This is a genomic window from Bacillus sp. LR_5, assembly GCF_042709275.1.
This window is the reverse complement of the sequence record NZ_JAVAXX010000018.1, coordinates 1-54,718: the sequence shown is the minus strand read 5'-3', so window position 1 is coordinate 54,718 and position 54,718 is coordinate 1. Positions and strand designations below refer to the sequence as shown.

Below are 54,718 nucleotides of genomic sequence, written 5' to 3'. Positions count from 1 at the left end.
AGCTGGGATCGGTGCCGGCGTTTTTTACTTTTTTACCCACATGAACCAAATTGCCGTATCATCGGAGCCCTATGCTGAATCGGTAGCGGTATACATGGGAGGAGAATCAGAATCAGGCCAAACGTTTTCTGGAAAGGTTGAACCTGAGAAACAGCAGAAAGTATACATAGATTCAGAAAAAGGCAACATTAAAAAAACATACGTCAAAGAAGGCGATCAGGTCAAAAAGGGCGATAAACTTTTTGAGTATGAGGGTGAGGATCATTCTGACGAAGTTGAGCAAGCCAATTTGCAAATTGAAATGACCAACCTGCAAATCGGCCGTTTACAAAAAACAATAACGGAAACGGAAAAGCAGCTGAAATCGGCCGGAAAGGAAGAGAAATCCCAGCTTCAAGATGAGCTTGATCAGGCCAATTTCGAATTAAAAACAAGCCAGCTTGAGCTGAAGCAGCATCAAAAAGAGCTGGCTGCCCTGACGAAAAACAAAGGTTCCAATGTCATTACAAGCAAGCATGATGGGATCGTTCAAAGCGTCAATCAGGATATCGCTGACGGAGCAACAGGTGACCAGGCAGCAGGTCCGTATATCCAGATTGTTTCGACGGGCAAATATCTAGTCAAAAGCCAAATCAATGAGCTGTTAATGGACACAATCAAAAAAGGCAGCAAAGTCAGAGTCACACTGAAAACAGGCGGTGAAGGTGAGTGGAAAGGAAAGGTCACCTCGATCGGCAAGCTTCCAGCAGGAGCAGGCGAGGGTGAGGAATCAGAAAGTTTTGCTGAAGAAGAAATGAATCCTCAATCCTCTAACTATCCTTTCACAATTTTATTAGATAGCCATAAAGGTCTCGAAGTCGGCTATCATGTCAACATCGAAGTGATGAGTGATGAGGCTGATGCGGATAAGATCAAGCTGCCGTCTGACATGGTCATTCAGGATGACGGCGAACCGTACGTGTGGAAAGCTGATGAGAAGCAGAAAGCGGTCAAACAGCCTGTTGAAATCGGGGAAACTGATGAAAATGATATGGTGGAAATCAAGAGCGGCCTGACGCCGGAAGATTATGTAATCTATCCTGACCCCGCAGTCAAGGAAGGAAAGCAGGTTACAGTCAATGCTGACACTGAATAATATTTCGAAATCGTACAAGCTGGGAAAAGAAGAAGTTCCAATCTTGAAACATATCAATCTGACTGTCCAAGCTGGTGAGTTTCTGGCGATTATGGGGCCTTCCGGTTCTGGAAAGTCGACGTTAATGAATATCATAGGCTGTTTGGACAGGCCAACCTCCGGAACCTATACGCTTGACCAGATAGATATATTGAAAGGGAAAGACGGTGCCTTAGCCGAAATCCGCAACGAATCAATCGGGTTTGTGTTTCAAACCTTTCATCTGCTGCCGCGTCTCACCGCGTTGCAAAATGTAGAACTGCCCATGATCTATAATAAAGTGAAGAAAAAAGAAAGAAGGCAAAGAGCCTATGAAGCGCTGGAAAAGGTCGGTTTAAAAGACAGAGTCGCCTACAAGCCTCCGAAGCTGTCCGGCGGGCAAAAGCAGCGGGTGGCGATAGCGAGGGCCCTTGTCAATCAGCCGAGGTTTATTTTAGCTGATGAACCGACCGGGGCGCTTGATACCAAATCAAGCGAACAAATTTTGTCGCTGTTTTCTGAATTGCATCAGGAAGGCAAGACAATTATTATGATTACCCATGACCCGGACGTCGCCAGAAAAGCTGACAGAACGGTTTTTATCAGGGATGGAGAATTGGTATTAGATGAGAGAGGGGATATCAGCCATGCTTGAACATATTCGAATCTCCTTTCAATCCATTTTCTCTCATAAATTAAGATCCATACTGACAATGCTTGGGGTCATTATCGGCATAGCGGCAATCATTGCAATTGTTTCGATGCTAAAAGGCCAAAGCGAACAATTAAAGCAGAGCATGATCGGCATGGGAAATAACGCGATCAATGTTGTCTACCAGCCGTCGGGCGGAGAAGAGGAGGGCGGAGGCTACCAAGTTTCCTATACGTCCGCGCCGCCTGTAGCAGAGGAAACAGTAAAGGCGATCAAATCTGATCCTATGGTCAAAGGATTATCCTTATATTACTTGTCTGAAGGCGCGAGTGTTTTTCATTTAACAAACGTTTCGTACCCCCAAGTGTACGGAGTTGACGGTGATTACTTTGATATGTTCCCAATCCGTATAACCGAAGGGAGAAAGCTGACGGAAAACGAACTAAACAGCACACACCAAGTGGTGATGATCAATGAAGCTGCCAGAGATGAACTGTTTCCAGACGGAGACGCTCTGCATCAAAACATTGAGATGAATGGTGTGCCGTTTAGGGTTGCTGGTGTTTTTAAAGAAAAAGATCAGCAGGAAAGCATGTTTGAAGGCGACTACGCGAACCCGGTTTTGTACGTGCCGAAAAAAGTGTGGCCGCTCATTGAAGGCTTTGATGCGCCAACGCAGATTGCCGTGCAGGCTGATTCTTCTGAGCATATTCAAGAAGCCGGTGTAATGGCTGCGGATCTTTTAAATCAGGGACTGTCTGAAGCTGAGTTGGAAAAAGCAGAGTACAGTGTGATGGATCTTCAGGAGATCGCGCAGGAAGTGGAGTCCTTTAATCAGTCATTTGCATTGCTGCTTGGCGGAATCGCCAGTATTTCACTTTTGGTAGGCGGTATTGGCGTCATGAACATTATGCTCGTTTCCGTCACGGAGCGCACGAGGGAAATCGGGATTAAGAAAGCGCTCGGGGCTAAGCGGCGTGTGATTTTATTTCAGTTTTTAACTGAGGCTGTCGTGCTGACAAGCATTGGCGGAATACTCGGTGTGCTAGCGGGCTTCGGCATCGCTAAGCTGCTGACGGTCGTTTTTCCGATGCCTTTTATCGTCTCCGTTCCGGCTGTTGTCGGAGCACTCATCTTTTCAATGGCAGTCGGCATTATTTTCGGCTTGCTTCCGTCCATCAAGGCATCTAAGCTTCAGCCTGTAGACGCGCTTCGCTATGAATAAAAAGAACGCATCCATTTGGAATGCGTTCTTTTTTTAGCTGGGAATGGCCGAATTGCATTTATCTAAAATAAGAAAAACGGCTGCGACGATCATTTCTTCTGTGGTGGACAGCCAGATGTCGCTGATCATTTCGTCTGTTGTATGAGCAGTCATCCACAAAAACAGCAGCTGTACGATGCCAGCAAGGAGAATGAATAAGCGTTTGTCTGTCTTGAAAAAAGTAAAACTATGTACCATCAGGCGTTCAAATGGTTCTAAGAATAGTCCAAGGACAAGAAATAACACGGCAAAAAGCAGGACATGAGCTACTGAACGGTAGCTCGTTCCTGCTAAAGAAAACAATATAAACATGACGGCAAAATAGGTGAACACTACTGCTGTCGCGGCCAGCAAGTACTTTATAAAGAGCCGCAATAATCGTTTGGAAGAAATTTGATATTTCACTGGTACATCTCCTTATAAAGGCTTGCAGAGAACGATTGCTCTCTGCAAGCTGGTCGTTTTTTATTTACTGCTTTTCTTTTTCACAACCGGATGCTTTTCTTTTGAAAGAATATCAGTAAAGTCTTTTCCTAAATCAAGATGCTGTTGAACTAATGTTTCAGGAAGCATTGCAAGCCATTGGTTTAAAGATACATCGGCATAATGATCGTCTTTAAAGATTTCTAAAAAGACAAGCGGTTCGTCCCCGATGTTTTCAACGTAATGACCCATTGCAAATGGAACATAACCGACATCACCGGCTTGGTAGTTAAATGTTCTGGCATGGCCGTCAGAAGCAAAAACGGTCATTCTTGCTTTGCCGGAGATGTAGTATTGCCATTCGTGAGTATTCGGATGCCAATGCAGCTCTCTCATGGCGCCGGGTTCCACTGTTACGAGCGCAGATGCAATCGTTTTAGACACTTTGAAGTTTGTTGAATCTGCAATGTATACTTTTCCTCCCTCTGATTCAATTGGCTTCTGTTCAAGAAGGCGGTAAGTAAACGGATAAGGCGCTTCGCCGTTCGGTCCTTCTACAATGTCATCTTTCAAACATCCTGGGACTGGTTCTTCAAAAATATATTTCTCTTCCCCTGGCAAATTAGCAATATCTTCTTGTGTTACGCCAAAGTTCGCAGCAATGACTTCTTTAGGCGTGTGGGCAAGCCAGTCTGTCAGCTGGAACGTGCTGTTTTCAGAGAATGAGCCATCGTCAAACACGAGCAGGAACTCGGCTCCTTCATCCAGCGCTTGAATGGAGTGCGGCAGGCCTGACGGGAAGTACCAAAGGTCTCCTTCGCCTACATCATCAATAAAGCTGCGCCCTTTTTCATCCACAATTGTGACTCTTGCACTTCCGTAAATCATATAAGCCCACTCTGCTTCTTTATGCCAATGCAGCTCGCGAATGGCACCTGGCTTCAGCCGCATATTTACAGATGCAAGGTTTTCTGAAATTGGCAGCTCCCGTACTGTCACTTCACGGGCATATCCGCCTTTTTCTAAGCGGTTATGAGTATCAGAGAACGAAAACTTCATATTGCTTACGGTACCATTATCAGTCTCCGGCGGAACAAGCATGTCCGGATTTTGGCGGTCTCTTTCAATATTGCGCGGGATTTTTACTGTTGCTCCTTCGTCTCCTCTAATTGGCTGTGGAATGTCATTTTGTTTTTTCATGAAATGTTTCCTCCTTAGAATTTAAATGTGATAGCAGAAAGAGAAGGTGAAAGGCCTTTCGTTTTCCCTTCTGCCTTGTTAAGTGAAAAAAAACAGTGAAAAGTCAACTTCGATTGAAAATTAATTTTTTGCTTTTTGATCTTTCAACTCTGTCATCAGTTCGATAAGCTGATCAAACTTTTTTTCAAATCGGGTCAGCAGGTACATTGCAATTAACGCAGGAAACCCCAGATTGCCGATCTGTTTCACGACTTCCTCTATAAAAACCTGATCCATAGGAAAATACCTCCCTTCTTTTTTTGCAGTCATGTATGTAAGTGAAGGAAATCCAAGAAAACGTAAACTGCGGCTGGAGTATTTAAGACAAGCGCTAGTCAGAAAGTAGTAGTTTACTTTTTTTTGCTTTCCTTCATTTAATTTAGTAGGGAGGCGGTTTGATGGACTATCAAGGTCTTTTACGGTCAAAATGTAAGGAGATAATGAAGCATCCCATCGTGAAGCATTTTTTGAGCAATCCTCAGCATTACCGTTTGTTCAAAAACGTAATGGAAAGCCCGAACGAAAAAGATGCAAAATCATTGGACGAGCAATTTAAGCAATTTTATAAGGAAATCCGCATCGTCAAGTATATGAATTCAATGATTCGGATCTTTTCTATTGATTTTGATAAGCGGGTTCGCAAAAACCAAAAACGGTATCCGCTGACGGTCGATCATCCGGAAGCAGGAGAACGACTTCCTTCCGAAACTGGAAGCGATGCGTTTGAAGCATTTTTAGATATGCAGGATGATTTGAGCCAGCATGTTCAGGATTATCAGCTCTACCAAGCGATCCAGAAGCTGACTGACAAACAAAAAAGCGTGCTGACGAAAGTCTATCTTCATGGTGCCACGATGCAAGAGATTGCCGATTCTCTAGGAGAGTCCCGGCAAAACATCTCCAACATTCATAAAAAAGGGCTTGAGAATATCAGAAAACAGCTAGCGGCGCAAAAAAAGGGGGAAAGTAAGCTGTGAACGGCCAGTTTGAATCAAAGAACCAAAAAGACGATAAATTTGACATAGAACATCTGATTGAATGCTTTTCACCGATGATCAGAAAAAAACTCTGCAATACATCCTATCAAGAAAGAGAAGATTTAGAGCAAGAGCTGAAGATCAAAATGTTTGAAAAGGCAGATATGCTTTTGTGCCAGGACGTTCCGGGGTTTTGGGAGTTTATTTTGTATATGGTAGACGAGGACTCATAACCATTTATCATCTGAAAATACGAAAAACGGGAACTGCCACGTTCCCGTTTTCTATTTGTTCTGTCCGGTAAGACTCTTCCTATTCAAAAATGTACCAAAAATAAACGATATAATGATAAGATGAAAAAAACAGTGACAGAAAGGAACATAAAAGTGGAAAATGCGTCAATTTTAATCGTAGACGATGAGAAAGCGATTGTAGACATGATCAAACGCGTTCTCGAAAAAGAAGGTTATCGAAATTTACTGGATGCGGCAAGCGCAGAAGAAGCGATTCCAGTTGTGAAGGCCAATAAGGTTGATTTGATCGTGCTCGATGTCATGATGGGCGGAATGTCCGGTTTTGAAGCCTGCACGCTGATCAGAGAGTATTCAGACGCTCCGATTTTTTTCCTGACGGCAAGATCATCCGACGCGGATAAATTGTCCGGCTTTGCGGTTGGGGCTGATGACTATATCACAAAACCATTTAATCCACTGGAATTAGCGGCGCGGATCAGGGCGCACCTCAAGCGGACATATCAATCGAAAGAAACGAATTCAAATCAAACCTATACATATGATTATTTTACATTTTCTCCGCAAAATGCCGAGCTGATTGTAGGCGGAGAAGCCGTCGCTTGTTCAGCCCAGCTTTTGCAGCTTTTGCAGTATTTTTGTGAACACCCCAATGTGGTGCTTTCCAAAGATCAAATTTATGAAAAAGTTTGGGGCTATCCTTCTTACGGCGACAACAACACCGTTATGGTTCATATTCGCAAGCTTCGGGAAAAAATTGAGCGTGATCCGAGCAATCCGGAGTATATCGTAACCGTTCGCGGTCTCGGCTACCGTTTTATCCCGAATCCTGAAGGCAAGCGGTCATGAGATTAAGATGGAAGTTTTTGTTTCACTTTTTTGGGCAGATGCTGATTGTGATCCTGCTGCTTACGGTTATGCTTGTCGCTTCATTTTTCTATTTAGACGCTCGATTTAGCGATGCGGAATCGAATTCTGGGCTGACAAAGGCAACCACCGACACACTTGAGGCATATCTCGATGTAAACGAAAACGGGACATGGGAAGTCGATAATTTTCTGAAGAAATCTGTCGATAAACAGCATGGCTGGATGCAAATCATTGATTCCGATGGGAAAACCGATTATTCCTACAGCGTGCCGAAAGACGTGCCCGGCACCTATACCAAGAAAGAGCTCTTGTCTATTTATAAAACCAAAAAGCTTAATAACTATAAGCTGAATTATTGGGCCATCAATATTGAAGATAAGTCGTATCTTCTATTGTCCGGCTGGAAATCAAAGAGCGAACAGCTGTTGACTTCCGTTGAAAAGCGCGAACAAAAGATAGATTCTCTAGCACATTATCAGTCCAGTACCATCGACTATATTAAGCGGGAAAAAGGCGCCATTTACCTATTAGACAGCAATGGAAACATTCTCGACAGCATTAACAGCACAAAAAGTGAAAGAAAAACGATGAACCAGCTGGAGCTGCTTAAATACAGCTCTAAACCTTGGAACTATAAACGGGAAATTTCCGTTAAGATCCTCAATAAAGACAGATGGATGGTCGCTACCGTGCCGAACCCTGTCTATGTAACCGATCAGGAGTTTAACAAATCGTTTCTGAAGGTTGTGCTAAAGGCGATGTTCCTGATTATGGGTGTTCTGTTCCTGTATATCATTTGGATGACCGTTTGGTATATGTTCCGATTCGGGCTGCCGATTTTTCACACGATTAAATGGCTGGTCAATCTATCAAAAGGGAAGCTTGAGGAACCGAAAAACCGGAAAGGCCTTCCTGTCAGCAAAAACAAAAAGGGCAAAATCAAACAGCCGTACCGCTTCTTCGGTGAGATATTTGAATCAATGGATCAGCTGACTGAAACGCTGAGACGGGATAAAAGAAACAGAGAAAAAATCCAGGCGACAAGAGAAGAATGGATTGCCGGTTTGTCGCATGACTTAAAAACACCGCTCAGCAGTATTTACGGTTACAGCATGATGCTTGAGTCGAAGCAGTATGATTGGTCGCCGGAAGAAGTGAAAGAAATGGGACAGGTTGTCAGAGAAAAATCCGAATACATGTCCAAGCTGATTGAAGACTTAAATTTAACGTATCGGCTGAAAAATGATGCTCTTCCAATTGAGAGAAAGCTCACAAACCTGATCCCGTTTTTTAAAAATGTCATTGAGGATTTCAAGAAAAACCCGTTTTCTGAAGGGTATGATATCTCCTTTGTATCCAAAGAAGAGCATATTGAATTTGCGCTTGATGAAGCATGGTTCAGGCGCATATTAGAAAATCTGCTTGGGAATGCCGTAAAGCACAACGACAAAGGAACAGAAATTCAGGTCATTCTGGAACAAACAAAAAATCATATTTCGTTGAAGGTTAAGGACAATGGGAAAGGAATGGATGAAGAAACGATTACCCATTTATTTAACCGTTACTACAGAGGGACGAACACAAAAGATCCATCTGCCGGAACGGGCCTCGGGCTCGCCATTGCCAAGGAGCTTGTCCATCTGCATAACGGGACGATTCATGTAAACAGCAGAATGAACATTGGAACGGTCATTACCATCCTTTTCAAAAAACAATAAACATGTGGTTTGGACACCTTTTTGCCGGGAATAACAATATATAGACTGAAGCTAAAGAGGTGTAACACATGGACGCAGTATTGGAAGCAGACACTCGGGCAGTGATTGGTGAAGGCCCGTTATGGGATGAAGAAAACGGCCGCTTATATTGGGTCGATATCTTAGGGAGCGAGCTCCACATCTTCGATCCTGAAGAAAAAATCAACCGGTCGATCAAATTCAAGTCCTTTGTGACCGCGCTTGCGAAATATACAAAGGATGAGCTGATTATGACGATGAAGGACGGGTTCTACCTGTATCATGTTCAGGATGACAGCTTGGAAAAGATCAAACAGCCGAAGGATATGGATGAGAGCCTGCGTTTTAATGACGCGAAATGTGACCCGTATGGAAGACTTTGGGCGGGGACGACGAGCATGGAAGGCGAACAAAAACAGGCTTCGTTATACCGTTTGGATCCAGACGGCAGACTTATCAAAATGAAAGATCAAGTCTCCACCTCGAACGGTTTGGATTGGGATCGCGAGCGGAATTTGATGTATTACATCGACACGCCGACACAGGAAATTGTGCGCTACAGGTATGATCCTGAAAGCGGAGATGTCTCAAATCCAGAACCCGTCTATCGTTTTGATCAATCAGAAGGATTGCCGGACGGCATGACAATCGACCAAAATGGCATGCTGTGGGTGGCGCTGTTTGGCGGCAGCCGCGTGGTACACATTGACCCGTTTCAGAAAAAAGAAATCGATTCAATCAGCGTGCCGGCTAAATATGTCACGTGCTGCGCGTTCGGAGGCAGAGACTTAAAAACCCTCTACATCACAACGGCAACGGAACAAATGACAGAAACAGAAAGATACGAGCAGCCTCACGCGGGAGGATTGTTTTCAGCAAAATTGGAAACAGGCGGCTATCAGCCGGTTCCATTCGCTGGAGATGTATAAAAAAACGCATCCGAAACACGGATGCGTTTTTTGTATATTACAGAGAACGGATAATGCCGCCTTCCACACGCTGTGCCGTGCCGTTGATGGCGGATGCGGCGTCAGATGCGAGGAATACGATCGTGTTGGCGACTTCTTCTGCTGTCGCGTATCGCTGAATAAGAGAAGTCGGCTCATTAACTTTAAAATAGTCTTTGATGAATGTATCTGTATCCTGGCCGGCTGCTTTTGCGGCACCTTCCATATAGGATGCCACGCCCTCTGTCCAAGTAGGTCCCGGAAGCACTGAGTTGACTGTCACATTCGTGCCTTTCGTCATTTCAGCCATCCCTCTTGAAAGGCTGATCAGCGCCGTTTTTGTCATGGAGTATGGAATCATTGTTGGAAGCGGTTTGATGCCTGCTTCACTTGCGATATTTAAAATGCGGCCGCTGTTTTTGGCAAGCATTTTTGGAAGGAAGTGACGGCTTGTCCGAACCGCGCTCATCACGTTCACTTCAAAATATTGAGTCCACTCCTCATCTGTCACATCGGCAAAGTCTTTTACCTCGAAGAAGCCAAGGTTGTTGACAAGGATATCGATATCACCGATTTCATTTACTTTTTCAATAAAAGCCGCTGCTTCATCTATTTTTGACAAATCGGCTGCCACGCCGTGCACCGTTCCGTATCCAGAAAGCTCTTCAATCGTGCGATCGACAGTCTCCTGTTTGCGCCCGTTGACAATCACTGCCGCTCCCTCTTGCAGAAAGCTTTTTGCTGCGGCTTTCCCGATGCCGGAAGTCGAGCCGGTGATTAAGACGAGTTTGTCTTTTAGCTTTAAATCCATAAGAATCATTCCTTTTTATAGATGATGGTATTAAGTATACAAGAACAAAATTAGTGTTTACGAGGATTTTGCTTCCATACATATACCGGGGGAAAAGTCATTCAGGGCGCATATACAAGCCTGTCAGTCATATAGTATAATTACTCCGAAAAAAGGATACGAATGTCAAATAGGTGCCGGTCCGTGAACAACAGCCGGCTTAATAGGGAAACCGGTAAAAGCCGGTGCGGTCCCGCCACTGTAATTGGCCATAGCGTCAAAAGCCAGGATACCTGCCTATTTGATCAGCACGAAGTCTGCGAGGACAGATGATGTGTAAACAATAGGCTTTTTTGTGTTGTTTACAGCATCTTTACCATCGTAGAGATGCTTTTTTTAGTTCACTTAGGAGGAAAGGTTATGAAAAAACTAGCCGGAATATGGACTGCACTTCTGCTGGCTGCCGTTATGATGGCAGGCTGCGGCAATACTGCGGATCAGAAGGATTCCAAGGCAAAACAAAAGACAGAAGTGTTCCCTGTCACCATTGATGATGCGTCAAATCAAGATGTGACCATCAAAAAGGAGCCGAAAAAGATTGTTTCATTAATGCCGAGCAACACAGAAATCACATACGCTCTCGGACTCGGTGACAAAGTGGTCGGTGTCACCACGAACGATACATATCCAAAGGAAGTCAAAAAGGTTGAGAAGGTCGGAGACATGAATGTAAACGTTGAGAAAGTCATTTCTCTAAAGCCGGATCTCGTTCTTGCCCATGAGTCTTCCATGTCAGCGTCAGCGGATGCCATCAAACAGCTGAAGGACGCGGGCATTACTGTACTGACTGTCAATGATGCACAATCATTTTCCGAGGTGTACAAATCAATCGAAATGATCGGAGAAGCTGCCGGGGTAGAGAAAAAAGCCGATCAGCTCGTAAAACGCATGAAATCAGATTTGCAGGATATTAAAGAAAAAGCAAAAAACATTTCAAAAAAAGAGGAGAAAAGCGTATTTATCGAGGTTTCTCCTGATCCTGACATTTACACAACCGGAAAAGACACGTTTATGAATGAAATGCTGAATGTCATCCATGCTAAAAACGCAGCAGCGGCCCAAACAGGCTGGGTGCAAATGACAGACGAGGCGATCGTAAAACTCAATCCTGATGCTATCATTACAACAGACGGAGTAAAAGCGAAAGCAGTGGAAAAACGCGATGGCTGGAGCGAAATCAATGCTGTGAAACATCATCGTGTGTATGATGTAAATCCTGATCTCGTGACACGTTCCGGCCCCCGTCTGATCGAAGGGGTCGAAGAACTTGCGGAAAGCATCTACCCGGATACGTTTAAGGAATAATCGTTATGCCGCATATATCATCGGTTTCTCATTTTTAGTTGCGAGCATCATCTTAGGAATATCTTGCGGCAGCCTGCAAATTCCTATCCCCGCTATCTTTCGTGTCTTTTGGCATGAAGGCTTCGGTGGCTCTATCGGCTCTGATGACCCGATGTACACAAATATTATGATGAATATTAGACTGCCGAGAGTTGTGCTGGCCGCCCTTGTGGGGGCGGCTCTTTCTATCGCAGGGGCCGCTTTTCAAGGACTGTTGAAAAATCCTCTTGCTGATCCCTACACACTCGGCGTTTCATCCGGTGCTTCAGTTGGAGCGGTGTTGACCTTGTTTTTTGGCTTGCAGCTTCCTGTCGTCGGAGGGTTTACACTCCCGGTTGTGAGTGTAGCCGCGGCACTTGTCACGATTGCGGCGGTCCTTTCCTTCAGCCGCCTCGTTCATGCTTCAATGTCTGTCTCCACCCTCATTTTGACCGGTGTCATCATCAACTCATTTTTGGGCGCATTTATTTCTCTTATCATTGCCCTGACAGGCGACAACCTGTTGCCAATTGTGCACTGGCTGCTTGGCAGCGTCTCAATGAGGGGATGGAGCTATGTTATTCTGTTTCTGCCGTTTTTTCTTTTAGGAACGATTTTACTGATCATAAACGGAAGAGAGCTGAACGTGATGACCTATGGAGAAGACAAAGCAAAGCTTCTCGGAGTCAGTGTCCAGCAGAGAAAAATGCTGATTTTGATCGCCGGCTCTCTTTTGACGGGAAGCGCTGTGGCTGTATCCGGCACGATCGGCTTTGTCGGCCTTGTGATTCCGCATATCACAAGGCTTTTGTGGGGAACTGACCATCGGCATTTACTGCCGCTGTCCGCCTTGCTCGGAGCAGGTTTTCTCGTTTTAGCCGATCTGCTTTCCAGAACGATCATTGAGCCGATTGAACTGCCGATTGGGATCATTACGTCCTTGGCGGGGGCGCCTGTTTTCGCTCTTATTTTAATTCGGCAGCACCGCGGGGGGAGAAGCTTATGATAAAGGCAGAAGGGCTGTCGGGAGGATACGGGGATAGCAGGCTGATCAACAATGTCAGCTTAACAGTGGAGAAGGGTGAATTTCTCGGCATTCTCGGCCCTAATGGGAGCGGAAAAACCACGCTTTTGCACTTGCTGACAGGTACGCTGCCGGCCAAGGAAGGCAGCGTTGATCTGGCTGGCAAACCGCTGGCTGACTATAAACCGAAGGAACTGGCGCAAATTATGGCCGTCCTGCCGCAAAAAACGGATCAAGCCTTTACCTTTACCGTCAAAGAAACGGTAGCCTTCGGCAGATATCCATTCCAAACAGGGCTATTCAGGCAGCATACTGAAAAGGATGAAGCCATTGTACAGGAAGCAATGAAGCAAACTGGAGTGGCCGCTTTTGCGGAAAAATCGATCCGCGATCTAAGCGGAGGAGAACAGCAGCGGGTATATTTGGCCCAAGCTTTGGCGCAGCAGCCGCGTATTTTATTTCTGGACGAGCCGACAAATTTTCTCGATTTGGCTTATCAAAAAGAACTGCTTGATCTCATCAAACGCCTGACAAGAGATAGCGGATTGGCAGCTGTCAGCGTTTTTCATGATATGAACACCGCGAGCCTGTACTGTGATGAGCTCTTGTTTATGAAAAACGGTACAGCCGGGCCTAAGCAAAAACCGGAATATGCTGTCTCAGAACATCACATAAAGGCGGTGTACGATACAGATGTCACCGCTTTGGTTCATCACAGCTCACCTAAACCGATGGTTGTGATTCAGCCTGAAAAAGACAGCGTAAAGCAGCGGCCTATCCCATTTGAAACATTGCTCCAGGCGGGGAGCGATGACATTCTACTGCAAACGGAAATCCCGCTTCGTACATTGTCCTCAGCGCCTATCGGTGCAGGGTTCTCATGGAGCAGGACGCTGATCCATAAACGGCTGCCAGTTCAGGCAGATCCTGTAGAGGGGCTTACGGCCTGCCTATTAGAAAACGGTTTTCATCTGCCCGAAACTTGTGCGATGGCTTCTCCGGGAAGGCTTGACCGTTTTGTGAATCGAACGTATAAAGATGGAGAGTTATCCGTTTTCATATGCGTCATGACCGGCTTTTCGATCTGGATTTTGATCAACGGCTATGCGGCGGATCAATTCTTCGTCAAAGCCCTAATGACCGCCGAAGCCGAACGGGTGAAAGTGCTCGGAGACGGACTGACAGAGGGGGATATTCTCATCGCCGCGACACAAACTCAGCAATCTCAAAACACAGAACAGCGGCTGAATCAATTAATACAGAAAGGGACAGCTGAATGTGTAAAAGAGGCGGCAGAGCTGTTTGAATAAGTCTGTAAAGGAGACTCATGTATGAAACTATATACCAAAACAGGCGATAAGGGACAAACGGGCTTAGTCGGAGGCAGAACGGACAAGGACAGCCTCCGCGTTGAAAGTTACGGCACGATTGACGAGCTGAATAGCTTTGTCGGGCTAGCTTTGGCAGAGCTTTCCGGGCAGCCCGGCTTTGAAGATTTGACAGCCGAGCTGCTGATCATCCAGCATGAGCTGTTTGACTGCGGAGGCGATCTGGCAATCGTCACAGAAAGAAAAGACTATAAACTAACGGAAGAATCCGTTTCCTTTTTAGAAACGCGCATTGATGCCTATACATCAGAAGCGCCGGAACTAAAGAAATTTATTCTTCCAGGTGGCTCGAAGGGTGCTTCGCTTCTCCATGCGGCGCGTACCATAACAAGGCGGGCGGAACGCCGAGTGGTGGCACTGATGAAATCGGAGGAGATTCATGAAACAGTGCTGCGTTATCTCAATCGTCTTTCCGATTATTTCTTTGCTGCCGCACGGGTTGTGAATGTGAGAAGCGGCATTGACGACGTGGAATATGAAAGAAGTGCTATTGTGTTTCGGGACTAAAACAGCAGCGAATCATAAAAAAAGAAAATGAAAGCCGGCGTGTTCTCTACATGCCGGCTTTTTTGTTTTTCATTCTGTCAATCTCCCATTTTACGACAAAAAATGAACCTTATGAATTATTGACTGAAAAGTGGGAAAATGAGATATTGTAACAAATAGATGTAAAAAATAGGCAGTGGGGGGCTCTGATAGATGGTGAATTTAATTGAAAGTGATAGCATCTGGAAGAGAAATTTCAATTATCTTTTTTTCTCAAGAATAGTCAAGATATCCGGCGATATGTTCGCATTTAATTCGATATTATGGTTTTTAATTTATGACGGCAAAGGTGCGATCGGCACTGCTTTATTGATTGCTGTTACTTTTTTGCCGGAAGCTGTGCTGGCGCCTGTGACGGGTCCTTTCATGAAACAAAATACGCTGAAATTTTGGATGTACTTTTCAGATCTGACAAGGGCTGCGATTGTCTTGATTATTCCTCTTTGTCATTTTGCGGGCTTCTCTCCGCTGTGGTTTGTCATGACACTTATGATTGTCCATTCTGCTACAGGGGCTGCCTACAATCCCGCCTCCATAGCTTTAATTCCCCAAATCGTAAATGAACAGGGCATTCAAAAAGCAAACGCCGTGCTGCAATCCTCCGCTCAAATTGTCCGGCTCGGAGCTGTCACGTTATGCGGCGCTTTTCTTACATTTATCAGCCCTTCTTATACAATGCTTATCGCACTTGTTCTCTATTTGGTTTCTGGTTTTCTCGTCCTTTTTATTAAGTACACTGCGGTTGAATCCCAATCAGAGTCTGCTGTTGTTACGCAGAGAGGCACATATATCGGCAGACTGAAACGCGGTTTTACGCTCGTGAGAAGACATCAAATTTTATATCCACTCGCCATTTATTGTATCTTTATGAATTTCGCGGCAGCCCCTTGGGAAGCGCTCTCAGCAGTTTACGTTGCGGAGGATTTAAACGGCCAGCCGATCGTTTACTCGCTTTTAAAGGCCACCACCGCCGCAGGCGCATTTTTATTGGGATTTGTGCTGGCGAAAGTCAAAGTAAACAGATACGGCCTGTTATTCGTAACTGCCGGCATTATTGAAGGATTCGCTTTCTTTATTACCGGTATGAATACCTTTTTGCCGCTCGTCTTTCTCGCTGCGTTTACCTTTGGCGCCGCAGTCAGTGCTGTTAATGTTCCAGAGTACACGATTATCCAGACCTCTGTGGATAGTGAGGATCAGCCGCAGGTCTATGCCGTTATACATATGATCTCTAATATTTCCATACCTGCCGGAGCTGTCATTTGCGGGTATGCTGCAAACGCTTTTGGCTCAGGAACTGTGATCGCTGTCGGAGGGGTTGTCGAAATTATTGCGGGTATTGGCATTTTGCTGTTCACAAAGCTGGCTAAAGCAGAACGATCCGACCTGATCAAAGAAAGGGAAGCAAGTGTTCATCTGTAAAGGGTTTTGAAACGCCATGCCTCGTGCATGGTGTTTCAGCGTGTAGACAAACCCTCGCATTCATTGTCAAGCCTGCGCTTCGGTGCTCACGAATTCCAACATTCGCTGTGCTCCGATGCTCGCCTTTCCTAAACTTTAAGGGTTTTCAATCACGCTGAAAGGATGACAAAATCCTAAAACTATAAACCGTTTTAGAATTTTGTCAACAATCTTAAACGCCATGCCTCGTGCATGGTGTTTTTTGTGTCCATAGGTCCGGCACAAGATACGACTCCGGTCTTATATAAAAATCAATCTCTGATTCGTTTTGCGCAAATGCCAATTTGTTTAAGATGAAGACAAGGAAAACGAAAGGAGGATCTGCATGAAGATAAACAAGAAAACAATAGGCGGATTCTTATTAATTGTATTTGGGATCTCCGTCTTTTTTGGAGGAGGAAGCTTCGGCTTTATCATCCCGCTCGCCATAGGGAGCTTGATGACATACGCAGGAATGAAAAGATTTGCCGCAGGAAAAACGATCACAGGAATCATCTTGGGCGGTATCGGAGCGATCATGCTCATCTGTTCACTTCCGTTTGTCGTCGGAATTGCGCTGGCGGCCGCTATGGTGTATTACGGCTGGAAGCTCATGAAAAACGGATCAGCTGATAACGGTGTGTCATCTTTTGATCCTGAACCGGCTTCGGCTGCCTACCAATCTCACTTTGATGACGAATGGGAAGAATTTTTGAAGAAAAAATAATATCAGCATATTAGGAGGAATCAGGTATGGTATTAAAAAGAATGAGAGACATGTTTGTTGCGTCAGTTCATGAAGGTCTTGATAAAATGGAGAACCCAAAGGTAATGCTGAATCAATATGTCCGTGATATGGAAAGCGACATTGCAAAAGCAAAACAAACAATTGTGAAACAGCACACGATTGCCTATCAATTTAAGAAAAAATATGAAGAAGCAGCTGAAATGGCTGGAAAACGCCAAAATCAGGCACAGCTCGCATTTGACGCAGGCGAAGAAGAGCTGGCGAAAAAGGCGCTGACTGAAATGAAGTATTTAGAAGGGAAGGCAGCTGAACATAAAGCGTCCTATGAACAAGCGAACAGTCAGCTGGCTGATCTGAAAGAACAGCTGGCTGCACTTGAAACAAAGCTACAGGACGTAAAGGATAAAAAGCAGGCGCTGATTGCCCGGGCAAATGCCGCGAAAGCAAAAGAGCATATGAATACGACATTTGACAAAATTGACAGCGAAAGCGCGTATCGTGAATTTTTGCGTATTGAAAACCGTATTGAAGAAATGGAAATCCGCGCGAATTATTCAAAGTCAGCGGAAGCCGGCACAGAACTCACGCGCAAAGAATTTGCAGACGATGTGGAAGCGGAGATTGAAAAAATGCGGGCGCTCTCACTGCAAAAAACAGATCAGACATCACATGCAGCAAATGAATAAGCGGAACGGGGAAGGATTTGCGGTCAAGTCCTTCCCTTCCGCACGTATCAATTCACAGGCTTTTCCTTTATAATAGAATGAATGAGAAGGATGAAATCGAATGAAAAAAATGCTGGGCAAACTGTTGATCACTGCCGGTATTCTTATATTTTTCGCCGTCGTCGTAAAAGACGTGTTTGCTGCAGGCTTGGGTTTCGTAAACGGCACAGAAGCCGATTCAGCCAGCGCATCGCCGCGAGACATCGACAGCGTAGTCATTGAGTCAGATAACAAGGATGTCCAGATCATAGCAGAAGAGCGAAATGACATATCGGCAGGCATTTCAGGAGACTCAGGAAAGTTATTTGTTACTGAAAACAGAAGAAAACTGGAGCTGACCACAAAGGAAAAAGAATTTCAATTTTTGAATGGGTTTAATCGCTCTTCCCTTATTGTCCGGATTCCATATGAGTATAAAGGGCATCTGACGGTGCGAACCTCAAGTGGTGACGTGTCAGTGGACGGGAATCATCATCTTGTGCTTTCCGGGCTGAACGCAGTATCTGCGAGCGGAAATATGAGAGTGACGGACGTCCGCCTTAAAGATCTGAAAGTAAAGGGGTCATCCGGAGATGTTACCATTTCAAACACCATCTCCAAAACAACCGGCATTGACTTAGCTTCAGGAGACGCAAATCTGGCTGATGTATCAGGCTCTCTTGATGTAAGGATGACTTCAGGAAACCTAGATGCTGCATCGAAAAAGGTAACGGGTCCTTTATCTGTCACACTGACAAGCGGTGATGCGGATTTGAGCCTTCCCCAAAATGGCAGCTTTACAGTCAACGCAAAATCAACGAGCGGAGAGGTTAGTTCGCCGTATTCATTTGCTGATACAGCACATAAAGAACATCATCAAATCACAGGCTTGCAAGGAAACGGCCAGTATCAAATCGATATCAAAACGGACAGCGGGGATCTAACGATACGGTAGCACCAGGCAGAAGAAAGGAGGCGGACACCAGGAATGACAAAAAAACAGCTTCTCGGATTTATCATTGCTTTATTCGGCATCAGCATGTTTTTGCAAATTATCGGAATAGGCGATCTGCTGTTTTGGCCGCTCTTTTTTCTGATTGCCGGCTATTTCTTGAAAAGATATTCCCGTGATTGGCTCGGTTCCGTCATGTACATCTTTGCCGCATTTCTATTCTTGAAAAACCTCTTCAGCATCACCTTTAATTTATTCGGCTATGCGTTTGCCGCATTTCTGATTTACGCCGGCTACAGGCTTGTCAAAGGAAAGCCAATATTTGAATCGAATGAAAAACGGATCGATCTCACTAAAAAAGAACGGCATGAGCCGCCAAAAGATGAGAAACATCCTGACATGCGCAGCTTTTTTATCGGAGAGCTGCAAATGATGAAGCAGCCGTTTGACCTGAATGATTTAAATGTCTCTGGTTTTATCGGTGATATCAAAATCGACTTGTCTAAAGCGATGATTCCCGAGGGAGAAAGTACAATCGTCATTAGCGGAGTCATTGGAAACGTTGATATTTATGTGCCATCAGACCTTGAAGTGGCTGTCAGCTCGGCTGTTTTTATCGGAGATATCAATCTGATTGGCTCGAAGAAAAGCGGATTAAGCACGAAGGTATATGCCGCGTCCTCCGATTTCAGCGAGTCAAAGCGCCGTGTCAAAGTGTCCGTTTCCTTATTTATCGGTGATGTGGATGTGAAGTACGTATGAGAAAAAAACTGCTTGCCAGCCTTCAGTGGCGCGCCATCCGCATGACAACGGGAATCAGCCTGCTCCTTTTTGCCTGTTTGATTTCCTTTATGATGTTTTATTATCGGCTCGATCCGCTTGTTTTGCTGTCATCAAGCTGGTTCGGAATTCCGTTTATCCTGATATTGCTTCTGATCAGTGTGACGGTTGGTTTTGCCTCAGGGTATATGTACGGCAACCGGCTGAAGACAAGGGTTGATACATTAGTCGAATCGATTTTAATCTTTGAAAACGGTAATTTCGCTTATCGAATACCCCCGCTTGGAGATGATGAAATCGGCCTGGCCGCCGATCAGCTGAATGAAATGGCGAAGCGCGTGGAGCTTCAAGTCGCTTCCTTGCAAAAACTTTCAAATGAACGTGCGGAATGGCAGGCGCAAATGAAGAAGTCAGTCATCTCAGAAGAACGCCAGCGATTGGCAAGAGATCTTCATGATGCAGTCAGCCAACAGCTCTTTGCAATATCAATGATGACATCAGCTGTGTTGGAACATGTCAAGGATGCTGATGATAAAACGGTCAAGCGGATCCAGCTGGTCGAGCATATGGCAGGTGAAGCCCAAAATGAAATGAGGGCGCTGCTGCTCCATTTAAGGCCTGTTACCCTTGAAGGAAAAGGACTGAAAGAGGGGCTTACGGAGCTTTTGGACGAGTTCCGGAAGAAACAGCCGCTTGATATTGAGTGGGATATTCAGGACACGCCGATATCTAAGGGGATGGAAGATCATTTGTTCAGAATCGTTCAGGAGGCCCTTTCGAATGTATTTAGACATTCAAAAGCCTCAAAAGTATCCGTGATTCTGGGCGTAAAGAACAATCAGCTCCGGCTAAAGGTGATTGATAATGGAAAAGGCTTTAAAAATGATCAGGTGAAAGCATCCTCATACGGCTTGAACTCTATGAAAGAACGTGCAAGCGAAATCGGCGGGGTCGCCGAAGTGATTTCAGTAGAAGGAAAAGGCACACAGATCGAAGTGAAGGTTCCGATTTTCCCGGAAGAAAAAGGAGAGAACGAACGTGATTCGAGTATTATTGATTGATGATCATGAAATGGTCAGAATGGGGCTCGCGGCTTTTTTGGAGGCACAGCCCGATATTGAAGTCATCGGCGAAGCGTCTGACGGCAGCGAAGGCGTGCGGCTTGCTGTGGAACTGTCGCCAGATGTCATTTTAATGGATCTTGTCATGGAGGGCATGGATGGCATTGAAGCCACAAAGCAAATTTGCCGGGAGCTTCCAGATCCGAAAATTATAGTGCTCACAAGCTTCATTGATGATGACAAAGTGTATCCGGTCATTGAAGCTGGTGCGCTCAGCTATCTATTGAAAACCTCAAAAGCTGCGGAAATCGCCGATGCCATCCGCGCCGCAAGCAAGGGAGAGCCAAAGCTCGAATCAAAAGTGGCGGGAAAAGTATTATCCCGGCTGCGCCACACAGGTGAAAACGCGCTCCCGCATGAATCACTTACGAAACGGGAGCTCGAAATTCTCTGCCTGATCGCAGAAGGAAAAACAAACAAAGAAATAGGCGAGGAACTGTTTATCACCATTAAAACAGTCAAAACCCATATCACCAATATTTTATCAAAACTGGATGTCAGTGACCGGACGCAGGCGGCGGTGTACGCACACCGAAATCACCTCGTAAAATAGGCGTCTGCTATTTGTTTGCGCCTTTCGTCCCGAAGTCTCTGACAACCACATTGACCCGGTAGTCTATTTCCGCATTGCTGAAATAATCATCATCCCATTTTCTTGCAATCTTTTTCCACTTTTGAGGATAATGAATTCTGACCTCGTTTCCCAGCCCGGTGACATCTGCTTTGATATCTTTCTGCAGTTTGCCTGTAATAAATGCTGTTACTGTTTTGTGTAATCGTTTTTCGACTGTCTTTTCAATATCTTTGATATATGAATCCTTAAATGAATCTTCACTCGGATTCCAGTCCTCTGATAAACGGCCTTCAATATTGCGTGTGACGGTGAATTTGAACGTTCCGTCCTTGTAGTCTGTCTTGATCTTGCGATTGCTGGAGTACACTTCATAAGAAAAAAGATTGCCATTATGCCTCATATCAATGACCCCTCCCTCGACAGTGCCTGTAAATAAGTTGATATTTTGAACCTCAACCGGTGTTAAATTCCGGTTCCATAATTTATTTTTGATGATAGCAGCACCGTTTATTGCGAGTTTGCCGTTTTCCTTACCGACATGAGGGATGAGGAACGAATCGTCAGAGGTCAAGTGTTCTGAGATCTCCCCCAATGTAACAGGTTCCATCATTCTGATCGTTACCGCATTATTCTCTGTCAGATCATAAATTACATTGGATGCGGGCTCGCCTTGATCATTCATTTTAAATATATCCTTAGTTCTGCCATCGGTGACAAAGACGTACGAACTCCTCCTTGTTCCGTTGTCTCTGACAAACTGGTTAATGATCGCGTCCATTCCAATATGATCCGCAATCACGCTCTTGGAAAGCAGAATGAGACGCAAATGCTGTGAAAACGTAGGGTTATGCTTTAATGCAGATGTTCTCATCATTTGATGGACAGTTTCCCCCTTTGTGATAGCAAGCTGTGTCGGGTCAGATGAAGAGCCTTCCTTGGAGCTGATTTTTTTCGGGACGAGAATCTGCTGTGTCAGTTCTAAATTTTTATCATCAGGCTTGTCTAGACCTACTCCGATCACCAAGCTTAATTCCTCAATATTCCGGCTGTCCCAGCATCCGGCCAGTAATAGGGTGCATATGAACATACATAAAATCCGGATTTTCATTTTGCTGTAATCCTCCTTTTGAGAGCTACAATGAAAAAGAGAATGAAGGGAAGCAGAAACAGGCAGACGAAAATGTATCCGAGATAATCGCTGTACATCATGACCTGATTAGAGTCGTCCGGCCATAAAGAAAAATAATAGACAGCCGCACCGATGATCACCATGCTTTTTTTAGTCGATAATCCAAACGTCTTCTTCAGCCCGTTAGCGGCAAAATACCCGTAAATGACAAAAGTTGTAAAAAATTGAATGATCCAGACGACCAGTAAAAACGATTCAAACCTTTCAATGAATATTCCTTTGAGCTCAAAGGACTGAAAGAGAGAAATCGTCGGCCAGATCAGCGTTTTTACCTCAGGAGCGGTCAAAGCCCCAACAACGATGATATACGTCAGGATATATAAAATAATCGGGATCGAAAAGCCGACAGCCGCGTATCTGAATGTGTATTTCTTTTTCTTCATATGTTCAGGAAGAAACAGCATCACTTCCATTCCTAAAAAAGAGATGGAAACGACAGTAAGGGAGTTTGCAACGGGTCCAAGGCCCTCACCTAAAACAGGGCGCAAATTATTGATGTCAAAAATTTTAAAACTGATCCCAAATACAACAAGCAAAATAATAATCGTTATCATTAAATAAAAGGGAAACAGCCGCGATACATCACTTAACCCCCCAACAATTAAATAGATGCCACAGCATATAAACGTTAAAATAATGATCTGAATCGGCGTCCTCTCCAGCAGGAAAAACTTTACCATTTCAGCCATTGCCCTGGTTTCAAAGCTGGCCACTCCGATAAAATAGCAGCTGACCAAAAGGCCGAGAATGCTACCGATCCATTTACCAAGCCCTTCCTGCAAATACTCAAACAGAGAGGGGTATTGATGTTTCTTCTGAATGAGCGTGTTTAAATAAATAAAAAAGATAAAAATGATACCTTCTAATATCAGCACGATCCAGCCGTCAGGAGTATTAGCCTTACTGGTCAGCGCTCGCGGCAATGTTAAAAGACCGGCCCCAAGCATCGTATTTGCAACAATAGATATACCTTGAAAGGTATTAAGTTTTAGTGGAGTCTGTTTTTGGCTCATTTGGATTATTCGCCTCTTTTGGTTTGTTTTTAATTGGGAGACGGATAATGGAATCCTCCTTGTTTTTCAGGCTGAAGAATCCATTTGGCGAAAAATAAGGAGATCCAAAGCTCGTTTGTCTCGTTAAGTGCGTATAAATGACAAGCATAAACAAAATAATCCCGTACAGCCCAAGAATAGCAGCGGAAAACATCGAAATAAAACGCAGGACCCGAAAAGACAGACCCATTCCGTATTGAGGAACGGTAAAGGATGCAAGGGCAATGACGCTGACAACGATGACCATAATCGAACTGACGAGATTCGCCTCTACAGCCGCCTGTCCGATGACAACGCCACCAACGAGCCCGATTGTCTGGCCGAGCGGGTTTGGAAGACGCAGCCCGGCTTCTCTGAGCAGCTCGATGGTTACTTCCATCAGCAGGGCTTCAAATATCGGCGGAAACGGCACGTTTTCCCTGTTTGCCGAAATCGTGACGGCGAGCGCGGTCGGCAGCAGCCCCTGATGGAAGGAAACGAGTGCAATATAAATCGATGACAAAAACAAGGTAATGAAGATAGAAGCAAACCGCAGCGACCGGATAAGAGATGCTGAAATCCAGCGTTCATAGTAGTCATCCGGGGACTGCATCAGGACACCGAGAGAAACCGGCACCAGCAGCACAAATGGTGAACTGTCGACCAAAATCGCCACACGGCCGTTAAACAGGGCCGACGATACCTTATCGGGTCTTTCCGTATTTTGAATCTGCGGAAACGGCGAATATTTATTATCTTCAATGAGCTCCTCAAGCGTTCCGCTGTCCTGGATATCCTCGAGTTGAACATTTTTAAGCCGCGCTTTTACTTCTTTTATGACGGACTTTTTTGCTTTGCCCTCAATGTACATAATGGCCGCCGACTTCAGCTTGTTTTTGCCGATCATGATTTTTTTTGTAATGAGTTTTGGATGGGGGGTCCGTTGTCTAATCAGAGCCATATTTGTATCGATATCCTCTACAAACGCAACTTTTGGTCCGCGAACCACTTTTTCTGTTGTCGGCTCTGCCAGGCTTCTTGTTTTTTTCTTTTCTGTGGACAGGATGTAGGCTTTGTCCAAACCGTTGACAAATACAGCACAATTTCCGCTGAGAATCTCCTCGACCGTTTTTTCTGCTGTTTCAACGGGTCTTGCGTCAAGCTGGTCAAGGCGTTTTTTGACTTGGTCAAGCGTGAGGCTCTCTTCATCTTTGATTAAGGTTTTAATCGATTCTGCAACCTTCTTCTGATCATTCAGTTCACTAAAATAGAGATAGTAAAAAACAAGACCGTTGGAGAGCATTTTTTTATTTTTCACCAGATCATCGTTTTCTTTTAATTTTGGAAGCACCAATGCTAAATTATCGTGTATATATTCCTTAAACTCTGTTTGTTCCAACAAGGTCACCTCTTATCCAAAACCTTAGTAGAGGTTATCTTTTCCTGTTAAAAAAATGATATACTGTGTTAGAGTATTTTATGGTGTAAGTTTTTTATGAAAGCGGAGGATACAAAGTGGCACAGGTAAGGCTTGCTGGAAAACAAGAAGAAATAGAACAGCTCATCAAATCATTTGAAAAGCATTATGACGTCTCTTATACATCAAAGGAGTACGGCAGGACGAATCCGAAGTACAAATATTCAAAGGATTCCCGCGTATATCTTGAATTAAAATTAAAATCTGCCAAGATCGAAAAATAAAAAGGATTTTTTGTACCACTGGCGAATTATGATCTATTGAAGCAACCGTTATGGAGGGATACATAAATGGAATACAGAATTGAACGAGACACCATGGGAGAAGTAAAAGTTCCTGCTGATAAATTTTGGGGCGCCCAAACACAGCGAAGCAAGGAGAACTTTAAGATCGGTTCTGAAAAAATGCCGATGCGTGTTGTGAAGGCGTTTGCAATATTAAAACGAAGCACAGCTCTCGCTAATAAACGCCTTGGCAATCTGGATGCAGAAAAAGCGGAAGCGATTGCAGCGGTTTGTGATGATGTGCTCAAAGGCAAATACGATGACAACTTCCCGCTTGTCGTATGGCAGACCGGAAGCGGCACACAAAGCAATATGAACATGAACGAAGTGGTAGCCAACCGCGCGACTGCTTTATTAAAAGAAAAGAACTCAGATCAAACGATTCATCCAAATGATGATGTGAACCGCAGCCAAAGCTCAAACGACACATTCCCGACTGCGATGCATGTTGCCGCTGTTTTGGCTGTTTACGAGCAGCTAGTGCCTGCGCTTGACCAGCTTCGCAATACATTGGATGAAAAAGCGAAAGCATACAATGATATTGTCAAAATCGGACGCACGCACCTTCAGGATGCTACGCCTCTGACGCTTGGACAGGAAATCAGCGGATGGGTTTACATGCTGGACCGTTCGAAGGAAATGATATTGGAAGCGACAGATAAAATGCGTGCGCTTGCAATCGGTGGAACGGCTGTCGGAACGGGGATCAACGCTCATCCAGAGTTTGGAGAGCTTGTCTCAGAAGAGATCACAAAACTGACCGGCCAAACGTTCAGCAGCTCGCCGAATAAATTCCACGCGCTGACAAGCCATGATGAAATCACTTATGCGCATGGCGCATTAAAAGCGCTTGCGGCTGACTTAATGAAAATCGCGAACGATGTCAGATGGCTTGCAAGCGGGCCTCGTTGCGGCATCGGGGAGATCGTCATTCCTGAAAATGAGCCGGGCAGCTCCATTATGCCTGGTAAAGTCAACCCGACACAAAGTGAAGCATTGACAATGATCGCAGCGCAAATCATGGGGAACGATGCGACAATCGGCTTTGCGGCGAGTCAGGGGAACTTTGAACTGAACGTGTTTAAGCCTGTTATCATTTACAACTTCCTGCAATCTGTGCAGCTGCTGAGTGACGGCATGAATTCATTCCATGATAAATGTGCTGTCGGTATTGAGCCTGACAAAGAAACCATCCAAGAAAACCTGTCAAATTCATTAATGCTTGTTACGGCGCTGAACCCGCATATTGGATATGAAAACGCGGCGAAAATCGCCAAGCTCGCCCATAAAGAGGGATTGACGCTGAAAGAAGCGGCTTTGAAGCTTGAATTGCTGACAGAGGAGCAATTTAACGAAATGGTTAAGCCGGAAGATATGGTAAAACCAAAGGCGTAAGAGAAAGAAAAACGGCTGCTTTTTAAGCAGCCGTTCTTCTAAATATGTTGCTGTTTTAATAGATATTTAAGCTGCTCCGCATCTTTGGCGAGAGCTTCAGACTCCGTCAGGTTATGGATCATTCCTTTTATGATCGCCAGCTTCGGTGTTTTTTTCTTCATTTCTGCTTCAAGTATGTCCAAGCTCTCCGATAATTCAAGAGAGGAGTTTGTGTTTAAGCTGTTAATTTTGTCACGAAGGCTTTTCACAATCGATTCAGTCAGCGGATCAGGCCGTCCGTGCGTAAGAGGCCCAAATAAAGAGCTTGCCTCTTCCAATGTGATGAAAGGCTTATCGTTTCGTTCAGACATGCCTTTTACCATATCATCAATTCTATTAATAATGATATCGGCTAATTGATCCGGCTTCACATTATAGCCGAACAAAATCATGCATTCCAGGTAAATCTGGCTGATGCCCTCTATTAAAAAACAAAGCTCTGCAGTATACGGTTCCGCTTTTTTTCCGTAAATGTTCAGCAGGCTGTCGATATGAAATTGAAGTGAGGACTGGCGGATTTTTTTGGCGCATTGCTCCACTTCCTCCGTGTAAGGCAGAGAACCTTCCTTCATCTGCATGCCGATAAAATCCTTGTGTTCAAGGATGTTTTCATAGAGCACGCTCAGCTGTTTGCGGTAAGCCGTTCTGGGGCTGTCGCCCTTCGTTTTAATATTTAAAATTCGGGTAAACGTTTTATCATAATAGTAGTTCAGCATAGACAGAAGAAGCGCTTCTTTCGAAGGAAAATAAATATAAAAAGCGCCTTTAGATATTTTGCATTCTTTTGCGATTTCCTGAACTGATGTTGAGTTGTATCCTTTTTGGGCAAATAGTTTTAAGGCTGTTTCAATAATCAGCTTTTCTTTTTCCTTCAATGGTTCCACCCTTTCGGAGCCCGGAGGCCTGCACAGGATATGACCATATAGTCACACCTTCTGTTATAAAATTAACCTTATTGTAACTTGTTTTTTTATCATGTATTATTTATATTATAAATTGAGATGACCGAATGGTCAAAGCTCAAGCGAAAGGGTGAATCTAGAATGAGAGAATTGGACGAAATGATCAGCCGCTTGCGAAACAGAGGAATTAAAGTGGAGAAAGTCAAATATCCGAAGCAGACCTTGTCAGAGAAAAAATGGGTTCATCAATGCAAACAGCCGCTCAAAACAAATTATAGAGATTTTAACGGCTATTCTTTCACATAAAAAAATAGACTGCAAAAACATCTACAGTCTATTTTGGCACTGCTATGCGGTATGTTACACCCGTTTTGTCATTTTCAATTGAGATAGACGCCTTATGAAGAGTTAAAATTCGTTTTACGATGCTTAGACCAATGCCGAATTCGCCTTTCTTCCCTTTATTAAAAGGCTCATAGAGGCTGGAGAGCATCTCATCTTCAATATGCGGTCCGTCATTTTTAATGGTGATCACAATATTCCGATCATCTTGTTTCATGCTGATTTCTATCTTTGTCTCAGCATAGCGGATTTGATTTTCCAGAATATTTTCAAGGAGTTTGTTCCATTGCTCCGGATCGCCCGGCATCAGAATGTCTTCTTCTACATCAATTTCCCACAATAATTCTTTCCGCGCCCACTTCAGTCTTTCGATGACTTCTTCTGTCACTTCTACGATACTGAACATGTCGTGCTGCACTTTTTGCTTCGCTAAATAATCCAGCTTCGTTAAATATAATAAATCCTTTATTTTCTTCTCCAGCTTAAGAGCTTCGCCTTCAATGACATCTACTGTATTTTCAAGATCTCCTTTAGGGAAAATTCCGTCTTTAATCGATTGCGTATAGCCTCTGATGACCATAACCGGCGTTTTCAAATCGTGAGAGATATTTTGCAATAGGGTTCTTTCTGTTTCGTCCTTTTGCACAAGCTTTTGGCGCATCTCTTCGATGGTATGGCCCAATTTGCCGATCTCATCTTTCCGATCCACTATCACTGGGTCATCCCAATCCTGTTCGGAAATCCGTTTGACGTGCTTTTCAAATGACACGAGAGGCCTTGATAAATACTTCGCAAGCCAAATGGCCGGAATCCAGCTTAATAAAATGACAACAGCTATAATAAACAGAAGCTGTTTGAACAGGGTATAGGCCAGATCGTCCCGATAAGAATCAAGCGCGTAAGAGAGCATCATAGCTGATTGCCCATTGACGGAAAGCCCCTTTTTAATGACAAAAAACACTTTCTCTCCATTGACGTCGGCGCTATACCGTTTCTTTTTGGCCTCCTGTTTATCGGCCAGCTTGTACACTTTATGGATAAACGAAGACGAGAGAATGCTTAAATCCCTGTCTGAAGAAGCATCTTCATTTTCAGGCAGAAGCACGTGCTGTACGGATCGAACGGTTGTCGGTGCCGTGGCTTCTTCGCTGTAATAGCGCCGTTCAATTGAACCCGGCAGGCGGTATTCCGTCAGAACATGCTGCTCATTTTCAATCGTCGTATACGTTTCATTGGTGAAGAAATCGCGCAGTGTGTTTGAAAATAACACAAGCAGTAAAAGGGATATCCCTAACAGAATGCCGGATATGACAACCCATATTTGAAACGAGAGCGGCTTGTTTTTCATGATGTCATCATCCTGTAGCCGAACCCGTAAATCGTCTCCACCTTCAATTCAGGCATCTTTTTGCGCAGTCTCCGGACGAGGTCATCAACGACCCGGTCTGTTCCGAAGTAGTCATGCCCCCATACTTTTACGAGAATATCCTCACGTGAGTATGGATGTCCTTTATGATGGATAAATAATAGCAGCAGATCAAATTCCTTTGACGTCAAATTGATGATATTTCCGTTTTCATCATAGACCTCGCGAGCGTCTTCAGCGACCCGATACGAGGAGACGGCGATTTCATTTTTTTGTACAGGCGGAGCTTCCTTATAAACGAGCTGCAGCAGTTTTTGAACACGTATGATCAGCTCCCGCGGCAGAAACGGCTTTGAAATGTAGTCATTGCTGCCAAGCTCTAAGCCAAGCACTCTGTCAATATCTGCATCTCGGGCGGAAATAAAAATGACCGGTACGTCAGGATCTTTCGCTTTGATTTCTTTTATTAATGTATAGCCGTCAGTATCCGGCAGCATGATATCGAGAATCCACAGGTGGGGAGACGGCGTCATTTTCTTTCTGGCGTCTTCACCTTTCGTAAAAGATGTAATGTTCCAGCCCTCATTCTCTAAATACTTCGTCAGCAGTTCATTCAGGTTATCCTCATCTTCAACTAGATAAATGGTGTATGACAAGGCTCTTCACATCCTTTCAACGTCATTATAAACTAGTTTTAACATACGGCAGGCAATTTTCATAATTTCACATATTCTTTTCATTTTTATCCCACAATGTTTGTTTATGATATGTATAAGGGAAGAAAGGAAGAGAAAAAGAGCGAGGAAGATGTAGGATGATCAAACCTATTCTATTTTGGTGCTTTGCTTTTCTCCTCATTATTGGGACAATTGAACTTGTACATGCGATGAATATGTAACGATAAATGAAAAACCGTTAAAGGAGTGTAAGAACATGGATTATCGACGTGATGACCAAAACGATCAACATCAAACAGAATCTTCACATACAGAACATCAGAATACAGAAAACCGGCAGCTGATTGAACATCCCGAACAGGAATTGCTTGACGAGCCGGTTTCGTATGAAGCGGGAAAACAAGAAACAGCTTCTTCTTTAGAAATGGAAAAGACAGAAACGGCTGTGAAAAAAGAAAAGAAACGGAGAGCCGCATGGCTGAGCCCTATTTTAGGCGGGATTATCGGCGGGGGCCTGATGCTTGGCATCGCGCCTTATCTGCCATCAGACCAAGATCAGGCGACCGAGGCCGTTTCTGCAAATAAACAGGTGCAGTCAGGTAATTTTAAAACGACACCGATAACGAACGCTTCAAACGTCGCTGATATGGTGGAGGATTTAGAGCCGACGATTGTGGGAATCTCAAATATCCAAACCTCGCAAAATAACACATTCGGCACGGGAGGCGGCTCCAGCTCAGAAAGTGAAAGCGGAACGGGGTCAGGCGTCATTTTCAAAAAAGACAGCAATAAAGCGTATATCATTACAAACAACCATGTCGTTGAAGGCGCAAATAAATTGACTGTCACGCTTTACAACGGAGAAACGGAGACTGCCAAGCTGGTCGGCAGCGATACGATAACTGATTTGGCTGTTCTGGAAATCAGCAGCAAGAACGTCAAAAAAGTGGCGAGCTTCGGTGACTCTTCACAGCTGCGCACAGGCGAAAAGGTCATCGCTATTGGAAATCCGCTCGGACAGCAGTTTTCCGGTACGGTGACACAAGGCATCATCAGCGGACTGAACCGGACGATTGATGTGGATACAACACAAGGTACGGTGGAAATGAACGTGCTGCAAACTGACGCAGCGATCAACCCGGGGAACAGCGGAGGACCGTTAATCAATGCAAGCGGCCAGGTCATCGGCATCAACAGTTTGAAGGTGAGCGAAAGCGGCGTGGAGTCACTTGGATTTGCGATCCCAAGCAATGATGTCGAACCCATTGTTGACCAGCTGCTGGAAAACGGGAAGGTAGACCGTCCGTTTTTAGGCGTGCAAATGATTGATATGTCTCAAGTTCCTGAAACGTATCAAGAAAATACACTCGGCCTGTTTGGAGATCAATTAGGAAAAGGTGTTTATGTAAAAGGAGTTCAAGGAAATTCACCTGCGGCAAAAGCCGGCATCAAATCTGAGGATGTCATTGTCAAACTAAACGGTAAAGACGTGGAAAGCAGCGCGGATATTCGTCAGATCCTATACAAAGACTTGAAAGTCGGAGATAAAACGACAATTCAAGTGCTGCGGAACGGAAAAACGAAAACGCTAAACGTGACACTGACCAAGCAGACAGAAAGCAGCTCAAGCTAAGCGGTAATCAAAAAGCTGAACCCGAAAAGGGTTCAGCTTTTTTTATCCTAAATAAGCGGAAAGCATCCACACTTGTTTTTCAACTTCATCAATTAATCCGACAAACAAGTCCGCTGTCGCATTATCTTGATTTTCTTCAGCCAGGCCGATCACGAATTTAGATTCGCTGCTGATTTGTTTGTAGTCGTTTACCAATGCTTGTACCATTTCTGACGCTGATGTTTCGTTTCCGCCGTCTGTGATAGACGCATGCTCAGTGTATTCTTTCAATGTGGCAACAGGCTGTCCGCCGATCGCCAGCAGGCGTTCAGCGATGGTATCGACTGTTTCAGCCGCATGGTCATACAGTTCTTCAAATTTCTCATGCAATGTAAAGAAATGCGGCCCTTTTACATACCAATGGAAACGGTGGAGCTTAGAGTATAAAAGGAACCAGTTTGATAATTGTGTGTTCATTGAATTCTCAACTAATGTTTGATTTGTTTTTGCATTTTCAGTTTTCATAAGTTACGTCCTCCTTGTGATCTGTTAATTTAATTATACCACGTATTAATTAAAAATCAATACTAAATTATAATAATTATAATTTAGATGAACTGAATAGTTTTTTCTTCAGGATAGATTCCCACGCAGACCAGGGAAAAAGCGATCGGAATAACAAGGTAAGCTTGATGCCTTTTCCGATCGGGTATCGCAATTTCTTTACGTGCTGTTTTGTTGCCAATTGATAAATGAGGTCGGCAACCTCTTGGGGATCTCCGCTTTCATCTGCGTTTTTTTCAACGTAGGAAAGGATCTTTTTATAGTATTGATGATAGGCTGAATCGTCAGCAGGCACCGACATATAATTTGATAATGATGTGGACCAAATCGATGTCTTGTATGAGCCTGGCTCGATCAAAGCGGTTTGGATACCGAACGGAAGCAGTTCCACACGCAGGCTCTCAGAAAAACCCTCCAATGCATGCTTGGAAGATGCATAAGGCGACATCGCAGGGAATCCGGTCAGACCGCTGATGCTGCTCACGTTTATAATCTTTGCTCCGCTATGCTTTCTTATGTAAGGCAGAACGGTTTTTGTCACATGGATCACTCCGAAGACATTCGTTTCAAATTGTTGTCTGAAATGTTCCATCGGCACATCCTCGACAAATCCTCCGTAAGCCGTTCCGGCGTTGTTGACGAGAAGATCAATAGGAGCATAAGCGCTAATGGTTTTTCCGAATGAGGCTATGGATTGCTCATCTGTGACGTCGAGAGCGGTAATGTGAATAGAATCAGCCACATTGTGTGCTGCGGCCAATTCCCGAAGCTGTTCAGCTTTCTCAGGCTGTCTTGTTGTAGCAATCACGAAAAATGACTTGGCCAGCTTTACGGCTGCCAGCTGACCAAAGCCTTTTGACGCTCCTGTTACGATCGCGATTTTTTTATTCATGATATACCTCCTATTTAACTGCTACAGCTATTGTACAATCATGAACGGAAAATGACGCCTATAAAAGAAATTTTTATACAATAATTCAGAATTGTTCTATAATAAAACGAAAGAAGGAAAGGGGTTTTGTATTATGGCGCTGCAAGGGGTAGACCAAAGATGGGATCTTGATTCATTTTTTAAGGGCGGGAGCCAATCAGAAGAATTCAAAGGATATATCGAAAAGCTGTCACAAAGTCTGAGTGCCTTTCAAGACATCACTGAGGCGTTTCAGGTGCCTGAATCGCCTGAAGATGCCGAAGGACTGATTGCTTTGCTTGATTTATTTGAACAGACATCTGTCAAGCTTCAGCAGGCCGGCGCTTTTGTTGCTTGCCTTCAGGCCCAGAATATCAGTGATCAAAAGGCTACTGAGCATCAGTCACTCATGAATCGGCTTTCCGCAGATTTTCAATCATCCCTCGTCACATTAGATCATAAACTGGTGGCCATTGAACAAAACGTGTGGAATGAATTATTAACAAAGCCGGGGTTACGCGATGTATCGTACATATTAAATGAAAGAAGACAGAGGGTTGCCGAAAAGCTCAGCCCGGGTAAAGAAAAACTGATTGGAAACCTTGCGGTGGACGGATATCATGCTTGGAGTGACTTATACAATATGGTTGTCGGAAAAATGACAATACCGTATGAGGAAAACGGTGTGAACAAGCAATTGTCTGTCGGTCAGGCTGAAAATGTGATGGATCGTCAAGACCGCGCTGTCAGAAAAACAATATATGAACGTTTGCATCAAGCTTGGGAAAGCAAACAGGATATTTTCAGCAACACGCTCAATCATTTGGCAGGGTTCCGGCTTGAAACCTATAAAGCGCGCGGCTGGGAGAATGTCCTGAAGGAGCCGCTGCAGATCAACAGAATGAAAAAAGAAACACTGGATACGATGTGGCAGGTCATCACTGAAAACAAGCAGCCGTTCGTTCAGTTTTTGAACCGGAAAGCATCCATGCTCGGCCTTGAAAAGCTTAGCTGGTACGATGTTGAGGCCCCAATTGGTTCTGATGGAAAGGTCTATTCATATAATGAAGCTGCAAATGTCATTGTCAGCCAGTTTTCAACGTTTGGCAAAAAGCTGTCCTCTTTCACAGAAAAAGCGTTTCGGGACCGCTGGATTGAAGCGGAAGACAGGAGCGGAAAAAGAGTCGGCGGCTTTTGCACGAGCTTTCCTGACAGCGGAGAATCGCGGATTTTCATGACGTTTTCGGGAAGTGCCTCAAATGTCTCAACGCTTGCACATGAGCTCGGACACGCGTTCCATCAGGAAGCGATGCTCAACGTCAGGCCGTTAAACCGTTCCTACGCTATGAACGTCGCGGAAACGGCCTCGACGTTCGCAGAGATGATTGTGGCGGACGCGACTGTCCAGCAAGCGGAGACGAAGGAAGAAAAGCTTGTCCTTCTTGAGGATAAAGTGCAAAGAAGCGTTGCGTTCTTCATGAATATACATGCAAGGTTCTTATTCGAAACGAGATTTTACGAAGAACGAAAGCGGGGAGTCGTCCCGGCCGGCCGTTTGAATGAGCTGATGGAAGAGGCGCAAAAAGAGGCATACTGCAATTCGTTAGGAGAGTACCATCCGCTCTTTTGGGCATCAAAGCTGCACTTCCATATCACGAGGGTGCCATTTTACAATTTCCCTTATACGTTCGGCTATCTGTTTTCTCTGGGCATTTACGCACTGGCGCTTGAAGAAAAAAACGGGTTTGAAGAGAAGTATATCGCACTATTGCAGGATACGGCTTCTATGACTGTGGAAGAGTTGGCGATGAAGCATTTGAGTGCTGATATCACGAAGCGCGATTTCTGGGAGAATGCCATCAAGCTAGCCGTGCGTGACGCGGAAGACTTTTTGCAACTGACTGAATCTTTTGAGCGTGAATGAAAACCCTTGAAGTCTAGGAAGGGCGAGCATTTGTCGACACGCTGAAGCCGTGGCGTTATACACGCCCCGGCTTTTTCAATTCTCCTCTGAATGAGGATTTCATTCTCTGGATATACCTAAAATAAATGGAATCCTACAGGGGGGAAACATATGCGTTTGATCAGAGCAGCCGGGGCTGTTTGTCTCGCAGTGGTTCTGATTGCGGGCTGCCGTCTCAATGAAGATCAGCAGCAGGCAGAAGGAGAAAATACAGCCGTCACCCAGCAGAAGTCCGTTCCTTACAGCAATTTCTCGCTTCGCGTGAGCTACGGAGATGGTGAGCATAATCGTTATGAAAGTATATATACAAAAAATGGGACTCAGGAAACAGCGGAAATACAGGATAAGCTCTCCGGCGTCAAACAGGAGGGAGAAGAAGCACTAGATGAGATGAAAATGATCCTGAGCGAGCTTTCCGTGACAGACCAAATGGCAGAAACAGAAGTGATCCACAGTGTACTAGCAGCATTTAATCTGGACAGCCATTATGATCATATCAACTTAAAGCTGAAGCTGAAGAACGGCTCAGTCAGAGAAATTAAGAAATAACCTTGTGCTAAATACCCCATAAACGCCAATTATGTCCAAAAAACTAATTGAAAATGATTTTCAAAGTCATTGTTTTCTGCTACAATGAGGGATATATGACCATATCAAATGGCTGAATATCGAATCACTTGCATTGATGACAATTGACTTAAAACGCATGTATATAGAAAACGTGCAATACATAGTGCTGCTAAAAAGCCAGCAAAAAGGAGCGGTTATGGGTATGAGTGCAATTTCTACAGAAACGCTGAGCTTAGGATACGGGGATGCCGTTATTATTGATGAGTTGAATTTAACAATTCCCAAAGGTGAAATTACCGTATTTATTGGCAGCAACGGCTGCGGAAAATCGACACTTTTACGTTCATTAGCGCGATTGATGAAGCCGAGAGGCGGTTCAGTGCTGCTGGAAGGAAGAGCGATTGCCAAGCTTCCTACAAAGGAAGTCGCAAAAGAGCTCGCAATCCTGCCGCAGGGTCCTTCGGCTCCAGAGGGGCTGACAGTACATCAGCTGGTGAAGCAAGGAAGATATCCTTATCAAAATTGGCTGAAACAATGGTCAAAAGAGGATGAGGAAGCAGTTGAGCGAGCGCTTAAAGCAACAAAGCTTGAGGACATGGCTGACCGCGCCGTCGATTCTTTGTCAGGCGGACAGCGCCAGCGGGCTTGGATCGCGATGACGCTTGCACAGGAGACTGACATTATCCTTTTAGACGAGCCGACGACGTATTTAGACATGACGCACCAAATTGAAATTCTTGATTTGCTGTTTGAGCTGAATGAAAAGGAAGAGCGGACGATTGTCATGGTTCTCCATGACTTAAACTTGGCATGCCGCTATGCGCATCATCTTGTGGCCATAAAAGATAAACAGATTTATGCTGAAGGCCGTCCGGAAGAGGTCATCACTTGTGATCTTGTGCAAAATGTGTTTTCTATGAACTGTCAGGTCACACAGGATCCGCTGTTCGGAACGCCTCTTTGCATTCCTCATGGCAGGGGCAGATGCATTGTCCAGGAAGCGGCTTTCACATCACATGGATAAATAACGCCAGCGAAAGGAGCTTTTACTTGAGAAAGCTCCTTGCTGTTTTTTCGAAAGGAAGATGGAAAATGGAACAAAAACTTCAGGAGCAGCTGGATGGATTGCTGGAGAAGTATACTGAGCTTCTGCTTGGTGACACAAACAATGAGCTAAAAGAAGAAGTGAAGCAATGGATTTTGTACACACATATAGCCAAAAGCATGCCGCCGCTCGCTAAACATTGGAATGCGACATATCCTGACGCGAAGCAGGGCATTAAAGATATCATTCAGCATATTAAGGAATTAAATGAAGCACATCGAAACAAACAATAGCTAAAAAAGCAGTCTGCCAATTATAGCAGACTGTTTTTTTGTGATTCTGCCGTTTTATCTGGCGCAAAGGAATCCATAAAGGTCCGCAGCGCGCTGCTGATAAACGAATCTTTTCGGACAATAAATTCTGTTTTCATCTGTCTGAGAGCCTCGGGCAGCGGGTACAATCGAATCGACCCTTCAGCCTCGTGTTTCTGTACAACCGTTCTCGGCAGCAACGAGATGCCAAGACCTGCTGTAACCCCGCCGATAATCGCTTCAAGCGTACCAAATTCCATAATGACCGGCTGTGTGACACCGACAGTTCGCAGCCATTTTTCAAGTGTCTCTCGATACGAACAGCCTGTGCTGTAAACGAGAATCGGCTTTTTGATGGCTTCCTCTGCATCAGATATGGAGGCAGCTGAAACAACTACTGGTTCTTCCTCAAATGCAGGATAGGATTCGAGCTCAGGATGATTGCATTCGCATCCGATAAATGCGCCATCTAATTCATACCGGAGAACTTTATCAAGGAGGAATTGTGTATGTCCTGTTGTTAAAGACAACTGGACGTTTGGGTGTTCTTCATAATAAGAAGCCAGAAGTTTCGGAAGCCTTACCGCGGCTGTTGTCTGAGTGGAGCCGATCATAAGCGGTCCGCTTGGCTCTACAGTAGATAAGAGCGCTTTAGACGCTTCATCCAGCAGGCCGATAATTTTATTTGCGTAGTCGAGCAGCAGTTTTCCGCTTGCAGAAAGTGTCATACCCCGATTGTGGCGCAAAAACAGGATGGTGCCCAGCTCAGCTTCCAATTGCTGAATTCTGGCCGTGACATTCGATTGCACATAGCCAAGCTGCAGGGCTGCTTTCGTAATGGAGCCTTCACGGGCTACCATTTGAAACACACGTAAATCTCCACTTTCCATGTTGAACTCCTCCGTTCGTTTGCTATCAATCTGAGTGATAGCAAGTATCTTTAACAATCATTATACGTAACACCTGACCTGGATTACAATGGAATCAGCAAGATATGTTAATCAACAGCAAGGAGTGGCGGCAATGAATGTAATGAACAAAATTGCTCTCGTAACGGGGGGCGGCACAGGAATCGGACGAGCAGCCAGTATGGAATTGGCAAAACGCGGAGCGATTGTTGCGGTGAATTATTCACGTTCACAATCCGAAGCGCAGGAAACAGTGGATATGATTAAAAAAGCTCGCGGGCGAGCCTTCGCCATCCAAGCCGATGTATCAAAAAACAGCGAAGTGCAGGACATGGTTCAATCGATCGTGAAAACATACGGCACGATTGATGTTTTAGTCAATAATGCCAGCATTACACGGCACATTCCAATGGATGATCTTAAAGCTGCGACAGAAGACATCTGGGATGAGTTATACGCTGTCAATGTGAAAGGGATGTTTTTCTGCGCGCGGGCAGTGGTTCCGTTCATGAAAAAAAGCAAGGCTGGAGCGATCGTAAATGTCGGCAGCATCGCAGGGTTAACCGGGGCGGGTTCATCTATGCCTTATGCAGTGTCAAAATCGGCGGTGCACGGTTTAACGAAATCATTGGCCCACGCCTTAGCGCCCGAAATTAGAGTGAGCGGTGTAGCACCGGGAGCTGTCGCAACGAGATGGTGGGCTGGCCGGGAAGAAAAAATGAAAAGCATGATCGGCACTTTGCTGTTACAGCGTATCGCTGAACCGGATGAAGTCGCCAAATTGATTTGTTCGCTTGTTGAACAGGAATCACTCACAGGCCAAATCATCACAATTGACAGCGGACAGACGCTGTAAAGAGAGGAGATGCGGGGGATGCCATTTGTACAGATTCATTTACGGGCGGGAAGAAGTGAAGCGTGGCTTCAAAAACTAAGCAGGACCATTCACCAATCGATGATCGAAGAAATTAATGTGCCGGAAGATGACTACTTTCAAGTCATCAGGCAATATGAAAATAGTGAATTTTTTTATGATCCGTCTTATCTGCAGGTCGAGCGGACCAATGAACTGATATACATTCATTTTACCTTGAAACAGTCAAGAACAACTGAACAGAAAAAAGCCCTTTACCACTCAATCGCAAGCCGGATTCATTCCCAGCTTGGCGTAAGAAAAGAAGATGTGTTTATTATGCTGGCCGGAAATCAGGATGAGGATTGGTCCTTCGGAAATGGAAGGGCTCAGATGATCGAATAACAAAACCCCGCGGATTGGTATCCGCGGGGCACTCTATTAATGGGAAGGTGATTCAACGGCTTGTGCCGCTTTCTCCTTTACTTGTTCTCCCGTTTTCTTATTTGATAGCTTGATAGGTTTTAAGAACAATGTAAATACGGCTCCGACGGCGATAAAGATCAGGCCTGTATAAAACACGCTGTGGAGTGAATCCATCAACGATGTTTTTAATATCGGCATAATATGGGATGAGAAAGCCGCAGGGATTTGTTTGATTGCGTCCGGGCTGAACAGTGATTGCAGCAGCCCTTGCGGATTTGTATCAATCATACCCTTTAGCTGGGAGGCAAATGAGCTTGCCTGTGCCGGAAGTGAGTCTAAGTACGGCACCAGTTTATCTGTTAATAAACTTCCTGATCTTGCATTCATTACGGCTCCCAGCATGGTAATGCCGAATGTTCCTCCGATCGAACGGAAGAATTGGCTGGAAGAGGTGACAACCCCAAGCTCCTCCTTCGAAAAGCTTTCCTGTAAAGCTAGTGTCAGAATCGGCATAACCAGACCCATTCCTAGACCAATAATTGCCATATACGATGTAGCAACAAGCTTACTCGTATCAAGGTCCAAAGTCGTTAACAGCAGGAATCCTCCAGCCATAACTATCATGCCTGTAATAATTTGCGGTTTAATGCCGACTTTGTAAACAAGCTGGCCGCCGATAATACTTGTAATAATCATAGAGATCATCATCGGTGTCATAATTGTACCTGATTCAGACGCGCTGACTCCGACAATTCCCTGCATAAAGAAAGGAACAAACGTAATGGCACCAAACATGCCGATACTCATAAAGAAGCCGATCAGGTTTAAAAATGTAAACGTTCTGTTTTTAAATAAATACATTGGCAGGATTGGCTCTTTTGCTTTTGATTCTACGATTATAAAGCTGATAATGCCGATCAGCGCGAGTGCAAACAAGCCAAGAATCTGCCATGAGCCCCACGCATAATCTTTTCCGCCAAAGCTTAGGGCGAGAAGGAGGCTGACAACCCCGACAATCATCGTGAAAATACCAGCGATATCGAAGTTGATCGGACCAGTCTGCTGACGGCCCTGCAATCCTCTGGCAATAAAAATAACCGCAATAATGCCGACTGGAAGGTTAATATAGAAAACCCATTTCCAGTTTAGTGAGTCTACAATCCAGCCGCCGATTTGCGGCCCAATCACTGAAGCTAGCCCGTAAATCGCGCCAAAGACCCCTTGGAATTTAGCACGCTGTTTTCCTGTGAACAAGTCACCGATGACAATCATCGCCATCGGCATCATAATGCCCCCACCGATTCCCTGCAGTCCTCGGAAGATAATCAATTCTGTCATATTGTTGGCCATCCCGCACAAAGCAGAAGCTGCCATAAAAATAATTAATCCTGATACATAGACAATGCGGCGTCCCAATAAATCGGCCAGTTTACCGGCAATTGGAACAATGGTTGTTGATGTTAACAAATATGCAGTTGTCAGCCAGGTCATCATGCTCAAACCGCCCAGATCACCGACAATTTTCGGCATGGCCGTTCCGACAATGGTACCGTCAAGAGCTGAAAAAAACATGGCAATAATTAAGCCTGTTATTAATAACGTTCGTTTTGATTGTTTGCCTTCATTACTCATTTCATCCGTTTCCTTCTTTCATGTTTTGCTTTTCATCAGTTTCCGCTGCAGCCTTTGCGAGCTTTTCTGTAATATGCGCCGCCTGAAGCATTTCCTCCTCCGTCAAGAAGGAAAGGTATCGCGCCATAATGGCTTTTCTGCCCGCCAAAACCTCCTCGAACTTTCTGTCTCCTTCATCAGTAAGACTGAGATCAATCACTCGCCTGTCTTTTGTGTTGTGTGTTCTGGCGATAAGATTTTTTTGTTCAAGGCGATCAGCCATTAGCGTCACCGCGCTTGGCTTAACCTCCATACGCTCGGCAATTTCAGAAATCTTGAGGCTGCCGTGTTTCTTTAAGCTGGCCAGCACAAACAGCTGCGCTGGAGTGATACCTTGTTTTTCCATGCTTTCTAGCATTTCAGGCTGTATCTTTTGAAAGAGCGCCTGAAGCGATAATTGGATATCGGACATTAACTGATCCGCACTCTTCATATTCATTTCCCCTCTGTTACATACACTGTATATATATTTTGATGACAAAATAGTTAATGCTTATTAAATATAAATAAGTGTTAATGAAAAGTCAACTGATTTTACGCACAAAAAAAGGATAGATGCCCGGAAGAACATCGTATCCTTTTTGCTGATGTTGTTACTGCTGATATGGAGACTGCTGCTGAATGGTCTGCTGGAATTTTTGATAGGATTGCTGCAGCTTTTGGGCATCCTCCGCTTCAACAGAATACCATCCATATTGGAACATGAGGTCATACAGTTTTCTTTGCGCTTTTTGTGACTCATCAAAAATGGATTGAATATCCTGATAAAGAGACTCGTGGCTGAATTCGTGCAGGGCTGTGCAATAAGCTGTTGTCATGTATTTTTCTGTTGTCAGCAACTCATTGACGAAATCTCTGTCATTCATTTCCGAAGTTGTCGGTACAGGTGTCTGCGGATTGCTGATTTTCTGATTTTGCTGATTCATTCTGGCGCCTCCTTATTGGATGTAGCCGGACTGCTGCTGGCCTGGCTGCAGGTGCTTTAATATTCTTTGATAGTGATCATGATGCATGTGTCCGACGCGGTCGAGTTCTTGTTTTAACGATTGATCCTGGCACTGCTGCGCCATGAAATGCGCTTTTTTCATCGCGAGCAAATTCCAGTTCAGCATGTCATTCAGATACAAATGATCCTTTGTCGAAATAACGGAAGGCGGCATTTGAGATTGCTGCTGATTTTCCATTGTGATCCTCCTTTGATTTCTGTTCATTTTATAGTTTCCTTCAGGCTGGGAGTTATATACAGGTGTTTTGAAGATGAAGGCAGGAGGGAGTCGGATGTTGAGACATGTGTTTTTATTCTTATCTCAAAATAAAACACTTACCAAGTTCGCCAAAGCATACGGAACGCGGCTTGGGGCACGAAGGTTTGTCGCCGGCGATACAATTGAGTCGGCGGTTAAGACCGTCAAAAGGCTAAACAGATCCGGTTTATGCGCAACAATTGATTATTTAGGCGAGTATGCCGCTTCAGAAAAAGAAGCAGATCAAGTCGCAGAGGAATGCAAGAAGGCCATTCAAGCCATTGCCGAACATCAATTGGACTCAGAGCTTTCATTAAAGCTGACCTCGATCGGGCTCGATCTTTCAGAAGAACTTGCCCTATCTCATTTGCGTGCCATTGTATCCGCTGCGAAGCAATATGGTGTTGCTGTGACCATTGATATGGAAGACTATTCTCATTATGAACAGACACTCGCTATCTACAGGCAATGCAAACAGGAATTTGAGATGCTCGGCACGGTGATTCAGGCGTATCTGTACCGGGCGGCAGAAGATATCAGAAATATGCGCGACTTAAAGCCGAATCTCAGACTTGTGAAAGGCGCTTATAAAGAATCTGCGGCTGTAGCGTTTCCAGACAAAAAAGGAACAGACCTTCATTTTCAGAGCCTAATAAAGCTGCAGCTGTTAAGTGGGAACTACACGGCTGTCGCCACACATGACGATGACATCATTGCGTTTACGAAACAGCTCGTTGCTGAACATCATATCCCAGCGTCACAATTTGAGTTTCAAATGCTTTACGGCATCAGGCCGGAGCGGCAGAAGGAACTCGCCAAGGAAGGGTACAGAATGCGTGTGTATGTCCCATATGGAACGGACTGGTTCAGCTACTTTATGAGAAGAATTGCCGAACGGCCCGCCAATGCAGCGTTTGTGTTAAAAGGGATCTTAAAAAAGTAAAAGCAGCCGCGGGAAGCAGCTGCTTTATGATTGTTCCATGTTATGTTTTTTATACTGCTGATTTTGACTTGTCCGTTTTCCGCCGCCGTAATGCTGAGTCGGACCGGCATCTCCCTTTACGCTCGCCGCGCTGACTGCCGCTGAAGACGGATTTTTTTTCTCTCGCACCATTCCCTTCACCTCCGGGCTTAAGTTGCCCGTCTTTTATAAGCTTCATACAAAAAAATAACAAATTAGCTATTGAAGTCGAACCGGAAATCTTTTAAGATGAAAGAAGAAACGGGTTTCATTTTTTTTGGTCAAAAAATGAATAATTATTCATTCAATGTTCAAGGGGGATATCTCATGCACAAACACATTCGGAAGGCAGCCGTTTTAGGATCGGGGGTAATGGGTTCCGGGATTGCGGCGCATTTGGCTAACATCGGAATTCCTGTCCTGCTGCTTGATATTGTGCCGAACGATTTGACAAAGGAAGAGGAAAAAAGGGGACTGACGAAAGACAGTCCGGAGGTGCGCAGCAGGCTGAGCCGGCAGGCGGTGAAAAAACTGCTGAAACAAAAGCCCGCTCCCCTCACATCAGCAAAAAATACCTCCTATATCACATCAGGCAATCTGGAGGATGATGCAGCAAAGCTCAAAGAAGCAGATTGGATTATTGAAGTCGTTGTCGAAAACCTTGAAGTTAAAAAGCAAATTTTTGCACTTGTGGATGAACACCGGAAGCCTGGGAGCATTGTCTCAAGCAACACCTCCGGCATATCAGTGCAGGAAATGGCTGTAGGCCGGTCGGATGATTTTAAAGCCCATTTTCTTGGAACGCACTTTTTTAATCCCGCCCGCTATTTAAAGCTGCTGGAGATCATTCCGATTAAGGAAACTGATCCTGATATTTTAAAGTTTATGACAGCCTTCGGTGAAAATGTCCTCGGCAAAGGCGTTGTTACAGCAAAGGACACACCGAACTTTATCGCAAACCGCATCGGAACATATGGACTTCTCGTCACAGTCCAAGAAATGCTGAAAGGCGGCTATCAGGTTGGGGAAGTTGATTCGATCACTGGCCCGCTAATCGGCAGACCGAAAAGCGCGACCTTCAGAACGCTTGATGTTGTCGGACTCGATACATTTGCCCACGTCGCCCGAAATGTGTATGACAAAGCGGATGGAGACGAGAAAGAAGTGTTCCGCCTGCCAGTTTTCATGAACGATATGCTGGAAAAAGGGTGGATCGGAAGCAAGGCAGGACAAGGCTTTTATAAAAAAGAAGGAAAAACGATTTATGAGCTTGACCCAGTGACGCTTACTTATGGCGAGCGGACAAAAATGAAATCACCGGCACTTGAAGCGGCAAAACAGGCAAAAGGGACAAAAGCGAAAATGAAAGCGCTTATTTACTCAGACGACAGAGCCGGCAGGTTGCTGTGGAATATCACATCTCAAACCCTGCTTTACTCAGCCGAACTGCTTGGTGAGATTGCTGATGATATTCATGCGATTGACCAAGCAATGAAGTGGGGATTCGGCTGGGAGCTGGGCCCGTTTGAAATGTGGGATGCCATCGGCCTCAGGCAGTCGGCAGAAAAGTTTGAGCAGCTTGGAGCAGATATGCCTGGTTGGATCAAAGACATGCTGGACAAAGGGAATGAAACCTTCTACATCAAAGAGAACGGAACGGTATTTTATTATGACCGCGGCGAATATAGAGCCGTGAAAGAAAACAAAAAACGGATTCATTTACAAGCACTTAAAGAAACAAAAGGCGTGATTGCAAAAAATAACGGAGCAAGCTTGATTGACCTTGGAGATGATGTGGCCCTTCTTGAATTCCATTCGAAAAGCAATGCGATCGGCCTCGATATCATTCAAATGATCAACAAAGCGTTAGAGGAAACAGAGCGGAACTACAAAGGCCTTGTCATCGGCAACCAAGGAAAAAATTTCTGCGTCGGCGCGAATCTTGGCATGATCTTAATGGAAGTCCAGGATGACAACTTTTTGGAAGTTGATTTCGTGATACGCCGTTTCCAAGAGACGATGATGAAGATCAAATACAGTGCGAAACCGGTTGTCGCCGCGCCATTTGGCATGACGCTCGGCGGAGGAACGGAAGTGTGTCTGCCGGCGGCTCGTATTCAAGCAGCAAGCGAAGCCTATATGGGGCTTGTGGAATCCGGCGTCGGCCTCATCCCTGGCGGAGGTGGAAACAAAGAGCTGTACATCAACCATCTTCGCCGCGGTCTTGATCCGATGAATGCGGCAATGAAAACATTTGAAACGATTGCGATGGCGAAAGTATCCGCTTCCGCCCAAGAGGCTCGTGAGATGAACATCTTAAAAGAAACAGATCACATCAGCATGAATCAGGACCACCTGCTTTACGATGCAAAACAGCTGGCCGCATCTTTATACGATACCGGCTGGCGGCCGCCTGTAAAAGAAAAGGTTAAGGTGGCGGGAGAAACCGGTTATGCGGCACTCTTGCTTGGCGCTGAGCAAATGAAGCTGTCCGGCTATATATCAGAGCATGATTTCAAGATCGCGAAAAAACTCGCTTATGTCATTGCCGGCGGAAAAGTGCCGTTCGGTACAGAGGTTGATGAAGAGTATTTATTGGAGATCGAGAGAGAAGCGTTTTTGAGTTTGGCAGGAGAGGCGAAATCTCAAGCGAGAATGCAGCATATGCTTGTGAAAGGTAAACCTTTACGGAATTAGGAGGGAGCTTATGAAAGAGGCAGTCATAGTGTCAGGTGCAAGAACACCGGTTGGGAAAGCAAAAAAAGGATCGTTGGCCACCGTTCGTCCGGATGATTTGGGAGCGATTTGCGTAAAAGAAACACTGAAACGGGCAGGCGGCTACGAAGGCAATATTGACGATTTGATTATCGGCTGTGCAACACCTGAAGCGGAACAGGGGCTAAATATGGCGAGAAATATTGGCGCGCTTGCGGGACTGCCGTACACGGTCCCGGCAATTACAGTCAATCGCTACTGCTCTTCAGGTCTTCAGTCCATCGCATATGCGGCAGAAAAAATTATGCTCGGCGCCTATGATACAGCGATCGCCGGCGGAGCAGAATCCATGTCTCAGGTTCCGATGATGGGGCATGTGACCCGTCCGAACCTCGCATTGGCAGAAAAGGCGCCGGAATATTACATGAGCATGGGCCACACAGCCGAGCAGGTCGCGAAAAAATACGGCGTCTCCCGCGAGGACCAGGATGCGTTTGCCGTTCGCAGCCACCAGAACGCGGCCAAAGCTCTTGCAGAGGGGAAATTTAAAGATGAGATTGTTCCCGTCGAAGTGACGGTGACAGAAATCGGAGAAAACCATAAGCCTCAGGAAAAACAGTTTGTGTTTTCTCAGGATGAAGGCGTTCGCCCGCAAACGACGACAGACATCTTAGCGACATTGCGACCCGCTTTTTCCGTTGACGGAACGGTTACTGCGGGCAATTCCTCGCAGACGAGTGACGGAGCGGCGGCAGTTATGCTGATGGACCGAGAAAAAGCTGATGCACTGGGCTTAGCGCCGCTTGTGAAATTCCGCTCCTTTGCAGTAGGCGGTGTGCCGCCGGAAGTGATGGGCATCGGACCGGTGGAAGCCATTCCGCGTGCCTTGAAGCTTGCCGGGCTTCAACTGCAGGACATCGGCTTGTTTGAACTGAACGAAGCTTTTGCATCACAGGCCATTCAAGTGATAAGGGAACTGGGAATTGATGAAGAAAAAGTGAATGTCAACGGGGGCGCAATCGCGCTTGGACATCCGCTTGGTTGTACGGGTACAAAGCTTACACTCTCACTGATTCATGAAATGAAACGGAGAAACGAGCAATTTGGAGTCGTTACAATGTGTATCGGCGGCGGGATGGGAGCGGCCGGTGTATTTGAATTATGCTAAAGGGGGAAAAACAAATGGCAAAAAAAGCGGCTGAAGTACAAAAAGGCGGCGGTTTCTTAATCGAGGATGTTCCATACGATCAAATGTATACACCGGAAGATTTCACTGACGAGCATAAAATGATTGCGAAAACAACTGAGGACTACATTGAGCAGGATGTTCTCCCTCATATAGATGACATCGAAAACCATCAATTCGAGCATTCCGTCAGGCTGTTGAAGAAAGCGGGCGAACTTGGGCTGCTTGGCGCTGATGTGCCTGAGGAATACGGAGGGCTCGGTCTTGATAAAATCAGCTCGGCACTCATCACTGAAAAATTTTCGCGTGCGGGAAGCTTTTCTCTTTCTTATGGGGCGCATGTCGGCATCGGGTCCTTGCCGATCGTCTTTTTCGGATCAGAAGAGCAAAAGAAAACATATTTGCCAGGACTCGCTTCAGGCGAAAAGATCGCTGCTTATGCACTGACTGAGCCGGGCTCTGGGTCTGATGCGCTTGGAGCAAAAACAACAGCCGTGCTAAATGAAGCAGGAACGCATTACGTGTTAACCGGGGAAAAACAGTGGATTACCAACTCTGCCTTTGCTGATGTATTTGTCGTTTACGCTAAAGTGGATGGCGAAAAGTTCTCGGCCTTTATTGTGGAAAAAGATTTCCCGGGTGTATCCACGGGTCCGGAAGAAAAGAAAATGGGAATCAAAGGATCATCGACAAGAACGCTTATTTTAGATCAGGCTGAAGTGCCAAAAGAAAACCTGCTTGGAGAAATCGGCAAAGGGCATGTCATCGCCTTTAATATTTTAAACATCGGCCGCTACAAGCTGGCGGTTGGCACAATCGGTGCATCTAAGCGGGTAATCGAGCTGTCTGCGGCATACGCAAATCAGCGGCGCCAATTTAAAACGCCGATTGCTAGCTTTTCGCTGACCCAGGAAAAAATTGCGACAATGGCATCAAGGCTGTACGCGATGGAAAGCTCTGTGTACAGAACGGTTGGGCTGTTTGAAGACAATATGAGCCAGTTTACAGCCGAAGATCTCAAGGACGGCCGGCAAATTGCCAAGTCAATTGCCGAATATGCCATCGAATGCTCTCTGAATAAGGTATTTGGCTCTGAAACGCTTGATTATATCGTAGATGAAGGCGTGCAGATTCATGGAGGCTACGGTTTTATGCAGGAGTACGAAGTAGAAAGAGCCTACAGGGATTCAAGGATCAATCGGATTTTTGAAGGCACAAACGAAATCAACCGGTTAATCGTGCCAAGCACCTTCCTGAAAAAAGCGCTCAAAGGCGAACTGCCTCTATTTGAAAAAGCGCAGTCGCTGCAGGAAGAACTCATGATGCTTATGCCTGAAGAGCCTGGCAGCGGCGTGTTAGAGCAGGAGAAATATATCGTTAAGCAAGCCAAAAAAATCGCGCTGTTCGCTGCCGGTCTCGCCGCGCAAAAATACGGAAAAGCCATCGATCGCGAACAAGAAATTCTCGTCAACGTCGCGGATATCGTCAGCAATGTGTACGCAATGGAATCAGCCGTGCTCAGAACGGAAAAGGCCATTGCCGCGCAAGGCGAAGAAAAAGCGGCGCAAAAGGTGCTGTATACAGAAATTTTCGTTCAAGAAGCCTTTAATGAAATTGAAGCGCACGCGAAGGAATCCCTCATCGCAATGGAAGAAGGAGATTCACTCCGCATGATGCTTTCCGCTCTGCGCAAGCTCACGCGCGTAACACCTAAAAACGTTATTCAGAAAAAACGCGAAGCGGCAGCGGGCGTTTTTGAGGCTGAAAAATATATTGTCTGATTGGCCAAGAGCTCCGCATGCGCGGAGCTTTTTTAAGAAGCACTGTTTTAGGTTTTTAAAACAAACTGTGTTAAAATAACCTCGATTATTTTATTGAGGGGGAAGAAGATGTCGTTAACTTTTTACTGGTACCCTAAATGCGGAACATGCCGCAAAGCAAAGAAATGGCTTGAAGAGCATGGGAAAGAAATAAACGAAATACATATTGCAGAGCAGCCTCCAAGCAAAGAAGAACTAAAAGCGCTTTATGAAAAAAGCGGGCTGGATCTCAAGAAATTTTTCAACACGAGCGGCATGAAATACCGCGAGCTGAATCTCAAGGAAAAGCTGTATCACATGTCGGAGGACGAGCAGCTTGAACTGCTGGCTTCAGACGGAATGCTGATCAAACGCCCGCTTACAACAGACGGCGAAAAAGTGACAGTCGGATTTAAAGAAGACCAATTTGAAGAAAACTGGGCTTAATGTAAATTTTTTTTGAAAAGTATGTTATCTTCTTATTGTAGTGCTGTAAAAAATGGAGGGATTCAATTGAGCATACCTAAAGATTTGCGTTACTCAGGAGAACACGAGTGGGTAAAAGTTGAAGGAGAAAAAGCCAGAATTGGAATTACGCATTTTGCCCAGTCTGAGCTAGGCGACATCGTGTTTGTCGAACTTCCTGAAGTCGGCGCTGAAATCAAAGCGGACGAGCCATTTGGCAGTGTTGAATCCGTTAAAACGGTATCTGAGCTTTATGCACCGATTAACGGAACTGTTGTGGAAGTAAACGAAGATCTTGATGACAGTCCGGAATTCGTCAACGAATCTCCGTACGAAAAAGCATGGATGATCGTCGTTGAGCCGTCTGACGCTTCTGAAATTGAAAAACTGATGACAGCAGAGCAATACGAAGAGATGACACAAGAAGACTAAAACAGGATAGCTGTAAAGGCAATTGGACACGCTAACGTTATGGGAGGTGTCCAATATGGCTTTCAGCAAACAAAAGCTCGATGTCACCAATGATGTGACAGGCCGCTTTCAAAATGGCCGGCTCTCGTTATATCATGAAAATGAGATGATCGGCCAAATGACAAGCATGAATGAATATGAGCTTAAGTCCGGTTATTCCTTTGAAAATGAGAAATTTTATAAGACAGCTGATGTGGTCTCAGGAAACGACGAAAAATACGTGGATTGTGACTACGAAAACGGCTGGTGTTAATGTTGGCGGTGAATTTCACTGCCTTCTTTTACAATCTGAACGTTTCAAATATGACGCGGCAGGTGAAGAAGATGAAGATGGATGAGCTGGAAAAGGTTATGATTGTCGAAGGGAAAACAGATAAAGAGAAAATCGAAAGCGTCCTGAATGAACCAGTGCGCATTATCTGCACAAACGGAACAATCAGCCAGCTGAAGCTTGAGGAATTGGCTGACGAGCTTTACGATAAAGACGTCTATATATTAGTTGATGCTGATGAATCAGGCGAGAAATTAAGAAAACAGCTGAAAAGAGAATTTAACGAAGCCTGCCATCTCCATATCGACAGAGCCTATAAGGAAGTAGCGGCTGCACCCAGGCACCATGTCGCCTCTGTATTGCTGCGCGCGAATTTGAATGTCCATACTATTTTTCTTGAAAGAAAATCCCGAGGTGTATAGCATGAAAGAACTCCAAGAATATGAGCTTGAGCACATTGAAGATGATGTGTATCTCCTTTATTTATATACTCCGTTTTGCGGCACCTGCCAGCTTGCAAGCAAAATGCTGACAGTGGTGAAAGAAATGCTGCCTGATGTCGCCTTCTATAAAAACAATGTCAATTACTCTCCGACATTCGCAAAAGCATATCAAATTGAAAGCGTCCCTTGTTTTCTGCTGTTTAAAGGCGGAAAAGTGGTCGAAAGAGGATATGCGTTTCACTCTGTTTCTTATTTATATGAGCTGATCAAACAAAAATCATCTTCCGCATCCCATTTATGACATATTTCTCTGCACAATCCAATGAAATTGTCGTTCGTTTTATAAAGGGGTTCTTGCGCCAGAAAGAGAAATGTGTATGTATGACCAACAAATAGGAGGTTGTACATATGGAGAAAGCGGAAGTTTTAGAAGATGAGTATCAGCATCTGTTTTTAAAACCCCTTTTGAACGCTTCGACATTGCTCATTACCTTCCAAGGAGAAACAGAAGCCTTAACCGTCTCAATAAACGAACAGGGAGAAATGAAAAAAATTTCTTCGCCCCAAACGTCCAACCTGACCTTTTACGGAAACCAAACAGAAATTATTGACTTATTGCACGGAGACATTTCCCTTCAGCACCTTATTCAGAGCGGAAGCCTCAAAGTAAAGGGGTCATTCAGGGCCCTGTTAAAACTAGAAGCCATACTCTGGCTGACGAACGGATTTTTTCAGAGGATTTTAAAGAATTAAAAAATAGGAAATTATTATAATAGTAAAAGTTGACATCATTTATTTTATTGACATTTAATCATTCGCCATGCTATTCTACATTAAGAATTTCCGGACGAAAAAGACTATATATTTCTCTTATCAAGAGAGGTGGAGGGAAGTGCCCTATGAAGCCCGGCAACCATCAACGCTGTTGAAATGGTGCCAATTCACACGAAGCGTTCAGCTTTGAAAGATGAGAGAAAGGCATTTTATATAAGCCTTTCTGCTCAAGTGTGCAGAAAGGCTTTTCTTTTGCAGAAAAACCCGGAAGATTTCTTAGAATAGTGTTAAGGCAGGTGATTGCTTTGATCAATCTTCAAGATGTTTCAAAAGTTTATAAGTCGAAACACGGAGATGTCAATGCTGTCCAAAATGTCTCGCTTTCCATTAAAAAAGGTGAGATTTTTGGAATTATAGGATATAGCGGAGCTGGTAAAAGTTCCTTAATCCGTCTGCTGAACGGCCTTGAGAAACCAACCTCAGGAACCGTGGAAGTGGCGGGAACCAAGATTAATGAAGTGAACGGACGCGCTTTAAGAAATGCACGCCATGAAATCAGCATGATTTTCCAGCATTTCAATTTGCTTTGGTCGCGGACCGTTAGAGACAATATCATGTTTCCTTTAGAAATTGCCGGGGTGAAAAAGAGCGAACGGATCAAGCGCGCCGATGAACTGATTAAACTGGTAGGTTTAGAAGGAAAAGAAAAATCTTATCCGTCTCAGCTGAGCGGCGGGCAAAAGCAGCGTGTCGGAATCGCCAGAGCGCTTGCAAACAATCCGAAGGTTCTCCTTTGCGATGAAGCGACATCAGCATTAGATCCGCAAACGACAGATTCAATTTTGGATCTATTGTCCGATATTAATGAAAGACTCGGTTTGACGATTGTGCTGATCACACACGAAATGCATGTCATCCGCAAAATCTGCAACAGAGTCGCTGTCATGGAAAACGGAAAGGTTGTGGAAGAAGGCGAAGTTCTTGATGTCTTCAAAAATCCGAAGGAAGACATGACAAAACGATTTGTTCAGCAGGTGACAGAGCCGGAAGAAACGAAAGAAACGCTACAGCACCTTCTTGATGAAACAGCATCAGGAAAAATGGTTCAGCTCACATTTGTCGGTGATTCTGCTGAACAGCCTCTGATTACAGAGATGATCAGAAACTTCAATGTCAGCGTCAATATTCTGCAAGGGAAAATCTCGCAGACGAAGGATGGAGCTTACGGTTCACTGTTCATCCATATTGATGGAGACGAGGAAGAAGTGCAAAACGTGATCCGGTTCATTAATGACAAACAGGTGAAAGCAGAGGTGATCACGAATGTTTGAAAAATACTTCCCGAACGTTGATTTAACTGAGTTGTGGAACGCGACATATGAAACACTTTATATGACGCTGATCTCTTTATTGTTTGCTTTTGTCATCGGAGTGATCCTCGGCTTGCTGCTTTTCCTGACAAGCAAAGGGAGCCTTTGGCAAAATAAAGCGGTCAACTCTGTGATTGCGGCCATTGTCAACATATTCAGATCGATTCCATTCCTTATTTTAATTATTTTACTGTTAGGGTTTACGAAGTTCTTAGTCGGCACGATCTTAGGGCCTAACGCCGCATTGCCGGCGCTGGTGATCGGTTCGGCACCGTTTTACGCGCGCCTTGCTGAAATCGCATTGCGCGAGGTTGATAAAGGTGTGATTGAAGCCGCTAAATCAATGGGCGCTAAAACGTCTACGATTATTTTCAAAGTGCTGCTTCCGGAGTCTATGCCGGCTCTTATTTCTGGGATCACGGTTACGGCCATCGCTTTGATTGGCTCAACGGCAATTGCCGGAGCCATCGGTTCAGGCGGCCTTGGAAACCTTGCGTACGTAGAAGGATATCAGTCTAATAATGCTGATGTTACCTTCGTTGCTACTGTGTTTATTTTAATCATCGTCTTTATTATTCAAATCATCGGTGATGTAATAACAAATATTATAGACAAACGATAAGGGAGGATTTACATTGAAAAAGCTATTTTTGGGTGCATTACTGCTTGTATTTGCAGGGGTTATGGCTGCCTGCGGTTCAAATAACGGCGCTGAATCCGGCAAGAAAGAAATTGTGGTTGCAGCGACAAAAACACCGCATGCGGAAATTTTAAAAGAAGCTGAACCATTGTTGAAAGAAAAAGGCTACACGCTGAAAGTGAAAGTGCTTAGTGATTACAAGATGTACAACAAAGCTTTAGCTGATAAAGAAGTGGATGCGAACTACTTCCAGCACATTCCTTACCTTGAGCAAGAAATGAAAGAAAACACAGATTACAAACTTGTGAATGCCGGAGCTGTTCACTTAGAGCCATTCGGTATTTACTCTAAAAAATACAAATCACTGAAAGACCTTCCAAAAGGTGCGACAATTATCCTGACAAACAACGTCGCTGAACAAGGCCGTATGCTTGCAATGCTTGAAAACGCAGGATTAATCACACTTGATTCTAAAGTGGAAGCAGTTGACGCAACATTGAAAGACATTAAGAAAAACCCGAAAAACCTTGAATTCAAAAAAGTAGCGCCTGAATTAACGGCAAAAGCATATGATAACAAAGAAGGAGACGCGGTCTTCATCAATGTAAACTATGCGATCCAAAATAAATTAAATCCTAAAAAAGACGCGATTGAAGTAGAATCAACGAAAAACAACCCATACGCTAACATCATTGCGGTAAGAAAAGGCGAAGAAGATTCTGCAAAAATCAAAGCGCTAATGGAAGTTCTTCATTCTAAAGAGATCAAAGACTTCATCGAGAAAAAATACGACGGAGCTGTGCTTCCTGTATCTGAATAAGACTGAAACCCCGGATGAGAAATCCGGGGTTCAATTATTGACAAAGCCCTAAAACGATATTAGTTTTAGGGCTTTGTCATCTTTTCAGCGTGATTGAAAACCCTTGAAGTCTAGGAAGGCCGAGCATTGGAGCGGAGCGAATGTTGCAATTCGTGAGCACCGACGCGCAGGTCTGACAACGAATGCGAGGGTTTGCTGACACGGTGAAACCCCGGATGAGAAATCCGGGGTTTTTTTCGGGTATTTTCCTAAAAGCTGTTCATAATAAAAAGGAATGTTAAACAGATGGAGGGATTTTCTTTGAATCAAGACAGAGGAAGCATGCAGGACGCGCTAAAACAGTATAAATTAGGTTTAGGCACATTTGAACAAAAGATGCCGCTGATGGGAAGAAAGTTTAACGAGTTTACTGAACAATGCTTTGCCGGCAATTCTCTGACTGAAAGAGAAAAACAGCTGATCGCCCTCGGAATCGCCATCAATGCCCAAGATGAATATTGCATGATCTATCACACAAAAGGCTGTCTTGATGAGGGAGCGACAGAAGAAAATATTCTCGAAGCCGTCAGTGTGGCGGCGGCATTTGGAGGCGGCGCGGCTCTCAGCCAAGGCGTGACAGTTGTCCAGCAGTGCATAGAGGAATTCGGAAACACCACGCATTAAGAGAAGGAATATTCCGAAAAACCATTCTCATTTGATCTAAAAGGATGCCTTCGTCTCATCTGCCGTTATTTCAAGCCATATCCTTTTTGCGGTATCCATTGCAGCGTTGATACAATAGAAGCAAATATATGAAGGGATTGATTCATTATTTGCAGCAGCCAGGATAGACTGGACCTCGATTATACGTCAGAAATGGAAAAAGCAATGCTTCTGTCTCACGGAATTGGATACGAGGAATACGGACGCCGGCTGGAAACAAGAATGAAAGTAGAGCGGCAGAGAGAGCTTGATTATGAAAAGAGCAAGCGGATTTCTGCGGGAGGTTATTGAGAAAATCAATCTTTTAAAAAAGGGTGGGAATCCACTCTTTTTCTTTTTCAATCGCTTTAATAAAGTGTA

General features: G+C 44.7%; 62 protein-coding genes and 2 riboswitches. Of the genes, 44 read left to right on the top strand and 18 right to left on the bottom strand.

Features of this window, described 5'->3' with window-relative positions; genetic code table 11:
* The 3 genes from RAC86_RS06535 to RAC86_RS06525 all read left to right on the top strand — a co-directional run.
* Positions 1-1,135, top strand: a 1,135-nt coding sequence (locus RAC86_RS06535) for an efflux RND transporter periplasmic adaptor subunit (protein ID WP_377885435.1), incomplete at its 5' end; no start/stop codon positions are given.
* Positions 1,119-1,808, top strand: coding sequence for an ABC transporter ATP-binding protein (locus RAC86_RS06530; protein ID WP_014115132.1), 690 nt, complete (start codon positions 1,119-1,121; stop codon positions 1,806-1,808). The genes RAC86_RS06535 and RAC86_RS06530, both read left to right, overlap by 17 nt.
* On the top strand, positions 1,801-3,030 hold the full coding sequence (locus tag RAC86_RS06525) for an ABC transporter permease (RefSeq protein ID WP_061187948.1): 1,230 nt from the start codon (positions 1,801-1,803) through the stop codon (positions 3,028-3,030). The genes RAC86_RS06530 and RAC86_RS06525 overlap by 8 nt, the downstream gene beginning before the upstream one ends.
* Before the next feature lie 33 nt (positions 3,031-3,063).
* Here the strand turns inward: RAC86_RS06525 and RAC86_RS06520 are convergent, their stop codons facing one another.
* From RAC86_RS06520 to RAC86_RS06510, 3 genes are all read right to left on the bottom strand, one after another.
* The gene (locus tag RAC86_RS06520) at positions 3,064-3,474 is read right to left on the bottom strand and encodes a regulatory YrvL family protein (RefSeq protein WP_014115130.1); all 411 of its coding nucleotides are present in this window, start codon (positions 3,472-3,474) and stop codon (positions 3,064-3,066) included.
* 60 nt (positions 3,475-3,534) lie between these two features.
* Positions 3,535-4,692 carry an oxalate decarboxylase gene (gene oxdC, locus RAC86_RS06515; protein WP_014115129.1) on the bottom strand — a complete coding sequence of 386 codons (1,158 nt, stop codon included), beginning with the start codon at positions 4,690-4,692 and terminating at the stop codon, positions 3,535-3,537.
* A 120-nt stretch (positions 4,693-4,812) separates the two neighbouring features.
* The gene (locus RAC86_RS06510) at positions 4,813-4,968 is read right to left on the bottom strand and encodes a YvrJ family protein (protein WP_003221632.1); all 156 of its coding nucleotides are present in this window, start codon (positions 4,966-4,968) and stop codon (positions 4,813-4,815) included.
* Positions 4,969-5,171: 203 nt separating this feature from the next.
* Between RAC86_RS06510 and sigO the strand changes: the two genes are divergently transcribed.
* The 5 genes from sigO to RAC86_RS06485 all read left to right on the top strand — a co-directional run bounded on the left by sigO (position 5,172) and on the right by RAC86_RS06485 (position 9,494).
* Positions 5,172-5,708, top strand: coding sequence for an RNA polymerase sigma factor SigO (sigO, locus tag RAC86_RS06505; RefSeq protein WP_072566779.1), 537 nt, complete (start codon positions 5,172-5,174; stop codon positions 5,706-5,708).
* Positions 5,705-5,941, top strand: coding sequence for a sigma-O factor regulator RsoA (gene rsoA, locus RAC86_RS06500; protein WP_014115127.1), 237 nt, complete (start codon positions 5,705-5,707; stop codon positions 5,939-5,941). Before sigO ends, rsoA begins: the two co-directional genes overlap by 4 nt.
* A gap of 153 nt (positions 5,942-6,094) precedes the next feature.
* Complete coding sequence (yvrH, locus tag RAC86_RS06495) at positions 6,095-6,808, top strand: two-component system response regulator YvrH (protein WP_041521068.1); 714 nt, start codon at positions 6,095-6,097, stop codon at positions 6,806-6,808.
* On the top strand, positions 6,805-8,547 hold the full coding sequence (yvrG, locus tag RAC86_RS06490) for a two-component system sensor histidine kinase YvrG (RefSeq protein WP_041521067.1): 1,743 nt from the start codon (positions 6,805-6,807) through the stop codon (positions 8,545-8,547). Before yvrH ends, yvrG begins: the two co-directional genes overlap by 4 nt.
* A gap of 68 nt (positions 8,548-8,615) precedes the next feature.
* Positions 8,616-9,494 carry an SMP-30/gluconolactonase/LRE family protein gene (locus tag RAC86_RS06485; RefSeq protein WP_014115125.1) on the top strand — a complete coding sequence of 293 codons (879 nt, stop codon included), beginning with the start codon at positions 8,616-8,618 and terminating at the stop codon, positions 9,492-9,494.
* Positions 9,495-9,531: 37 nt separating this feature from the next.
* Here RAC86_RS06485 and RAC86_RS06480 read toward each other — a convergent pair whose 3' ends face one another.
* Entirely contained in the window at positions 9,532-10,323 is a 792-nt protein-coding gene (locus RAC86_RS06480) for an SDR family NAD(P)-dependent oxidoreductase (protein ID WP_072565249.1), read from the bottom strand.
* A 154-nt stretch (positions 10,324-10,477) separates the two neighbouring features.
* Positions 10,478-10,617: riboswitch (cobalamin riboswitch) on the top strand.
* Between the two features lie 105 nt (positions 10,618-10,722).
* Here RAC86_RS06480 and RAC86_RS06475 point away from each other — a divergent pair.
* The 11 genes from RAC86_RS06475 to liaR all read left to right on the top strand — a co-directional run bounded on the left by RAC86_RS06475 (position 10,723) and on the right by liaR (position 20,941).
* Positions 10,723-11,667, top strand: coding sequence for an ABC transporter substrate-binding protein (locus tag RAC86_RS06475; protein ID WP_072565248.1), 945 nt, complete (start codon positions 10,723-10,725; stop codon positions 11,665-11,667).
* Positions 11,630-12,691 (top strand): FecCD family ABC transporter permease, encoded by a 1,062-nt coding sequence (locus RAC86_RS06470; RefSeq protein ID WP_041521066.1) that lies wholly within the window; start codon positions 11,630-11,632, stop codon positions 12,689-12,691. The genes RAC86_RS06475 and RAC86_RS06470 overlap by 38 nt, the downstream gene beginning before the upstream one ends.
* Complete coding sequence (locus RAC86_RS06465) at positions 12,691-14,019, top strand: ABC transporter ATP-binding protein (RefSeq protein ID WP_072566778.1); 1,329 nt, start codon at positions 12,691-12,693, stop codon at positions 14,017-14,019. The genes RAC86_RS06470 and RAC86_RS06465 overlap by 1 nt, the downstream gene beginning before the upstream one ends.
* Positions 14,020-14,040: 21 nt before the next feature.
* The gene (locus tag RAC86_RS06460) at positions 14,041-14,604 is read left to right on the top strand and encodes a cob(I)yrinic acid a,c-diamide adenosyltransferase (protein ID WP_061187955.1); all 564 of its coding nucleotides are present in this window, start codon (positions 14,041-14,043) and stop codon (positions 14,602-14,604) included.
* A 192-nt stretch (positions 14,605-14,796) separates the two neighbouring features.
* Positions 14,797-16,065 (top strand): MFS transporter, encoded by a 1,269-nt coding sequence (locus RAC86_RS06455; protein WP_061187956.1) that lies wholly within the window; start codon positions 14,797-14,799, stop codon positions 16,063-16,065.
* A gap of 364 nt (positions 16,066-16,429) precedes the next feature.
* Positions 16,430-16,810, top strand: a complete 381-nt coding sequence (gene liaI / locus RAC86_RS06450; RefSeq protein WP_003221659.1) for a cell envelope stress-induced membrane anchor protein LiaI — start codon at positions 16,430-16,432, stop codon at positions 16,808-16,810.
* Positions 16,811-16,836: 26 nt separating this feature from the next.
* Positions 16,837-17,517 (top strand): stress responsive protein LiaH, encoded by a 681-nt coding sequence (gene liaH, locus RAC86_RS06445; protein WP_072565247.1) that lies wholly within the window; start codon positions 16,837-16,839, stop codon positions 17,515-17,517.
* A gap of 100 nt (positions 17,518-17,617) precedes the next feature.
* Complete coding sequence (gene liaG, locus RAC86_RS06440) at positions 17,618-18,490, top strand: LiaG family protein (RefSeq protein ID WP_072565246.1); 873 nt, start codon at positions 17,618-17,620, stop codon at positions 18,488-18,490.
* 33 nt (positions 18,491-18,523) lie between these two features.
* Entirely contained in the window at positions 18,524-19,249 is a 726-nt protein-coding gene (gene liaF / locus RAC86_RS06435) for a LiaRS two-component regulatory system accessory protein LiaF (protein ID WP_072565245.1), read from the top strand.
* Complete coding sequence (gene liaS, locus RAC86_RS06430) at positions 19,246-20,328, top strand: two-component system sensor histidine kinase LiaS (RefSeq protein ID WP_072183664.1); 1,083 nt, start codon at positions 19,246-19,248, stop codon at positions 20,326-20,328. The genes liaF and liaS overlap by 4 nt, the downstream gene beginning before the upstream one ends.
* Entirely contained in the window at positions 20,306-20,941 is a 636-nt protein-coding gene (gene liaR / locus RAC86_RS06425) for a two-component system response regulator LiaR (RefSeq protein WP_014115113.1), read from the top strand. The genes liaS and liaR overlap by 23 nt, the downstream gene beginning before the upstream one ends.
* Before the next feature lie 7 nt (positions 20,942-20,948).
* Here the strand turns inward: liaR and gerAC are convergent, their stop codons facing one another.
* Genes gerAC through gerAA form a run of 3 tightly spaced genes read right to left on the bottom strand, consistent with a single transcriptional unit; the run spans position 20,949 to position 24,581 of the window.
* Positions 20,949-22,070 (bottom strand): spore germination receptor protein GerAC, encoded by a 1,122-nt coding sequence (gerAC, locus tag RAC86_RS06420; RefSeq protein WP_072565244.1) that lies wholly within the window; start codon positions 22,068-22,070, stop codon positions 20,949-20,951.
* Positions 22,067-23,164, bottom strand: a complete 1,098-nt coding sequence (gerAB, locus tag RAC86_RS06415; RefSeq protein ID WP_072183667.1) for a spore germination receptor protein GerAB — start codon at positions 23,162-23,164, stop codon at positions 22,067-22,069. Before gerAB ends, gerAC begins: the two co-directional genes overlap by 4 nt.
* A complete protein-coding gene (gerAA, locus tag RAC86_RS06410; RefSeq protein WP_014115110.1) occupies positions 23,133-24,581 on the bottom strand; it encodes a spore germination receptor protein GerAA in 1,449 nt (482 codons plus the stop codon). Before gerAA ends, gerAB begins: the two co-directional genes overlap by 32 nt.
* A gap of 116 nt (positions 24,582-24,697) precedes the next feature.
* On the opposite strand from gerAA, the gene RAC86_RS06405 reads away from it, so the two are divergent.
* Together RAC86_RS06405 and fumC are read left to right on the top strand one after the other, a co-directional pair.
* Complete coding sequence (locus tag RAC86_RS06405) at positions 24,698-24,883, top strand: YvzF family protein (RefSeq protein WP_014115109.1); 186 nt, start codon at positions 24,698-24,700, stop codon at positions 24,881-24,883.
* A gap of 66 nt (positions 24,884-24,949) precedes the next feature.
* Positions 24,950-26,338: a class II fumarate hydratase gene (gene fumC, locus RAC86_RS06400; RefSeq protein ID WP_014115108.1), complete on the top strand. Its 1,389-nt coding sequence runs from the start codon at positions 24,950-24,952 to the stop codon at positions 26,336-26,338.
* 38 nt (positions 26,339-26,376) lie between these two features.
* On the opposite strand, the gene RAC86_RS06395 is transcribed toward fumC, so the two are convergent.
* The gene (locus RAC86_RS06395; RefSeq protein ID WP_061187963.1) at positions 26,377-27,252 is read right to left on the bottom strand and encodes a TetR/AcrR family transcriptional regulator; all 876 of its coding nucleotides are present in this window, start codon (positions 27,250-27,252) and stop codon (positions 26,377-26,379) included.
* A 168-nt stretch (positions 27,253-27,420) separates the two neighbouring features.
* Here RAC86_RS06395 and spxO point away from each other — a divergent pair, with 168 nt between their 5' ends.
* Positions 27,421-27,585: an anti-adapter protein SpxO gene (gene spxO / locus RAC86_RS06390; RefSeq protein ID WP_003221681.1), complete on the top strand. Its 165-nt coding sequence runs from the start codon at positions 27,421-27,423 to the stop codon at positions 27,583-27,585.
* 28 nt (positions 27,586-27,613) lie between these two features.
* Here the strand turns inward: spxO and cssS are convergent, their stop codons facing one another.
* Both cssS and cssR read right to left on the bottom strand, forming a co-directional pair.
* Positions 27,614-28,969 (bottom strand): two-component system sensor histidine kinase CssS, encoded by a 1,356-nt coding sequence (gene cssS, locus RAC86_RS06385; RefSeq protein ID WP_061187964.1) that lies wholly within the window; start codon positions 28,967-28,969, stop codon positions 27,614-27,616.
* A complete protein-coding gene (cssR, locus tag RAC86_RS06380; protein ID WP_003221685.1) occupies positions 28,966-29,643 on the bottom strand; it encodes a two-component system response regulator CssR in 678 nt (225 codons plus the stop codon). Before cssR ends, cssS begins: the two co-directional genes overlap by 4 nt.
* Positions 29,644-29,920: 277 nt before the next feature.
* Here cssR and htrB point away from each other — a divergent pair, with 277 nt between their 5' ends.
* Entirely contained in the window at positions 29,921-31,297 is a 1,377-nt protein-coding gene (htrB, locus tag RAC86_RS06375; protein WP_061187965.1) for a serine protease Do-like protein HtrB, read from the top strand.
* 42 nt (positions 31,298-31,339) lie between these two features.
* On the opposite strand, the gene mrgA is transcribed toward htrB, so the two are convergent.
* A complete protein-coding gene (gene mrgA, locus RAC86_RS06370) occupies positions 31,340-31,801 on the bottom strand; it encodes a metalloregulation DNA-binding stress protein MgrA (RefSeq protein ID WP_003221689.1) in 462 nt (153 codons plus the stop codon).
* A 76-nt stretch (positions 31,802-31,877) separates the two neighbouring features.
* On the bottom strand, positions 31,878-32,732 hold the full coding sequence (locus RAC86_RS06365; protein ID WP_072565242.1) for an oxidoreductase: 855 nt from the start codon (positions 32,730-32,732) through the stop codon (positions 31,878-31,880).
* A 133-nt stretch (positions 32,733-32,865) separates the two neighbouring features.
* Here RAC86_RS06365 and RAC86_RS06360 point away from each other — a divergent pair, with 133 nt between their 5' ends.
* From RAC86_RS06360 to RAC86_RS06345, 4 genes are all read left to right on the top strand, one after another.
* Positions 32,866-34,674 carry a M3 family oligoendopeptidase gene (locus tag RAC86_RS06360; RefSeq protein WP_072565241.1) on the top strand — a complete coding sequence of 603 codons (1,809 nt, stop codon included), beginning with the start codon at positions 32,866-32,868 and terminating at the stop codon, positions 34,672-34,674.
* 150 nt (positions 34,675-34,824) lie between these two features.
* On the top strand, positions 34,825-35,262 hold the full coding sequence (locus RAC86_RS06355) for a YusW family protein (protein WP_041906010.1): 438 nt from the start codon (positions 34,825-34,827) through the stop codon (positions 35,260-35,262).
* Between the two features lie 217 nt (positions 35,263-35,479).
* Entirely contained in the window at positions 35,480-36,307 is an 828-nt protein-coding gene (locus tag RAC86_RS06350) for an ABC transporter ATP-binding protein (RefSeq protein ID WP_079288351.1), read from the top strand.
* A gap of 26 nt (positions 36,308-36,333) precedes the next feature.
* Positions 36,334-36,621: a YusU family protein gene (locus RAC86_RS06345; RefSeq protein WP_014115097.1), complete on the top strand. Its 288-nt coding sequence runs from the start codon at positions 36,334-36,336 to the stop codon at positions 36,619-36,621.
* A 20-nt stretch (positions 36,622-36,641) separates the two neighbouring features.
* On the opposite strand, the gene RAC86_RS06340 is transcribed toward RAC86_RS06345, so the two are convergent.
* The gene (locus RAC86_RS06340) at positions 36,642-37,529 is read right to left on the bottom strand and encodes a LysR family transcriptional regulator (RefSeq protein WP_061187969.1); all 888 of its coding nucleotides are present in this window, start codon (positions 37,527-37,529) and stop codon (positions 36,642-36,644) included.
* 133 nt (positions 37,530-37,662) lie between these two features.
* On the opposite strand from RAC86_RS06340, the gene RAC86_RS06335 reads away from it, so the two are divergent.
* Together RAC86_RS06335 and RAC86_RS06330 are read left to right on the top strand one after the other, a co-directional pair.
* The gene (locus RAC86_RS06335) at positions 37,663-38,403 is read left to right on the top strand and encodes an SDR family NAD(P)-dependent oxidoreductase (RefSeq protein WP_072565240.1); all 741 of its coding nucleotides are present in this window, start codon (positions 37,663-37,665) and stop codon (positions 38,401-38,403) included.
* Between the two features lie 18 nt (positions 38,404-38,421).
* The gene (locus RAC86_RS06330) at positions 38,422-38,805 is read left to right on the top strand and encodes a tautomerase family protein (protein ID WP_072183517.1); all 384 of its coding nucleotides are present in this window, start codon (positions 38,422-38,424) and stop codon (positions 38,803-38,805) included.
* 36 nt (positions 38,806-38,841) lie between these two features.
* Here RAC86_RS06330 and mdtP read toward each other — a convergent pair whose 3' ends face one another.
* From mdtP to RAC86_RS06310, 4 genes are all read right to left on the bottom strand, one after another.
* Entirely contained in the window at positions 38,842-40,458 is a 1,617-nt protein-coding gene (mdtP, locus tag RAC86_RS06325) for a multidrug efflux MFS transporter MdtP (RefSeq protein WP_072565239.1), read from the bottom strand.
* 1 nt (position 40,459) lies between these two features.
* Positions 40,460-40,930, bottom strand: coding sequence for a MarR family transcriptional regulator MdtR (gene mdtR, locus RAC86_RS06320; RefSeq protein WP_072183518.1), 471 nt, complete (start codon positions 40,928-40,930; stop codon positions 40,460-40,462).
* 160 nt (positions 40,931-41,090) lie between these two features.
* A complete protein-coding gene (locus tag RAC86_RS06315) occupies positions 41,091-41,423 on the bottom strand; it encodes a spore coat protein (RefSeq protein WP_003222766.1) in 333 nt (110 codons plus the stop codon).
* A 12-nt stretch (positions 41,424-41,435) separates the two neighbouring features.
* Positions 41,436-41,681: a hypothetical protein gene (locus RAC86_RS06310; protein ID WP_014115091.1), complete on the bottom strand. Its 246-nt coding sequence runs from the start codon at positions 41,679-41,681 to the stop codon at positions 41,436-41,438.
* Between the two features lie 94 nt (positions 41,682-41,775).
* On the opposite strand from RAC86_RS06310, the gene RAC86_RS06305 reads away from it, so the two are divergent.
* Positions 41,776-42,684, top strand: a complete 909-nt coding sequence (locus tag RAC86_RS06305) for a proline dehydrogenase family protein (protein ID WP_061187973.1) — start codon at positions 41,776-41,778, stop codon at positions 42,682-42,684.
* Between the two features lie 24 nt (positions 42,685-42,708).
* On the opposite strand, the gene RAC86_RS06300 is transcribed toward RAC86_RS06305, so the two are convergent.
* Positions 42,709-42,855: a YuzL family protein gene (locus RAC86_RS06300; protein WP_003240817.1), complete on the bottom strand. Its 147-nt coding sequence runs from the start codon at positions 42,853-42,855 to the stop codon at positions 42,709-42,711.
* 174 nt (positions 42,856-43,029) lie between these two features.
* Here RAC86_RS06300 and RAC86_RS06295 point away from each other — a divergent pair, with 174 nt between their 5' ends.
* The 14 genes from RAC86_RS06295 to RAC86_RS06230 all read left to right on the top strand — a co-directional run bounded on the left by RAC86_RS06295 (position 43,030) and on the right by RAC86_RS06230 (position 54,649).
* On the top strand, positions 43,030-45,399 hold the full coding sequence (locus RAC86_RS06295; RefSeq protein WP_152024352.1) for a 3-hydroxyacyl-CoA dehydrogenase/enoyl-CoA hydratase family protein: 2,370 nt from the start codon (positions 43,030-43,032) through the stop codon (positions 45,397-45,399).
* 10 nt (positions 45,400-45,409) lie between these two features.
* Positions 45,410-46,585, top strand: a complete 1,176-nt coding sequence (locus RAC86_RS06290) for an acetyl-CoA C-acetyltransferase (RefSeq protein ID WP_061187974.1) — start codon at positions 45,410-45,412, stop codon at positions 46,583-46,585.
* A 14-nt stretch (positions 46,586-46,599) separates the two neighbouring features.
* Positions 46,600-48,384 (top strand): acyl-CoA dehydrogenase FadE, encoded by a 1,785-nt coding sequence (fadE, locus tag RAC86_RS06285; protein ID WP_061187975.1) that lies wholly within the window; start codon positions 46,600-46,602, stop codon positions 48,382-48,384.
* 108 nt (positions 48,385-48,492) lie between these two features.
* On the top strand, positions 48,493-48,849 hold the full coding sequence (locus RAC86_RS06280) for an arsenate reductase family protein (protein ID WP_003222779.1): 357 nt from the start codon (positions 48,493-48,495) through the stop codon (positions 48,847-48,849).
* Between the two features lie 66 nt (positions 48,850-48,915).
* On the top strand, positions 48,916-49,299 hold the full coding sequence (gcvH, locus tag RAC86_RS06275; RefSeq protein WP_003222781.1) for a glycine cleavage system protein GcvH: 384 nt from the start codon (positions 48,916-48,918) through the stop codon (positions 49,297-49,299).
* 55 nt (positions 49,300-49,354) lie between these two features.
* Complete coding sequence (locus tag RAC86_RS06270) at positions 49,355-49,591, top strand: YusG family protein (RefSeq protein ID WP_003222783.1); 237 nt, start codon at positions 49,355-49,357, stop codon at positions 49,589-49,591.
* Between the two features lie 77 nt (positions 49,592-49,668).
* Complete coding sequence (locus RAC86_RS06265; protein WP_014115086.1) at positions 49,669-50,031, top strand: toprim domain-containing protein; 363 nt, start codon at positions 49,669-49,671, stop codon at positions 50,029-50,031.
* Between the two features lies 1 nt (position 50,032).
* Positions 50,033-50,353, top strand: a complete 321-nt coding sequence (locus RAC86_RS06260; RefSeq protein ID WP_014115085.1) for a thioredoxin family protein — start codon at positions 50,033-50,035, stop codon at positions 50,351-50,353.
* Positions 50,354-50,460: 107 nt separating this feature from the next.
* Complete coding sequence (locus tag RAC86_RS06255; RefSeq protein ID WP_014115084.1) at positions 50,461-50,805, top strand: SCP2 sterol-binding domain-containing protein; 345 nt, start codon at positions 50,461-50,463, stop codon at positions 50,803-50,805.
* A 114-nt stretch (positions 50,806-50,919) separates the two neighbouring features.
* Positions 50,920-51,026: riboswitch (SAM riboswitch) on the top strand.
* 105 nt (positions 51,027-51,131) lie between these two features.
* On the top strand, positions 51,132-52,157 hold the full coding sequence (gene metN, locus RAC86_RS06250; protein WP_014115082.1) for a methionine ABC transporter ATP-binding protein MetN: 1,026 nt from the start codon (positions 51,132-51,134) through the stop codon (positions 52,155-52,157).
* A complete protein-coding gene (gene metP, locus RAC86_RS06245) occupies positions 52,150-52,818 on the top strand; it encodes a methionine ABC transporter permease MetP (RefSeq protein ID WP_014115081.1) in 669 nt (222 codons plus the stop codon). Before metN ends, metP begins: the two co-directional genes overlap by 8 nt.
* Positions 52,819-52,831: 13 nt before the next feature.
* Positions 52,832-53,656: a methionine ABC transporter substrate-binding lipoprotein MetQ gene (metQ, locus tag RAC86_RS06240; RefSeq protein WP_072565237.1), complete on the top strand. Its 825-nt coding sequence runs from the start codon at positions 52,832-52,834 to the stop codon at positions 53,654-53,656.
* Between the two features lie 285 nt (positions 53,657-53,941).
* Complete coding sequence (locus tag RAC86_RS06235; protein ID WP_003222796.1) at positions 53,942-54,319, top strand: carboxymuconolactone decarboxylase family protein; 378 nt, start codon at positions 53,942-53,944, stop codon at positions 54,317-54,319.
* Positions 54,320-54,511: 192 nt separating this feature from the next.
* Positions 54,512-54,649: a YuzK family famiily protein gene (locus tag RAC86_RS06230; protein ID WP_014115079.1), complete on the top strand. Its 138-nt coding sequence runs from the start codon at positions 54,512-54,514 to the stop codon at positions 54,647-54,649.
* The last annotated feature ends 69 nt before the right edge of the window (positions 54,650-54,718 follow it).

Excerpts from the sequence above, each read along its gene's own strand:
- gerAC (WP_072565244.1), bottom strand. The coding sequence starts at position 22,070 with ATGAAAATCCGGATTTTATGTATGTTCATATGCACCCTATTACTGGCC.
- RAC86_RS06355 (WP_041906010.1), top strand. The coding sequence starts at position 34,825 with ATGCGTTTGATCAGAGCAGCCGGGGCTGTTTGTCTCGCAGTGGTTCTG.
- RAC86_RS06230 (WP_014115079.1), top strand. The coding sequence starts at position 54,512 with ATGGAAAAAGCAATGCTTCTGTCTCACGGAATTGGATACGAGGAATAC.
- RAC86_RS06300 (WP_003240817.1), bottom strand. The coding sequence starts at position 42,855 with ATGGTGCGAGAGAAAAAAAATCCGTCTTCAGCGGCAGTCAGCGCGGCG.
- RAC86_RS06315 (WP_003222766.1), bottom strand. The coding sequence starts at position 41,423 with ATGAATCAGCAAAATCAGAAAATCAGCAATCCGCAGACACCTGTACCG.
- RAC86_RS06270 (WP_003222783.1), top strand. The coding sequence starts at position 49,355 with ATGGCTTTCAGCAAACAAAAGCTCGATGTCACCAATGATGTGACAGGC.
- liaH (WP_072565247.1), top strand. The coding sequence starts at position 16,837 with ATGGTATTAAAAAGAATGAGAGACATGTTTGTTGCGTCAGTTCATGAA.
- metP (WP_014115081.1), top strand. The coding sequence starts at position 52,150 with ATGTTTGAAAAATACTTCCCGAACGTTGATTTAACTGAGTTGTGGAAC.
- RAC86_RS06360 (WP_072565241.1), top strand. The coding sequence starts at position 32,866 with ATGGCGCTGCAAGGGGTAGACCAAAGATGGGATCTTGATTCATTTTTT.
- liaI (WP_003221659.1), top strand. The coding sequence starts at position 16,430 with ATGAAGATAAACAAGAAAACAATAGGCGGATTCTTATTAATTGTATTT.
- RAC86_RS06475 (WP_072565248.1), top strand. The coding sequence starts at position 10,723 with ATGAAAAAACTAGCCGGAATATGGACTGCACTTCTGCTGGCTGCCGTT.
- RAC86_RS06485 (WP_014115125.1), top strand. The coding sequence starts at position 8,616 with ATGGACGCAGTATTGGAAGCAGACACTCGGGCAGTGATTGGTGAAGGC.
- RAC86_RS06330 (WP_072183517.1), top strand. The coding sequence starts at position 38,422 with ATGCCATTTGTACAGATTCATTTACGGGCGGGAAGAAGTGAAGCGTGG.
- fumC (WP_014115108.1), top strand. The coding sequence starts at position 24,950 with ATGGAATACAGAATTGAACGAGACACCATGGGAGAAGTAAAAGTTCCT.
- RAC86_RS06265 (WP_014115086.1), top strand. The coding sequence starts at position 49,669 with ATGGATGAGCTGGAAAAGGTTATGATTGTCGAAGGGAAAACAGATAAA.
- RAC86_RS06525 (WP_061187948.1), top strand. The coding sequence starts at position 1,801 with ATGCTTGAACATATTCGAATCTCCTTTCAATCCATTTTCTCTCATAAA.
- yvrG (WP_041521067.1), top strand. The coding sequence starts at position 6,805 with ATGAGATTAAGATGGAAGTTTTTGTTTCACTTTTTTGGGCAGATGCTG.
- liaG (WP_072565246.1), top strand. The coding sequence starts at position 17,618 with ATGAAAAAAATGCTGGGCAAACTGTTGATCACTGCCGGTATTCTTATA.
- RAC86_RS06260 (WP_014115085.1), top strand. The coding sequence starts at position 50,033 with ATGAAAGAACTCCAAGAATATGAGCTTGAGCACATTGAAGATGATGTG.
- RAC86_RS06255 (WP_014115084.1), top strand. The coding sequence starts at position 50,461 with ATGGAGAAAGCGGAAGTTTTAGAAGATGAGTATCAGCATCTGTTTTTA.
- RAC86_RS06295 (WP_152024352.1), top strand. The coding sequence starts at position 43,030 with ATGCACAAACACATTCGGAAGGCAGCCGTTTTAGGATCGGGGGTAATG.
- oxdC (WP_014115129.1), bottom strand. The coding sequence starts at position 4,692 with ATGAAAAAACAAAATGACATTCCACAGCCAATTAGAGGAGACGAAGGA.
- RAC86_RS06455 (WP_061187956.1), top strand. The coding sequence starts at position 14,797 with ATGGTGAATTTAATTGAAAGTGATAGCATCTGGAAGAGAAATTTCAAT.
- gerAB (WP_072183667.1), bottom strand. The coding sequence starts at position 23,164 with ATGAGCCAAAAACAGACTCCACTAAAACTTAATACCTTTCAAGGTATA.
- RAC86_RS06280 (WP_003222779.1), top strand. The coding sequence starts at position 48,493 with ATGTCGTTAACTTTTTACTGGTACCCTAAATGCGGAACATGCCGCAAA.
- RAC86_RS06510 (WP_003221632.1), bottom strand. The coding sequence starts at position 4,968 with ATGGATCAGGTTTTTATAGAGGAAGTCGTGAAACAGATCGGCAATCTG.
- mdtP (WP_072565239.1), bottom strand. The coding sequence starts at position 40,458 with ATGAGTAATGAAGGCAAACAATCAAAACGAACGTTATTAATAACAGGC.
- cssS (WP_061187964.1), bottom strand. The coding sequence starts at position 28,969 with ATGAAAAACAAGCCGCTCTCGTTTCAAATATGGGTTGTCATATCCGGC.
- fadE (WP_061187975.1), top strand. The coding sequence starts at position 46,600 with ATGGCAAAAAAAGCGGCTGAAGTACAAAAAGGCGGCGGTTTCTTAATC.
- RAC86_RS06335 (WP_072565240.1), top strand. The coding sequence starts at position 37,663 with ATGAATGTAATGAACAAAATTGCTCTCGTAACGGGGGGCGGCACAGGA.
- RAC86_RS06350 (WP_079288351.1), top strand. The coding sequence starts at position 35,480 with ATGGGTATGAGTGCAATTTCTACAGAAACGCTGAGCTTAGGATACGGG.
- RAC86_RS06480 (WP_072565249.1), bottom strand. The coding sequence starts at position 10,323 with ATGGATTTAAAGCTAAAAGACAAACTCGTCTTAATCACCGGCTCGACT.
- RAC86_RS06310 (WP_014115091.1), bottom strand. The coding sequence starts at position 41,681 with ATGGAAAATCAGCAGCAATCTCAAATGCCGCCTTCCGTTATTTCGACA.
- RAC86_RS06460 (WP_061187955.1), top strand. The coding sequence starts at position 14,041 with ATGAAACTATATACCAAAACAGGCGATAAGGGACAAACGGGCTTAGTC.
- liaS (WP_072183664.1), top strand. The coding sequence starts at position 19,246 with ATGAGAAAAAAACTGCTTGCCAGCCTTCAGTGGCGCGCCATCCGCATG.
- RAC86_RS06290 (WP_061187974.1), top strand. The coding sequence starts at position 45,410 with ATGAAAGAGGCAGTCATAGTGTCAGGTGCAAGAACACCGGTTGGGAAA.
- RAC86_RS06530 (WP_014115132.1), top strand. The coding sequence starts at position 1,119 with ATGCTGACACTGAATAATATTTCGAAATCGTACAAGCTGGGAAAAGAA.
- spxO (WP_003221681.1), top strand. The coding sequence starts at position 27,421 with ATGAGAGAATTGGACGAAATGATCAGCCGCTTGCGAAACAGAGGAATT.
- mrgA (WP_003221689.1), bottom strand. The coding sequence starts at position 31,801 with ATGAAAACTGAAAATGCAAAAACAAATCAAACATTAGTTGAGAATTCA.
- RAC86_RS06305 (WP_061187973.1), top strand. The coding sequence starts at position 41,776 with ATGTTGAGACATGTGTTTTTATTCTTATCTCAAAATAAAACACTTACC.
- liaF (WP_072565245.1), top strand. The coding sequence starts at position 18,524 with ATGACAAAAAAACAGCTTCTCGGATTTATCATTGCTTTATTCGGCATC.
- RAC86_RS06340 (WP_061187969.1), bottom strand. The coding sequence starts at position 37,529 with ATGGAAAGTGGAGATTTACGTGTGTTTCAAATGGTAGCCCGTGAAGGC.
- RAC86_RS06365 (WP_072565242.1), bottom strand. The coding sequence starts at position 32,732 with ATGAATAAAAAAATCGCGATCGTAACAGGAGCGTCAAAAGGCTTTGGT.
- sigO (WP_072566779.1), top strand. The coding sequence starts at position 5,172 with ATGAAGCATCCCATCGTGAAGCATTTTTTGAGCAATCCTCAGCATTAC.
- RAC86_RS06235 (WP_003222796.1), top strand. The coding sequence starts at position 53,942 with ATGGAGGGATTTTCTTTGAATCAAGACAGAGGAAGCATGCAGGACGCG.
- htrB (WP_061187965.1), top strand. The coding sequence starts at position 29,921 with ATGGATTATCGACGTGATGACCAAAACGATCAACATCAAACAGAATCT.
- mdtR (WP_072183518.1), bottom strand. The coding sequence starts at position 40,930 with ATGAAGAGTGCGGATCAGTTAATGTCCGATATCCAATTATCGCTTCAG.